We start from the raw sequence: 55,127 nt of genomic DNA on the forward strand, positions 1-55,127 counted from the left end.
GGGGCACCCCCCGGCGGCCGTCGCCGTCCGCGCTCCCCTCAGCCCGCCGCGCGGACCGCCGCCGTCGCCTTGCGGGCCGCGACGAGCACCGGGTCCCACACCGGCGAGAACGGCGGCGCGTACCCCAGGTCCAGGGCCGTCATCGCCTCCACCGTCATCCCCGCCGTGAGCGCCACCGCCGCCACGTCCACCCGCTTCGCCGCGCCCTCCCGGCCCACGATCTGCGTCCCGAGCAGCCGCCCGGTCCGCCGCTCGGCCAGCATCTTCACCGTCATCGGCGCGGCCCCCGGGTAGTAGCCCGCCCGGCTCGTCGACTCGACCGTCACCGTCACGAACCGCAGCCCCGCCTCCAGGGCCTCCTTCTCCCGCAGGCCGGTCCGCGCGATCTCCAGGTCGCACACCTTCGACACCGCCGTGCCCACCACGCCCGGGAAGGTCGCGTAGTCGCCGCCGACGTTCGTCCCGATGACCTGGCCCTGCTTGTTCGCGTGCGTCCCGAGGGCCACGTGCCGCATCCGGCCCGAGACCAGGTCCAGGACCTCCACGCAGTCGCCGCCCGCCCAGACGTTCCCGTGCCCCCGCACCCGCATCGCCAGATCGGTGAGCAGCCCGCCGTACGCCCCGAGCGGCAGCCCCGCCTCCCGCGCGAGCGAGGTCTCCGGCCGCACGCCCGTGCCCAGGACCACCACGTCCGCCGGGTACTCCTCCTCGTCCGTCGCCACCGCCCGGACCCGGCCGTCGGGGCCGGTGAGCACCTTCGTGACCGCCGCCGAGTTGACCGTCCTGATCCCGAGCCCGTCCATCGCCTCGTGCACGAGCCGGCCCATGTCCGGGTCGAGCGTCGCCATCGGCTGCTCGCTGCGGTTGAGGACGGTCACCTCGTAGCCCCGGTTGAGGAGCGCCTCGGCCATCTCCACCCCGATGTACCCGGCGCCGACCACCACCGCCCGCCGCCCCTCCGTACCGGAGCCCTCCGCACGGGACAGCGCGTCGATCAGGGCCTGGCCGTCGTCCAGGTTCTGCACGCCGTGCACCCCGGGCGCGTCGATCCCCGGCACCGGCGGGCGCAGCGGCCGTGCCCCCGTCGCGATCACCAGCTTGTCGAAGCCGGTCCACTCCTCCGTACCGGACTCCAGGTCCCGGGAGCGGACCCGCTGCCGCTCGACGTCGATCTCCGTCACCTCGGTCCGCGTCCGCAGGTCGATGTCACGGGCCCGGTGCTCCTCGGGGGACCGGGCGATCAGCTCGTCGCGCGAGCCGACGTCCCCGCCGACCCAGTACGGGATGCCGCAGGCCGAGTACGAGGAGAAGTGACCGCGCTCGAAGGCGACGATCTCCAGCTCCCCGGGGGACTTGAGCCTGCGCGCCTGTGACGCGGCGGACATGCCCGCCGCGTCGCCACCGATGACCACCAGTCGTTCGCTCATGGGGACGACGCTACTTCTCCGGAGCCTCCGCGGGCCGGGGGGCCGCCTCCTCGGGGCGCGGCCCGGGCACCGGCGCGGGGCGGCGGGCGGCGAGCCGGGGGCGGACCAGCCGGCGCCAGAGGACGAAGGCGACCAGACCGACCGCGAGCCACGGGGCCAGGGCGGCGAGCACGACCAGGACCCAGGCCACCACGGCGACCAGGGCGTTCCAGCCGCCGCCCAGCGCGTCCAGGAGACCGGGACGGCCCTCCTCCTTGGACTCCTCGGCCTTCGGCCCCTCCTTCCGCTTCTCGGTGAGCTGGAGGGTGATCGTCGCCAGCGACGTCCGGTCCTTCAGCGAGGACTGCTGCGCGAGCAGCGCCTCCAGGTCCGCCTGACGCCGGCTCAGCTCGGCCTCCAGGGTCACCACGTCGGACAGCTTGTCCGCCCGGTCCATCAGCTCCCGCACCCGCGCCACGCTCGCCCGCTGGGTGGCGATCCGGCTCTGCACGTCCACCACCTGGTCGGTGACGTCTTGGGCGTCGGCCTTGCGGCCCAGCAGCTTGCCGGTGCCCGCCAGTTCGGCGAGGACCGAGTCGTACTTCTCCTGCGGCACCCGCAGCACGATCCGCGAGGCGAGGTACGCGTCGTCGACCCGCTCCGTCGACTCGTTCTCGACCCGCCCGCCCGCGTCCACCGCCGCCGTACGGGCCGTGGCCAGGGCCTTCGCCGCGTCCGCGACCTCCACGGACAGCGAGGCGGTGCGGATGACGTGCTGCGGGGCCGGCGCCTTCGCCGGGGCCTTGCCGGAACCCGTACCGGAACCGGACGAGGACCCCGAGGCCCCCGAGGACCCGTCCGCCGTGCCCCCGCCCGGCGCCTGCTCGGCGGGCTGCGCCGCCCGCGCGTCCGCCGCCTTGCCGCCCGCGTCCGAACCGCCCGCGCCGCAGCCCGTCAGAACCAGTGACGCCGTCAGCAGGACGGCGGCCGTCGTACTCGCTCCCCGCACGGGAACCCCCCAAGGTGGTGGTGATCGATGCCTTTTGGACGTGCGACCCCGGGGCACGGGTTGCCGTCCGGCGGTAGCGATGCGGTCACGGTCGGGCCTCGGAACGGGAGCGGACGGGCGATTTGAGAGAGTGGTCCCATGAACGCGGACACCACGGCACCCCACGTCGTCGTCGCCGGAGGCGGGATCACCGGCCTCGCGGCCGCCCACCGGCTGGCCCTCGCCGGCCACCGGGTGACCCTCCTCGAAGCGGACGGCCGGCTCGGCGGCAAGCTCCTCGCCGGGGAGGTCGCGGGCGCCCCCGTGGACCTCGGCGCCGAGTCGCTGCTCGCCCGCCGCCCCGAGGCGGTCGCCCTCGCCCGTGCCGTCGGCCTCGGCGACCGGCTCCGGGCCCCCGCCACCACCACCGCGTCCGTCTGGTCCCGGGGCGACCTCGTCCCCATGCCGAAGGGGCACGTCATGGGCGTCCCCGGCGACGCCCGCGCGCTCGGGGGCCTCCTCTCCGAGGAGGGCGTGCGCCGGATCGCCGCCGACCTCGACCTGTCGCCCACCGAGATCGGGGACGACATCGCCATCGGCGCGTACGTCGCCGCCCGCATGGGCCACGAGGTCGTCGACCGCCTCGTCGAACCCCTCCTCGGCGGGGTGTACGCCGGGGACGCCCACCGCATCTCCATGAAGGCCGCCGTCCCCGCCCTCTTCGAGGCCGCCCGCGAGCACCCCACGCTCACCGACGCCGTCCGCGCCGTCCAGCGGGCCGGCGCCGCCGTCCCGGCCGACGCGGCGGGCGCCGCCACCGGCCTCGGCGGCTCCGTCTTCGCCGGCGTCGAGGGCGGCGTCGGCACCCTGCCCGGCGCGGTCGCCGACGCGGTCCGCGCCGCCGGCGGCGAGATCCTCCTGAACGCCCCCGTGACGGCGCTGCGCCGCACCGGGGCCACCGGCTGGCAGGTCGTGAGCGGCGACCGCGTCCTCGCCGCCGACGCCGTCGTCCTCGCCACCCCCGCCGGACCCGCCGCCGCGCTCCTCGCGGAGCACGCCCCCGCCGCCGCCCGCGAACTCGGCGCGATCGAGTACGCCTCCATGGCCCTGGTCACCCTCGCGTTCCGCCGCTCGGACGTCTCCCTCCCGGCCGGCTCGGGCTTCCTCGTGCCCCCCGTCGACGGCCGCACGATCAAGGCCTCCACCTTCTCCTCGCAGAAGTGGGGCTGGGTGGCCGACGCGGCCCCCGACCTGTTCGTGCTCCGCACCTCCGTCGGCCGCCACGGCGAGGAGGAGCAGCTCCACCGCGAGGACGCCGACCTCGTCGACGCCTCCCTCGAGGACCTCGCCGCCGCCACCGGGCTCGGCGCCCGCCCGGTCGCCGCCGCGGTCACCCGCTGGGCCGGCGGCCTGCCCCAGTACCCGATCGGCCACCTCGCCCGCGTCGCCCGCGCCCGCGAGGCCGTCGCCGCCCTGCCCGGACTGCGGATCGCGGGCGCCGCGTACGACGGCGTCGGCATCCCCGCCTGCATCGCCTCGGCACATCGCGCGGCCGACGGGATCACGGACGCGCCCACCGGCGGAGGCTCCGGTTCCGCCGACGAGATCATCGCCACGTCGGAAACGGCGGCCCCCGGTGCGGGGCACTCCTCGTGACGGGCGAGAATAGGCGTATGAGTGCGCCCGAAAAGATCCCGAACGCCGGTAAGAAGGCGAAGGACCTCAACGAGGTCATCCGCTACACCCTGTGGTCCGTCTTCAAGCTGCGCGACGTCCTGCCCGAGGACCGGAGCGGCTACGCCGACGAGGTCCAGGAGCTGTTCGACCAGCTCGCGGCCAAGGACATCACCGTCCGGGGCACGTACGACCTCTCCGGTCTGCGCGCCGACGCCGACGTCATGATCTGGTGGCACGCCGAGACGAGCGACGAGCTCCAGGAGGCGTACAACCTCTTCCGCCGCACCCGCCTGGGCCGCGCCCTGGAGCCGGTCTGGTCGAACATGGCGCTGCACCGCCCGGCCGAGTTCAACAAGTCGCACATCCCGGCCTTCCTGGCCGACGAGAACCCGCGCGACTACGTCTCGGTCTACCCCTTCGTCCGCTCCTACGACTGGTACCTGCTGCCGGACGAGGACCGCCGCCGGATGCTGGCCGACCACGGCAAGATGGCCCGGGGCTACCCCGACGTCCGTGCCAACACGGTCGCCTCCTTCTCGCTCGGCGACTACGAGTGGCTCCTCGCCTTCGAGGCCGACGAGCTGCACCGCATCGTGGACCTCATGCGCCACCTGCGCGCCTCCGAGGCGCGGATGCACGTCCGCGAGGAGGTCCCGTTCTACACCGGCCGGCGCAAGGACGTCGCCGACCTGGTGGCGGGCCTGGCCTGACGGCCGTACGAAAACCCGGTGGCGGCCCGGCTCCCGGCCGGGCGCGCCATCCTCCGACCCGGAAGATCAGACGGCCGGCGGAAACCATCCGCCCGCCGTTCCAGCGACACCGGGTCCGGCTCCTGGTGCGGCGCGCGTCACGCGCGCCGCACCGGCGTCATTTCCGGGGCCTTTTCCGCCCCTTCCCCGCCCCTTCTCCGTGCGGTACGGGCGGTCAGCCGCTGGAGCTGGAACACGAGCTCGAACTGGAGCTTGAGCACGAGCTGGAGCTCGAACTCGAACACGAGCTGGAGCCGGAGCTCCCGCCACAACTGCCGGCGCCCCCTCCCGAGCAGGATCCGGAGGAGCAGGAGCCCGACGAGCAGGAACCCCCGCCGCCCCCGCCCCCTCCACCGCACGATCCCGAGTCCGCGCACCACACGGCGACCACGCCGAGCGCGTCCGCGCCCGAGGAGGACGAGGAGGAGTGGGGGTGCGGGGACGGCCCCGAGCGCCCGCCGCGTCCGGGCCTCCGCGGCCCGTCGACGCGGGCGGCGGCGAGGAGCTGCTCCCGGAGCACCGGGTCCGGCAGCGCCCGCAGCCCGTGGAGGGCCACGAGGCGGCCCGCGTCCGCGAGGTGCCCCCGCTCGCGCCCGTACGCGGCGAGCGCCCGCCGGCCCGCCGGGGTGACCCGCCCGGCGGAGGCCGTTCCGCAGACCACGGCCGTGGCGCCCATGGCGAACAGCGCCGGGACCACCTTGAAGGTGAACGGCACCGAGAACCCGTCGTCCGTGGCGAAGTCGGCGATCGTGAGGAAGAACGAGACCGGGAGCAGGACGAACGCCGCGACGCCGACCACGACGCACCACCGGTTCGTGACGCGCCGCGTCGCCGGGTCCACGAGGAGCCCGCGCTCCGCGAGCCCGTCGCCGATCTCCTGCACCGCCGGGTGCCGCATCACGGCGAGCCGCAGGTGGTGCAGGGCCCCGTGCGGGGCGGCGGCGTGCTCCTGGAACACCGCGCGCTCCACCAGGTCGCGCGCGGTCGGGCGGACGACGGCCACGATGCCGGGCCCGCCGACCGCGATCCGGCCGTCCGCATGGAGGGCGGCGAGGGCGCTGTCGGCGACCCTGGCCGGACCGCCGTCGAGGAAGGCGGCCTCGTACCGGTCGTGCACCGGCCCGCCGGAGCCGCCGCGCGACCGGACGACCCGGGTGACGAGCAGGGCGACGGCGACGGCGGCCACGAGGTAGTACAGGGCGGTCAGGAGGCCCATGGTCATCTCCGTACGAGTGCGTGGCGGGCGGCCCGGACGAGCCGCGCGGCGGGGCCCGGCGGGCGGCTGCCGGAACGGTCCTGCCACCACCGGGTGAGCAGGCGGTGCGCGGCCGGGTCCTCCGGGCGCCCGGCGAGCAGCAGGTGCTCGGCGAAGTCGAGCGCGTCCCGGCGGTAGCCGCCGTTCATGGGACGGGACCGGGCGTACGCGAGGAACGCGGGCCGGAACTCCCGGCCCAGGATCCCGGGCAGCTCCGGCGCGACCTTCGCGACCACCCCGGCCCGCTTGGCCGCGAGCGCCCGGCTCTGCACCCCGATCCGCCGGCTGTCGAACCCCTCGGGCACGGGCGTCCCGGCGACGAGGGCCGAGAGCAGCGAGGCCTGCGCGAGCCCGAGCCGCTGCCGCGCGCCCCCGTCCCGTACGGGCGCGGGCGCGACGGCCTCCGGTGCCGCCGGGGGCGCGTCCGGGACGACCCCGGGCATCGGCCCGCCGGAGACGCGGGCACCGGCGCCGATGAGCAGCGGCCGACCGGCCGGCCTCTCCGCCGCCGCGCCCCGGCGGACGGACGCCCCGGCCGGTGCCCCGGCCACCGTCGCCCCCGCCACCGTCGCCCGGATCACGGTCAGTTCCTCCGCCAGCTCCGCCGCCGCCGGGAAGTCGTCGTCCCGCTCCAGGAGCACCCCGGGCGGGGAGACCCGGGAGGCGAGGTCGGCGAGGACGTCGAGGACCGGGCGGGGCACCGGGTGGGCGTGCGTGTCGTGCCAGACGCCGTCCCGCTCGACGCCGCCCGCCACGTGCACGTACGCGATGGCCTCGACGGGCAATTCGGACAGGGCCCGCGCCGGGTCCTCGCCGCGGTTGACGCGGTTGGTGTGCAGGTTGGCCACGTCGATGAGGAGCCGCACCCCCGTGCGCTCCACCAGCTCCGCGAGGAACCGTCCCTCCGTCATCTCCTCGCCCGGCCAGGAGATCAGGGCGGCGATGTTCTCCAGGGCGAGCGGCACGGGCAGCGCGTCCTGGGCGATGCGCACGTTCTCGCAGAGCACGTCGAGGGCGTCCCGGGTGCGGGGCACGGGCAGCAGGTGGCCCGCTTCGAGCGCCGGGCTCGCCGTGAGCGCCCCTCCGGCCCGTACGAACGCGATGTGCTCCGTGATCAGCGGCGCCCCCAGCGCCACCGCCTTCTCGCCGAGCGCCGCGAGCCGGCCGGGGTCCGGCCGGTCCGCGCCGCCGAGCCCGAGCGAGACGCCGTGCGGCACGACCGTGACGCCGCGCCGCCGCAGCCGGGTCAGGGAGTCGGGCAGATGGTCCGCGCAGATGTTCTCCGCGACGACCTCCACCCAGTCGACCCCGGCCAGTCCCTCCACCGCCTCCGCGATCTCGGGACGCCAGCCGATGCCGATGCCGAGTTCCGTCATGGTCCCCCTCCTTCGGTCCTCAGTTCCCCTGTGATGGCCCACGCGGGAACGTTCGAACCCCGGGAGGGGGACGTTCAGAGCTTCATTTGAGGTTTCGGGGTTCCGGGACGAGGCTTTGGGGGAACGCCGACACCACCGTGGCCGAGCCCGGGGCGATCTCCGTGAAGCCCGCGTCGCGGACGACCGGGAGGCCGCTCGTCGTGAGGGCGGGCCAGTCCGCGGCCGGGGCGGTGCGCACGGCGAGCGGGAAGCCCGCCTCCCGCCAGGCCTTGCGCCCGGCCTCCGGCATCGCCCACCAGAGGAGCTGGGCGCCGTGGCCCGCCTGGGCCATCGACTTGCCGGCCGACATGTCCAGGTCCGGGTTGAACCACAGCACCGCCGCCCCCTCCGGCACGGGGCCGGGGGCGGCCGGGTCGTCGAGGTCGGTGCCGGAGACCTGGAGGCGGGCCAGGTCCTTGGGCCAGCCGTCGAGCGGGACCGGCGGGAAGACCCGCACCTCCGCCTCCGCGCCGGTGACCGTGATCCCGGGGAGCGCGCACGCCCGCCGCCACTCGGCGCCGCGCGCCCGGCGCACCACCTTGCGGATCCGGGCGTCCTGCCAGTCGGCCATGGCCCGCGCCCATTCGCCCTCGCCGGTGGAACGCCCGTCGGTCAGGATCTCCAGGACGGCCCGCGCCGCGGTCTCCAGGGCGTCGGTACGGGCCGGGGGCGCGTCGCGCTCGATCCGTACCACCAGGGGGAGGACGAACTGGGGCTTCTCGTCGCGGAGATCGGTCTCATCGCTGCTCACCGGGCAAGTCTGCCATCGCCGCCACGAGCGCCGTCACCGGTGCCGTGACGGGCCGTTCTTGTGGGAATCGCCGCTTCCGCGCCAGGATGCCGCCCATGACGGGTGATCTCTCCGCCGGTGGGCGGCCGAGGCTGGAGAAGGCCGGGCGCCGGCACGGCCCGCGGGGGCCGTGGGTGCTGCGCGGGGTCGACCTCGGCCTGCCTCCCGCCGCCCTGGTCCGGGTCACCGGCACCAACGGCACCGGCAAGTCCACCCTGCTCCGGCTGCTCGCCGGCATCGACGCGCCCACCGAGGGGCGCGTCACCGGACGGCCCGCCCGCACCGCGTACGTCCCCGAGCGCTTCCCCGTCGCGCTGCCGTTCACGGCCCTCGACTACCTGGTCCGCCTCGGCCGCGTCCAGGGCCTCGGCCGGACGGCCGCCCGAGCCCGGGCGGGGGAGTGGCTGGAGCGCTTCGGGGCCGGCGGGCACGCCCGTACCGGACTCGCGGAGCTCTCCAAGGGCACGAGCCAGAAGGTCGCCGTCGCGCAGGCGTTCCTCGCCGACCCGGCCCTCCTCGTCCTCGACGAGGCCTGGACCGGGCTCGACGCCGGAGCCCGCGCCGCACTCGACGCCGCCGTCCGCGAACGCGTCGCGGCGGGCGCGACGGTCGTCTTCGTCGACCACGACCCGCGCAGGCTGCGGGGCGAGGCGGACGCGGTGTACGAGGTGGGGGCGGGACGGGTGCGGCCGGGCCGGGAGCCCGCGGGAGAGCCGCCCGGCGCCCCCGGCGCCTTCGGGACCTCCGGAACCCCCGGCGCCCTCGTGCGGATCACCGTCTCCGGCGGGCGCGCGCTCCCCGAACGGCCGCCGGGCGGACCGTCCGTCGCGCCCGGCCCCGACGGCACCACCGTCCTCACCGTGGGCGAGGCCCACTCCGACGCCCTGCTCGGAGCGCTCCTCGCGGCCTCCTGGCACGTCCACCGGCTCCACACCGGGAGCACCGAACCCTCCGAAGGGGGCGTACGGGCATGACGGCGCTGCTGCGCTACCAGTCGGGTCTCCTCCTCCGCTCGCAGCGGTGGCTGGCGCCGCTCCTCCTGTACGCGGTCTTCGTCGGCGTCGGCGTGCAGGCGGCCGAACCGGTGCTCGACGCGCTCGGGTTCACCGCCGCCGCCCTGCTGCCGGTGACGGCCTGGACGGTGCGGATCTGCCTCACCCAGGAGCCGCCCGCCGCGCGGAACGTGGTCGCGGCCGCCGCGGGACGGGACCGCGCGCACCTCGCGGCGCTCCTCGCCGGAACCGCCTGGCCGGTCCTGCCCGGCACGGCCGCCGTCCTGTTCGTGACGGCCGTGAGCGACCGGCGCGGAATCGCCGCTCCCGTCGCGGCCGTCACCGGGCTCCTCGCGGCGCTCGCCTGCGTGCTCACGGGCGCCGCCGTGGGCGCGCTGGCCTCCCGCCCCTTCCTCAAGGCCCCCGGCTGGTCCCTCGCGGCCCTCGTCCTCGGCTCCCTCCTCGCCTTCGTGACCACCGGGTCCCCGGCGAAGCACGCCATGACGGTCCTGACCGCCGGCGCCCGCACGGGGACCGCCGTCCCGCCCTGGGCCGCCTTCGCGGGCGCCCTGCTCCTCGCGGCGGGGGCGGCGTTCCTCGCCTGCCGCGCCACGGCACGCCTGGAGTGAGCACGTCCGGAGCGCGTACGGCCGGATCGCGTACGTCCGGGGCGGGCGCGCCGGGAGTACGCTCGGGCACATGACCGAGACCACGCCCGCGTCCGCATCCGTGTCCGCGTCGTACTGCGCCCCCGAGCCCGCCCCGAGGCCCGAACCGGCGGCCGAGGGCCCGTTCGCCGCCTGCGTGCTGTGCCAGGAGCCGACCGAGTACCCGGCGTCGGCCAAGGGCATCACGCTCTGCCCGGTGTGCGAGTGGCAGGAGGCCCAGCGCATGTCCTGCTCCGGCTGAGGCCCCTTCCGGGGCGCCTCAGCCGCGCATGAGGTCGGACACCTTCACGAAGCGGTAGCCGCGGGCCCGCAGCTCCGGGACGATCCGGCGGATCGCCCGCTCGGTGACGGGCGCGGCGCTGCGCGTGCAGTGCATGACCACGAGCGAACCGGGCTTCACCCCGTCGAGCACCTGCTCGGCGACCGCGTCCGCGTCCTTCGCGAAGGCGTCCCCGCTGACCACGTCCCACTGGACCGCCGTCACCCCGGCGGGGCCGAGGGCGCGCAGGGCCGTGTCGTCGTAGCAGCCGCCGGGGAAGCGGAAGTACGGGACGACGTTGACGGCCCCGGCGTCCCGGAAGGCGTCGAAGGCGCGCCGCACGTCCGCCGCCATGTCGGGCCCGGGGACGGTGGGCAGGCCGTAGCAGGGGGACGCGAAGGCGTAGTGGCTGTACGAGTGGTTGGCGATCTCGAAGCGCGGGTCGCCGCCGATGGACCTGGCCTGGTCCGGGTACTCCTCCGCCCAGCGGCCCGTCATGAAGACGGTCGCGTCCACCTCCAGGCGGCGCAGGGTCGCGATGAGCTCCGGGTTGTCGAAGCGCTCGCCGCGCGCGGCCCTGGGTCCCTGGTCGGCCGTCATGTCGGCGTCGAAGGTGAGCGCCACGACCTTCTCGGCGCCCTTCGGGGAGCTCGCGACCCGGCGCGTGTAGACGGGGGTGAGCCCGTTCGGGCCGGGCGCCATGGTGGGCACGGCGGCGGGCTCGGCACCCGGCTGGGGAAGAGCGGCGGTGCCCGTGCCCGTGCTCGCGGAGGGCGAGGGGGTGCCGGCCGACGCCTTCGCGCTCGGGGCCTTCGGGGCGGCGCCCCCGCCGCAGCCGACGAGGGCGGCGCCCAGCAGACCGAGGGCCGCCACTTTTCGTACAGGAATATTCACGATCGGAAGTTATCCGATCAAAGTTATTAATGCTCGCGACCCGGCAGGAGGGGCGCCCGAGTCCACGCGCCGGGCCGACGCGTGGCCCGGCACACGGCCCGGCGGGCGGCCCGCTCAGGAAGCCAGGAGCAGCTTCCGGCTCTCCTCCACGTCGAAGTCCCCCGGCGGGTACTTCGGGTCCAGCGCCTCCAGGTGTTCGAGGAGGAGCTTGCTGATCGCCCAGTTCCGGTACCACTTGCGGTCCGCCGGGACCACGTACCACGGCGCCGAGTCCGTCCCGCAGCGCTCCAGGGCCAGTTCGTAGGCCTTCTGGTAGGCCGGCCACAGGGCCCGTTCCTCGATGTCGCCCGTGGTGAACTTCCAGTGCTTGTCGGGGTCGTCGAGGCGCTGGAGGAGCCGGGTGCGCTGCTCCTCGTACGAGAGGTGGAGGAAGACCTTGACCACCGTCACGCCGTCGTCCGCGAGGGACTTCTCGAAGTGGTTGATCTGACGGTAGCGGCGCTTGATCTCGGAGCGGGAGACCAGCTCGTGGACGCGCGGGACGAGGACGTCCTCGTAGTGCGAGCGGTCGAAGATGCCGATCTCGCCCGGCAGGGGCAGCGCCTTCTCGATCCGCCAGAGGAAGGGGTGCTCCTTCTCCTCGGCCGTCGGGGCCTTGAAGGCGCGCACCCGGCAGCCCGACGGGCTGAGGAAGCCGATCACGTGCTTGACCGTGCCGCCCTTGCCGCTGGTGTCCATGCCCTGGAGGACCAGGAGCAGCCGCCGGCGGTCCCCGGCGGTGCTCGACGCGTACAGGCGCTCCTGGAGCTCGGCGAGGCGCGGCCCGAGGGCGGCGGTGGCGGCCGTGCCGGCCGCCTTGTCGGGGGGACCGGCGGGGATGCCCCGGGCGTCGTACGAGGCGAGGTCGACCGGCTCGCCCCCGGGGACGCGCAGGACGTCCCGCAGGACCGGCTCCCGCTCCTCGCGCCGCTTCTTGCCCTCGTGCTTCTTCGGCATCTCGCGCTCCTTCCGCAGTCCCGCCCTCCTGCCCCCGATCCTCCACCGCAACCGGGCCGCCCGCGACCTCCGGGGACGGGTCAGCGGCGCCAGGGGCCCGTCACCGCGAACGTCGTCCCCGGCGCGTAGCAGTTGACGTACATCGTGCTCCGGTCCGGCGAGAAGGTGACCCCGGCGAACTCGCCCCACTCGGGCTCCTCGGGGGTGCCAATGTTCTGCCGCCCGCGTGCGACCGGGTAGACCTCGCCCCGCTCGCTCACCCCGAAGACGTGCTGCGCGCCCCCGCCGTCCTCGCTGACCATCAGGCCCCCGGTCGGCGCCAGGCAGATGTTGTCCGGCGACTCGCCGGGCAGCCGCACGTCCGTGCTCGGGCCGAAGAGCACGACGAGGGTGAGCCGGCGTCGGTGCGGCTCGTACTTCCACACCTGGCCGAAGTGGGTGGCCGCCGAGCCGTCCCCGGCCCGCGCGAACGACGACACGAAGTAGACGGCCCGCCCGCCCCAGTAACAGCCCTCCAGCTTCTGCGCGTGCGTGATGCCCCTGGGCCCGAAGTCCTGGAACCTGATGGGCGTTCCGGCCGCGAGGGGATCCGGTACGGGGACCCATTCGACGCCCTCGAAGCGGGCGCCGGTCTCCTGGACCGCGGAGAGGTCGGGGACGCCCGGCACCCGCATCGCCTCCAGGGCGCCGCCCGCGCGCAGCGAGCCCGTGCCGCCGAGCGGCTTGCGGGGGAGGAAGCGGTAGAAGAGCCCGAAGGGGCGGTCGAAGGCGTCCTCCGTCTCGTACACGATGCCGCTGTGCGGGTCGACGGCGATCGCCTCGTGCTGGAAGCGGCCCATGGCGGTGAGCGGGACGGCCCCGGTGCGGCGCGGATCGGCGCCGTCGACCTCGAAGATGAAGCCGTGGTCCTTGGCGTAGCCGTTCGTGCCGGCCTTGTCCTCGGTCTCCTCGCAGGTCAGCCAGGTGTTCCAGGGCGTGGGCCCGCCCGCGCAGTTGACGGCCGTGCCCGCGACGGCGACCCGCTCGCCGAGGACATTGTTCCGGCCGTCGAGTTCGAGGACCGTGCAGCCGCCCTTGGCCGCCGGGTCGTACGTGAGGCCGGGGACGGCCGGGACGCCGATCTTCCCGGTGACCTTGTTCTCGTGGTTGCGGACCAGGTGCACCCGGCCCCGGTGGCCGGGGAAGGCGCCCATGCCGTCGTGGTTGCTCGGGACGGGCCCCTCGCCGGAGCGGAGCGGGTCGCCCTGCCGGGAGAGGACCTTGTACCGGAAGCCGGCCGGCAGGTCGAGGAGGCCGTCGGGGTCGGGCACGAGGGGGCCGTAGCCGCCCCGGGGCGGACGGTCGCCGGGCGCGGCCGAGGCGCTTGCGGCGAAGAGTTCGGAGAGGGCGCCGGTGAAGGCGATCCCGGCGACGGACGCGCCGGTGCGGGACAGGATCTGACGTCGTGTTGCGGACATGGGCAACGGGCCTCCCCTGTGGGGGTACCCCCATGCCGAAGGCCATGGGGGAGGACAGGATGTGACGCTCCGTCGTGTCACGTGTTGCCTGTGTGACGTGCGACCCGCACGTGTGTATCACGCACTCCGGTGGCGCGTGAACCATGCGGGCCGCAACTGCCGCGTGTGGCGCGGTTCCTGACCGGAAGTCAGGCGCGAAATCAGCCCAGTTCGGCGGTGAGGGTGATGTTCGTGCCCGACAGCGCCTGGCTGACCGGGCAGTTCTTCTTCGCGTCCTCGGCCGCCGCCCGGAAACTGTCCTCGTCCAGGCCGGGGACGTCACCGCGCACGGTCAGGTGGATGCCGGTGATGCCCTCGCCCGGCTGGAAGGTGACGTCGGCCTTGGTCTCCAGACGGGCGGGCGGGGTGCCCGCGCCGGCCAGTCCGTGGGAGAGGGCCATCGAGAAGCAGGAGGAGTGCGCGGCCGCGATCAGCTCCTCGGGGCTGGTCTTGCCGTTCGGCTGCTCCGACCGGGCGGGCCAGGAGACGTCGAACTGTCCGACGCCGGAGGAGTCGAGGGAGACGACGCCGGAGCCCTGGATGAGGTTGCCCTCCCAGACGGTGTGGGCGTGACGCACGGTGGCCATGGTGGATCCCTTTCGATCGATCGGGTACGGCCCCCAAGCTACTGCGCGACGAGCCCCTTCGCGTCGCGGGCGAGCGCGGTGAGCCGCGAGATCGCCCGGAAGTACTTCTTGCGGTACCCGCCGTTCAGCATCTCCTCGCTGAACAGGCGGTCGAAGGGCAGGCCGGAGGCGAGCACCGGTATCTCGCGGTCGTACAGCCGGTCGGCCAGGACGACGAGCCGCAGCGCGGTCGACTGGTCGGGCACGGGCCGCACGTCGGTGAGGCAGACGGCGGTGAGGTCGTCGGTCAGGGCGCCGTACCGGCTCGGGTGCACCCTGGCCAGGTGTTCGAGCAGGTTCGGGAAGTCGTCCAGGGAGGCGCCCGGCGTGGCGTACGCGGTCTCCGTGACGGTCTGGTCGGAGTGCGGCGCGGGGGCCTCGGGCAGGCCGCGGTGGCGGTAGTCCTCGCCGTCGATCCGCAGCGGCCGGAAGTGGGCGGAGAGGCCCTGGATCTCGCGGAGGAAGTCGGCGGCGGCGAAGCGGCCCTCGCCGAGCTTGCCGGGGAGCGTGTTGGAGGTGGCGGCGAGCGCCACGCCCGCCTCGACCAGCTTGCCGAGGAGGCTGGAGACGAGGACGGTGTCGCCCGGGTCGTCGAGCTCGAACTCGTCGATGCAGAGGAGCCGGTGCCCGCTCAGCGTCTTCACGGTCTGCTGGAAGCCGAGCGCGCCGACCAGGTTGGTCAGCTCCACGAAGGTGCCGAAGGCCTTCAGGGCGGGGTCGGCGGGGGTCGCGTGCCAGAGCGAGGCGAGCAGGTGGGTCTTGCCGACGCCGTACCCGCCGTCCAGGTAGACCCCGCGCGGCCCGGTGGGGGCGGCGGGCTTCTTCGCGAACCAGCGGCGCTTCCCGGCGCCGGAGGCGTGCGCCCCGCCCAGGCCCTCGGCGAAGGCGCTCAGGACCTCGACGGCCTGCGTCTGGCTGGGCTGGTTCGGGTCCGGGATGTACGTGTCGAAGCGCACGGAGTCGAAGCGCGGCGGCGGCACCATCTCCGCCACGAGGCGCTCGGCGGGGACGTGGGGCTCTCGGGAGCAGAGCGAGAGCGGGGCCGCTGCGGAGGAGACGGCTTCGGTGAGGGCACGGGTCGACACAGTTCCCCACTGTAAGCGCCATGTCAGACTGCCTGGATGCGACGCCTGTTTCCTGTGACGGACATGACAGCCGGGCCGGCCGCGCCGACCGCGCCGACCGCACCCGCCGGACCGGCCCACGAGGCCGGGGCGGGGGACGGGGGCTGGTCCCTCGACGCGCTCGCCGACGCCTACGCCTACCCGGAGGGCGACGGCCCCTGGCTGCGGGCCAACATGGTCTCCTCGCTCGACGGCGCCGGCCAGCACGAGGGGCGCTCCCAGCCGCTCTCCTCCGACACCGACATGAGGATCTTCGGGACCCTGCGCGGGCTCGCCGACGTGATCGTGGTGGGCGCGGAGACCGTACGCCTGGAGGGGTACCGCCCCGCCCGGGCGCGGGAGGCCTTCGCGGAGCGCCGGGCCGCCGCCGGGCAGGGCCCGGCCCCCGTGATCGCCGTGGTCACCGGCTCCCTCGACCTGGACTTCTCGCTTCCGCTCTTCACCGCGCCGCTGGTGCCGACCCTGGTCCTGACCGGGAGCGGGGCGCCGGCCGAGCGGGTCAGGGCGGCCCGGGAGGCGGGGGCGGAGGTGCTGTTCGCGGGCGACGGGGCCCGGGTGGACCCCGCCCGCGCCCTGGCGGCGCTGACGGAGCGCGGCCTGCGGCGCCAGCTCACCGAGGGCGGGCCGAGGCTGCTCGGCCAGTTCGTGGCGGCGGGGGTCCTGGACGAGCTGTGCCTGACGATCTCGCCGACCATGACGGCGGGGGACGCCCAGCGGATCGCCGGAGGCCCCCCGGTGGCCGTCCCGACACGCTTCCAGGTGGCTTCCGTCCTGGAGCGGGACGGCTTCCTCTTCACCCGCTACCTTCGGTCCTGAGAAAAGCGGAATTCGCCGTTCCGCTTACCGTCGGCTGGGCACACTTACTGTCGCAGACCCCGTGCGAACACGGGGAAGGATGGTTTCCGCAGAAGGGCTCCCGAGGTGTTCACAAGCGTTCTGATGATCGAGAAGCCGCTGACGTCCGTGGACGTGGAATTCGTCACCACGCTGCACGGCGACGAGGGCGTGTCCTTCATCGTTCTGATGCAGCCGCGCGGTGACCAGGCCGATGTACTGCTGCGTGCCATCGACGACGTCGCCATGGGCGAACTGAAGGAAGCGGCCCGCGAGGGCGAGGAGCCGGAGGGCAGGGAGGCCCGGCCCCCCGCCGAACAGGCCCTGGAGCACTCGCTCCAGGCCCTGAGGGACGCCGGCTGCGAGGCGGTCGGCCAGGTCGTCGAGGACCACCCGCTCGACCGGATGAGGGCGGTCGTCGACGAGGCGGGGGCGGACGAGGTGATCGTCCTCACCGCGCCGCACTACGTGGAGGAGTTCTTCCACCGGGACTGGGCCTCCCGGGCCCGCCACAAGGTGGGCGTCCCGGTGCTCAAGCTCTTCGCGCACAGCGAGTGACCGGGCGGTGACGGCCCGGCCCGCGCTCCGTGCAGGGGGCGCGGGCCCGGCTGTGCCCTGCCGGGCGGGCGGGAGGGAAACCACTAGGCTGGAGCCACCAGCTGCGATCGCAGATGCGATCGCACCGCACACTCACGAGACGTACCCGGGGAGAGATCCACATGGCACCCGCCATTCCCGCCGCCATGGAACGGCCGCACTTCATCGGCATCGGCGGTGCCGGGATGTCGGGCATCGCCAAGATCCTGGCCCAGCGCGGCGCCAAGGTCGCCGGCAGCGACGCCAAGGAGTCCGCGACCGCCGAGGCCCTGCGCGCCCTCGGGGTCACCGTGCACATCGGCCACGCCACCGAGCACCTGGCCGACGACGCCTCCGCCGTCGTCGTCTCCAGCGCCATCCGCGCCGACAACCCCGAGCTGGCCCGCGCCGCCGAGCTCGGCATCCCGGTCGTGCACCGCTCCGACGCGCTCGCCTCCCTCATGGACGGCCTGCGCGCGATCGCGGTCGCCGGTACGCACGGCAAGACGACGACCACCTCCATGCTGGCCGTCGCCCTCACCCACCTCGGCCTCGACCCCTCGTACGCCATCGGCGGCGACCTGGCGGGCCCCGGCACCAACGCGCTGCACGGCGACGGCGAGGTCTTCGTCGCCGAGGCCGACGAGAGCGACCGCAGCTTCCAGAAGTACGACCCCGAGGTCGCGATCGTCCTCAACGTCGAGCTGGACCACCACGCGAACTACGCCTCCCTGGACGAGATCTACGAGTCCTTCGAGGCCTTCACCGCCAAGATCCGCCCCGGCGGCACCCTGGTCGTCGGCGAGCACGCGGGCGCCCGCGAGCTGGCCCGCCGGGTCGCGGACCGCGAGGGCCTGGAGATCGTCACGGTCGGCGAGTCCGAGGACTCCGACGCGCGCATCCTGAAGATCGTCCCGAACGGCATGAAGAGCGAGGTGACCGTCGCTCTCGACGGCGCCGAGCACACCTTCACCGTCTCGGTCCCGGGCCGTCACTACGCCCACAACGCCGCCGCCGCGCTCGCCGCCGGCGCCCGCGTCGGCATCGACCCGGCGGAGCTCGCCCAGGCCCTCACCGCCTACACGGGCGTCGGCCGCCGCCTCCAGCTCAAGGGCGAGGCGAGGGGCGTGCAGGTCATCGACTCGTACGCGCACCACCCCACCGAGATGACCGCCGACCTGGAGGCCATGCGGGGCGCCGCCGGCGACTCCCGGCTCCTCGTGGTCTTCCAGCCGCACCTGTTCTCCCGGACCCAGGAGCTGGGCGAGGAGATGGGCGACGCGCTGGCCCTCGCGGACGCCTCCGTCGTCCTCGACATCTACCCGGCCCGCGAGGACCCGATCCCGGGGGTCACCAGCGAGCTGATCGTCGAGGCCGCGCGGAAGGCCGGCGCCGACGTGACGCCCGTCCACAACAAGGGTGCCGTGCCCGAGATCGTCGAGGGAATGGCCGGACCCGGCGATCTCGTTCTCACCATGGGGGCGGGCGACGTCACGGACCTCGGCCCGCGCATCCTGGACCACCTGTCGAAGTAGTGCGGAGCAGAGGGAGCGAGCCCATGGCGTACGACGTCGAGAAGCCGGACGAGCAGTGGCGTGCGGAGCTGAGCCCGGCGGAGTACCAGGTGCTGCGCCAGGCGGGCACCGAGCCCGCCTTCCGCGGTGAGTACACCGACACCACCACCAAGGGCGTCTACTCCTGCCGGGCGTGCGGCGCGGAGCTGTTCACCTCGAACGAGAAGTTCTCGTCGCACTGCGGCTGGCCGTCCTTCTACGACCCGAAGGACTCCGACGCGGTCGAGCTGATCGAGGACCGCTCCCACGGCATGGTCCGCACCGAGGTCCGCTGCTCCCGCTGCGGCTCCCACCTGGGCCACGTCTTCGAGGGCGAGGGCTACCCGACCCCGACGGACCAGCGGTACTGCATCAACTCGATCTCGCTGCGGCTGGAGCCGGCGGAGGGCTGAGCCCGGCACCGGCGGAGGGGCCCGCCGCGAGGCCGGACAAGAGAAGCGGCGGCAAGGACAGGATTCGAACCTGCGTCCACCCGGAGATCGAGCCGGGCGCTCCTCCACAGAGCTTCCTCGCCGCCGCCCCGATCATCCGTCCGGACGGACGATCGGGGCAAACGATTAACGCCACCGCGACCGGCCCGGCCACCGCTGCCGGTCCGATCGTCGCGACCACCCCCGGTCGGCCCGTCACAGCCATTCGGCCGCCGCGGCCCGCTGGCCCTTGCCCGAGAAGACCCCGGCCGACCGCAGGGCGCTCGCCATCAGCGGGTCGGCGACGGCCACGCCGTGGACGAGTTCCGGTGTACGGCGGAACGGGGCGGGCTCCGCCACCGGCCGGGGCGCCGTCCAGCCGCCCGCCACCGGATCCACGCCGTACCGCGCGCAGACCGTCTCGACCAGCGAGCGCGGGCACTCCTCCTCGCCCCGGAGGACCTGCCAGGGCCGCGGCAGATCCGCCCACACGTACGTGTCGGGGTGCAGGCCCCCGCCGCTCCTGCGGTGCCAGTACGCCACGTCCGCCGCCATCAGCCGCGGCACCTTCCCCGGGCACACCCGCTCCAGGACCTCCTCCTGCCCCAGCTCCGTCATCAGGGCGAACCAGTGGGCCCGCGCGGTGCTCCAGGCCTGGGCCGCCTGGTTCCACGTCGAGGAGTCGTGCCCCGGGCGCACGACCATGCTCGCGGGCTCGATGGAGGACGAGCGGTTCCACGCGTCTTCGAGGAGTTCGGCCACCTCGCGCAGGAAACGGTTCCAGCGGACCAGGAGCCGGACGAGCTCGTCGTCCGACAGGTGCCCGAGGACCTCGGGGACGGGGTGCACGTGCGCCACCGCGTACCAGTTCGTCCGCTCCTCCGCCGCCCGCAGCCGCTGGAACAGCGCGTCCGCCACCTCGTCGTACGGCCTGCGCTGCCGGCCGTTCGTGAAGACGCTGCGCATGTACCCGCGGGCCGTGAGGTAGGCGACGAAGGCGGCCGTGTCCGGATCGCCCGCGAACTCCTCGTACGACAGGGTGTGCGCGAGCGCGCCCTTGCCGGTGACGACGACCTCGCGACGGCGCTGCTCGTGGAGGAGCCGGGCCAGCTTGGCCTCCATCCGCCGCAGCAGCCGGAAGCGCTTGTTGTACTGCCGCTTGGACAGCTCGCCGATTCCGGCCTCGGCGCGCTCCGCCCGGTTCAGCCGGTCCATGCCGAAGTCGTTCTCCCCGTACTCCCGGCATATCTCCTCGCCGGCCCGCCGGATCACGGCCTCGATCCGGGCGGGATCGTCGCCGGCGTCCCCGGGGAGCGGGGGCAGCGAGGGGAAGAGGGCCGCGGCGCGGCCGAGTTGGCGCCGGGCGCCGACGGGACGGGCGAAGTCCTCCAGCATGGAGGTGTATCCGTGCCACACCCTGCTCAGCGCGTGCGCGGCGGCCTTCTCCAGAGCGTCCGCGGTCGCGGGATCGGGCGTGACCCGCCGGGCGGTGAACAGTTCCTGGACCAGATGGGCGATGTCCTCGGGGCGCTTGCGGAGCCGGAGCGAGGCGTGCAGATGACGCAACTGCTCCTCGGCGGGGTGCGACGGCATGCGGCTCACCCTGTCAGCAGCGCCGCGGCGGCTCCACCGAATAAGGGGGACCACGCTTCCGCCGCCGGGGCCTACCCGGCGTCGACGGGGACCTTCTCCGCGCCGATCCGCCGCATCCGCTCGGTGCCCCACCGGCCGAGGGAGGCCAGGGCGGCGTTGAGCGAGACGCCGTGCTCCGTCAGGGAGTACTCCACCTTCGGCGGCACCTCGGGGTACACCTCGCGGTGCACGAGTCCGTCCTCCTCCATCTCCCGCAGGTGCTGGACCAGCATCTTCTCGCTGACGCCCGGCAGGCCGCGCCGGAGCTCGGTGAAGCGGCGGACCCCGTGGTGGTCCAGCTCCCAGAGGATCAGCGACTTCCACTTGCCGGTGACCACGTCCATCGCCGCGTCGATCCCGCAGGAGTAGGGACCGCGCCGTGCCGATGCCGCCATCAGCCCTCCCTCGCGCCGTACTTACCTCGGGGTAAGTACCCCACTAATTAGTCCGTACTGGTCAACCCTACCGGCGGCGCAGAGGATCGAAGGCGAACGAGGAACACGAGAGGGAGCACCGAAGATGACCACCGACGGCAACGGCAACGGCAACGGCAACGGCAATGGCAATGGCAATGGCAGCGGCAGCGTCCGGGTGAGCGTGCTCGGCCTGGGAGCGATGGGCGGTGCGCTCGCGACCGCCCTGGTGAAGGCCGGACACACGACGACGGTCTGGAACCGGTCACCGGGGAAGGCCGACGGCCTCGTCGCCCTCGGCGCGCGGGCCGCCGACACGGCCGGCGACGCGGTCCGGGCCGCAGAGCTGGTGGTCGTCTGCCTCCTCGACCACGCGTCGGTCCACGAGGTGCTCGATCCGCTCTCCGGCGACCTGGCCGGGCGGGCCCTGGTCAACGTGACCACGACGTCCCCCGAGCAGTCGCGCGAGCTGGCCGCCTGGGCCGACCGGGCCGGAATCGCCTACCTGGACGGCGGGATCATGGCCGTGCCGCAGATGATCGGCGGGCCCGGCTCCTCGGTCCTCTACAGCGGATCGGCCGAGGTCTTCCAGCGGTACGAGGCGCTGCTCGACCTGTGGGGGACCGGCGACCACTTCGGTGAGGACGCCGGCCTCGCCTCCCTGTACGACCTCGCCCTGCTCGCGGGCATGTACGTCATGTTCGCCGGGTTCATGCAGGGCGCCGCCATGGTCGCGCCGGCCGGGGTGTCGGCGCGCGAGTTCGCCTCCAGGGCCGCGCCCTGGCTGACCGCGATGACCGGCACCTTCCAGGAGTACGCCGAGGTGATCGACGGCGGGGACTACACCGTGGAGGGACAGCAGAGCCTGGAGTTCTCCGACCTCGGCGACATCCTGGCGGCCGGCTCCGCCCAGGGCGTCGGCACCGATGCGGTCGCCATGGTCCAGGGACTGATCCGGCGTCAGATCGACGCGGGCCACGGGGCGGAGGGTTTCGCCCGCGTCTACGAGAGCCTCAGGCGACCGGACTAAAGCCTCGGGCGACCGGCCTGATCCGTACGCCCCGCGCAGTGCGGGCAGCGCTCGCGGCCGTCCCACGCGGACCAGCCGAAGTCGGCCGGGGCGAGGGCGGGGCCCTCCAGCTCGTCGCGGACGGCCTCGCGGTAGGCCCAGACGGCCTCCAGGTAGGGGTGGTAGACGTCGTGGAAGGCGGGGTCCGAGATCCCGGCGCCCCCGGCGACCGCCCTCCGCAGGGCACGCAGGTGCTCGAACATGGTCTGGCCCGCCCCCGTGACCCCGGCACTGCCGTCGAGGAAGAGGCGTTCGCGCACCTCGTAGACCCGGGCGTCCGTCAGCGCCGACCGGCTCGCCTCCTCCAGGCCGTCCCCTCCGGCGCCGTCCGCCCCGGCACCGAGCTGCGCCAGCCGGCGCAGCTCGGTGTGGGCCGCGCCCGCCGCCGCGATGAACTCCGTGTAGACGTCCCGGCGGCGCTCCTGAAGACCGCGCCGGTGCTCCTGCCCGGTGCGCAGGCGGTCGGCGAGGACCGTGCCCGCCATCGCGATCAGACCACCGCCCAGCGTGGCGACCAGCGTTCCCCACTCCATGCCGTGCCCCCCGTCGGCGTTCCGGAAGGGCGCCCCCGCGCCGCCTCCCTCCTCCAGATCATGCCCGAAGGACGATGCCCGCCGCGCACCTCCTGCGGGCCCGACCGTGCTGCTACCTTGAGCCGCTCGTATTCTCCTGGGGGGCTCGTGCGAACGACATCGACCGTTGTGACGGCCGCGCTGCTGTGCGTGGTGACGGGTGCCGCCCTGGCCGGCTGTTCGGACGACGCGGCCCCGCCGGAGCCCTCCGCCGGGGAGCTGCTCGACCGCGCGAACGACACGATGAACGCGCTCACCTCCGTGACCGTCGACTGGACCCACACCGGGAACGTCACCGGCGCCCGTCAGGACGGCCGCATGACGACCGACCTCAAGGACAGGTGCGCGTCCAGGGTGACCCGGACCAACAGCGGGACCTACGAAGAGATCCGGATCGGCGGCACGCTCTACGCCCGCGTCGACCGCGCCTCCCTCAAGGGTCCCGACAAGGAGGCGTCCGGCCCGAGGACGGTCAGGCCGGGGAAGCCGGATCTCTGGCTCAAGACCCCCGTCGACAACAAGAAGGCCGGGGGCGAATCGACCGCCTGCACCCGCGAGTTCGCCTCCTTCGGCACCGCCGTGAAGGGCGGACGGACCAAGGTCGGCGACACCCCCGCCGTCCCCCTGGTCGTGACCGACAAGGCGGACGAGGGCGGCACCTACACCTTCTACGTCGCCACCGAGGGCGAGCCGTACATCCTCAAGGTCGACTACGAGGGCCCCGTGTACCGGACCACCACCACGTTCAGCGCCTTCGACCGCCCGCTGGACGTGCGGCACCCGGCCGACGCCGACGTGCTGGTCGCGGGCCCGGCCGACGACTGAGGACGGACCCCGCTCAGTGGACGGACAGACCGCCGTCCACGAAGAGGGAGTGCCCCGTGACGTACGCGGAGGCCGCGCTCGCCAGGAAGACGGCCGCGCCCGCGAAGTCCCCCGCGAGCCCGTTGCGGCCGATCATCGTGCGGGCCGCCAGCGCGGCGACCTTCTCGGGGTCGGAGGAGAGCCGCTCGTTCAGCGGGGTCATCACGAAACCGGGCACGAGCGTGTTCGCCGTGACCCCGTACGGGGACCACGCCTCCGCCTGCGAACGGGCCAGCGACTCCAGACCGCCCTTCGACACCCCGTACGCCCCGCTCTGCACGAACGCGCGGTGCGCCTGCTGCGAGGTCACGTGGATGATCCGCCCGAAGCCGCGCTCGGCCATCCCGGGCCCGAACCGCTGACCCAGCAGGAAGGGGGCCTCCAGGTTCACGGTCATCGTCGTGTCCCAGACGTCCTCGCCCAGCTCGCCCAGCGGCGGGCGGAGGTTGACCCCCGCCGAGTTCACCAGGATGTCCGGCTCCCCGAACACGCCCGCCGCCTCCTCGGCCCCGGACCTGATCCCCTCCCGGGTGCTCAGGTCCGCGCTCACCCAGGCGGCCCGGCAGCCGTCGGCCGTCAGCTCGTCCACGGTCGCGACGAGCTCGGCCTCCTTGCGCGCGAGCACCACGACCTTCGCCCCGGCGCGGGCCAGCGCCCCGGCGATGGCCCGGCCGATACCGGAACTGCCTCCCGTGACGAGGGCGGTGCGCCCGTCGAGAGAGAAGAGGCCGGAGAGGTAGTCGGCCGGGTTCGTGCTCATGGTGACGTCCTTCAGCTCAGCCGGGTCAGGAACGCGGTCCAGGCGGCGGGGGAGAGCGCGAGCTGCGGACCGGTGACGTTCTTGGAGTCGCGGACGTGGACGGTGGAGGGGCAGGAGGCGACCTCGACGCAGTCGTCGCCGCTTCCGCTGCTGTAGCTGGACTTGTTCCAGGACAGAGCGACTTCGATGCAGTTGTCGCCGCTGCCGCTGCTGTAGCTGCTCTTGAACCAGGCCAGTTCTGTGGTGCTCATAGTGCTCCTCGGATCTCCCGCAGCAGGCTCACGGAGTCCTCCACGGACAGAGCCTGTGCCCGCATCCTGGCATACCGCTGTTGGAGGATGCTGACCACTTTGGGGTCCGAGATCATGTGGCCGGTCTCCTGGCCTTCGGAGTAGGCGTGCCACGCGTTCTCCGGGGTCTCCAGGAGGCACAAGGGGCCGCCGAGACCTGCGTGGTACCCACGTGACTGCGGCATGACCTGGATGTCGATGTTGCGCCGCTCGCAGAGTTCGAGAATGTGGTCGATCTGCTCGCGCATGGCTTCCGGGGCACACACCTGGCGGCGCAGCGCGTGCTCTTCGATGATGAAGCTGTAGATCGTGTGCGGACGCTCCGTCAGGATCTTCGTCCGTTCCATGCGGGCGACGAGGTGGGTCTCGATCTGGTCGTCACCCATCGCCGGGATCTGCTCCTCGAAGAGCGTCCGGGCGTACGCGGGTGTCTGGAGCAGACCGGGGACGAACCGGCTCTCGAAGGTGTACAGCGTCACCGCCAGGGCCTCCAGCTCCGCCCACTTCTCGAACCACCGCGCCAGTCCCGCCTTGCGCGTCAGGTGCTTGGCCGCCGCCCGGACGACCCCGAACGCGTCCAGCACCTCCTCCGAGCGGTCCACGAACGTCTTCGACGGCAGGCGCCGCCCCTGCTCGATCGAGGCGGCCATCGGCACCGAGTACCCCACCATCGGCGCGAACTGCTCCTGCGTGAGGCCCGCCCGTTTGCGCAGGACCTTGAGAACTTCCCCGAAGGCCTTCAGACTCTCCGACACCTCCGGTTCGCTCCCCTTGGGAGCCCTGATCCCGCCGTCCGTCGCGTCATCCGGAAACCCGCCCGTCACCCGGCCACCTCCCGCACCCGTGCACTCGTACTGAACGCACCCATGCTCACGGCTAGTGACCAATACAGTCCAGAGTGTGAACCCGTACGCTGTCGCAGCGTACGGGTTTCTGAGCTGGCAACCCTCCCCGCGCGACGCCACATTGGCCCCATGACCTCCCCCGTGACCCGCGAAGTGCCCGTCACCGTACGTGTGTTCGCGCAGCGCTTCAGCTCGACGCCGCGCGGCGCCCGGCTCGCCCGCCGGCTCGCCGTGCTCCAGCTCGACCGCTGGGGCGTCCCGTACGGCTCCGAGACCTCCGAGACCGCCGCGCTGCTCGTCGCCGAACTCGCCGCCAACGCCGTCACCCACGGCCGGGTGCCCGGGCGCGACTGCGAGCTGACGCTCTCGTACACGCCCGGGCAACGGCTCCGGGTCGAGGTGTCCGACACCCGGGGCGAGCTGCGGCCCGCCCCCGTCGCGCGGGGATCGCTCGACGAGGGCGGGCGCGGCTTACTGCTGGTCGAGGCGCTGGCCTCGCGGTGGGCCGTGCTCGACCGCGTACCGGTCGGGAAGACCGTACGGGCCGAGCTGGACCTCAGCCCCGGGCCGGCTCGTACCCCGCCGGACGGGTCGTGAAGGTGCCCCGGCCCTGGGTGCGGCCGCGCAGGCGGGACGCGTAGCCGAACAGCTCGGCCAGCGGCACCGTCGCCGCCACCACCGCCGTACCGCCCCGGGTCGTCTGGTCCGTGACCCGGCCCCGGCGGGCCGCGAGGTCGCCGAGGACCGCGCCGACGGACTCCGCCGGGACGGTGACGGTCACCTCGGCCACCGGCTCCAGGAGGGTCATCGTGCTCGCCCGGAGCGCCTCGCGGAGCGCGAAGCGGCCCGCCGTGCGGAACGCCATCTCCGAGGAGTCCTTCGGATGCGTGGCGCCGTCCGCGAGCGTGACCCGGACGCCCGTCACCGGGTGGCCGCCGATCGGGCCCTCCAGGAGGGCGTCCCGGCAGCCGGCCTCGACCGCACGGACGTACTCCTGCGGGACGCGACCGCCCGTGACGGTGGACCGGAACGCGAACTCCTCCTCTCCCTCCAGCGGTTCGACGTCGATGACGACGTGGGCGAACTGGCCCGCGCCGCCGTCCTGTTTGACGTGGCGGTAGAGCAAGCCGGTGACGCCCTTCGCCACCGTCTCGCGGTACGCCACCTGCGGGCGCCCGACCGTCACCTCAAGTCCCCGGTCGCGGCGCAGCTTCTCCACCGCGACCTCCAGGTGCAGTTCGCCCAGGCCGGACAGGACGGTCTGGCCCGTCTCCGGGTCGGACCGGACGACGAGCGACGGGTCCTCCTCCGACAGGCGGGCGAGGGCCGTCGCGAGCCGGCCGGTGTCCGTGGCGCGGCGGGCCTCGACGGCGACCGAGACCACCGGGTCGGCCGTCGTGGGCGGTTCGAGGACGACCGGGGCGGCCGGGTCGCACAGGGTCGACCCGGCGCGGGCGGACTTCGGGCCGACGACGGCGACGATGTCACCGGCGCGCGCCGACCCGACCTCCGTCGCCCGGTCCGCCTGCACGCGCAGGATGCGGGCGATCCGCTCGGTGCGTCCGCCGACGGCGTCCAGCACGGTGTCCCCCTTCCCGATCGTGCCCGCGTAGACGCGGACGTAGGTCAAGCGGCCGGTGGCCGTGGCGTTCACCTTGAAGGCGAGCGCGGTGAACGGCGCCTCCGGGTCCGCCGGGACCTCGCCGCGCACGGGCGGCATGTCCGACGGGGCCGGGAGGTACGCGACGACGGCGTCGAGCAGGGGCTCGATGCCCCGGTTGCGGTAGGCCGAGCCGCACAGCACGACCACGGCCTCCCCGGCGAGGGTGAGGTCGCGGAGCGCGCCCCGCAGGGTCTCCTCGGCCAGCTCCTCGCGGGCGAGGAACTCCTCGAAGGCGCCCGTGTGCAGCTCCGCCACGGCCTCCTCCAGGCGTCGTCTGCGGTGCCGGGCCTCGTCGAGGAGGTCGTCGGGGACGGCCCGCTCGGTGTACGCGTCGGCGCCGTCGGCCCACACGTACGCCCGCATCCGGAGCAGGTCCACGACGCCGGTGAAGCCGTCCTCGCGCCCGATCGGCAGCTGCACGGGGAGCGGTACGGTGCCGAGCCGGTCGCGGAGGGACTCCACGGCGGCGTCGAGGTCCGCGCCCGCCCGGTCCAGCTTGTTGACGAACGCGAGGCGCGGGACGCCGTGCCGGTCGGCCTGCCGCCACACCGTCTCGCTCTGCGGCTCGACGCCCGCGACGGCGTCGAAGACCGCCACCGCGCCGTCGAGGACGCGCAGCGAGCGCTCGACCTCGTCGGAGAAGTCGACGTGGCCGGGCGTGTCGATCAGGTTGATCCGGTGGCCGGCCCAGTCGCAGCTGACGGCCGCCGCGAAGATCGTGATGCCCCGGTCCCGCTCCTGCGGGTCGAAGTCGGTCACGGTGGTGCCGTCGTGGACCTCGCCCCGCTTGTGGACGGCCCCGGTCAGGTACAGGACCCGCTCGGTGACGGTGGTCTTGCCGGCGTCGACGTGGGCCAGGATGCCGAGGTTGCGGACGGCGGTGATCTCAGGGGTGCGCACGGTCTCGTGCCTTTCGCTGCTGCGGTGGTGGAACGGGCAGCGCGATTCCCGGACGACGGGCGCCTACCGGATGCGGAAGGCGTACGGGGTCGTCACGGGCGGCGATGGCGGGCGCGCAGCCGCCACCGCTCGGCCGAGGAGGCGAGGATCACGTCGTACCGGGCACGGGAGGAGGACACGGCGACGGCGGCGTGGCTGCGCACGGTCTTCTCCCCTCGGACGGACGTCTGGCGGCGCCACCGAACGGTGCGCCGGGACGTGAGTGTAGGGAGCAGGGCGTACGGTGCGACAGCGGTTTTCCGCACCGGGGAGCAGACGCGCCGCGAGTGCCGGAAAGGGCAACGGACAAGCCGGTCAAGCGAGTCGGCTGTTTCCTGACCGCCTCGCAGGTTCCCTCCGGCGCTCAACGGTGCTCCCGCGATGCGCGGGTGGGGGCGACGAGACCGCGGGGGAGGAACGGCTTCCACGGGAGTCGCGGCTGAGCCACCGCCCGAACCGAGGAATACTGGCCGCCCATGGATGAGGTCGAAGTCGTCGTCGCCCATTCCGAGCGCGCGACCCTGCGCGTCGGCGACGTGTTCCTGAAGGTGGACGCCGATCAGGCGCGTCTCGACGCCGAGGTCGAGGCGATGTCCCACGCCCCGGTCCCGACCCCGGAGGTCCTGTGGCGCAAGCCGTCCGTGCTCGCGATCGCCGCGCTCCCGGGGGCGACGCTCGGGCGCCTCGGCGGGCCGTCGACCGGGTCGCCGGCGGCGTGGGCCGCGGCGGGCGCCACCATCCGCAGGCTGCACGACGCGCCGCCGCCGCCCCGCTCCGGCCGGGCCGGCCGGAGCAGCGTCGTGCTGGCGGCGGAACTCGACGCCGAGTGCGAGCTGCTCGTGGCGAACGGCCTCCTGCCCGCCGACCTGGTCACCCGCAACCGCCGGGTCGCCGAGGCCGCGCTTCGGCCGTGGACTCCGGCGTTCACGCACGGCGACCTGCAGATCGCGCACGTCTTCGTCGACGGCGACGAGGTGACGGGCATCATCGACTGGTCCGAGGCGGGCCGGGGCGATGCCCTGTACGACCTCGCCACCTTCACGCTCGGACACGAGGAGCACCTCGACGACGTCCTCGCCGGCTACGGCACCGACGTCGACCTCGACGCGATCCGCGCGTGGTGGTCCTTGCGCAGCCTGCTGGCGGTCCGCTGGCTGGTCGAGCACGGCTTCGACCCCTTCGCGCCGGGCTGCGAGGTCGACGTACTGAGGTCCCGGATGTGAGGCCGAACGGGCCTACGCGGCCGCGTCCGCCGGCTGGAGGAGGTCCCAGCGGTTGCCGTACAGGTCCTCGAAGACGGCGACCGAGCCGTACGGCTCGTGGCGCGGCTCCTCCAGGAACTTCACGCCGGCCGCCGTCATGCGGGCGTGGTCGCGGGCGAAGTCCTCGGTGTGCAGGAAGAAGCCGACCCGGCCGCCGGTCTGGTTGCCGACCGAGGCCTCCTCGGCGTCGTTCTTGGCGCGGGCGAGGAGCAGGCCCGCGTTCCCGAGGCCGCCGACCCCGGCCGCGCCGGGCGGACGGACGACGACCCAGCGGGTGCCGCCGCCCCGGTCGGTGTCCTCGACGAGGTCGAACCCGAGGGCGTCGGTGTAGAAGGCGATGGCCTCGTCGTAGTCACGGACGACGAGGGTGACGAGTGCGATGGACGGCATGGGTCCAAAAGTAATACGTGTGGATCTACCCGCGTCAACCGGAGCGGGCGCTGTGAGAATTCTCGACACGGACACGCAACAATCCGCGCGTCCGGCGGGCCGGGCGGCGTCAGCCCGGGCGGCCGTCGGTCTTCGGGTCCGGGTCGACGCCGGTGAACGCGGAGTCGTCCTTCGTACCGCTGGGGCGCCCGGACCGGCCCTTGGCGCCGGTGTCGCGCATGCCCTTCTCCGGCGTGCGGCCCTTCTTCTCGCCGCGCCCGGTGTCGCTGCGGACGGTGTCGCCGGGGACGCCCTTCCGCTCCTCCTCCGACACCTTGCGCCCCCGGCCGCGCGCGGGCGCGTGCTCTTCGGCGTGGAAGGAGCGCTCGGCGCTGGGGTTGTCCTGCTGCCGGGTCTCGTCCACGTCGGGGGACCACCCGTGGTGCCCGGATCCGCCGCGATCGGGGTTCCCGTGCGACGGCTTCCTCGACTTCGGATTCCCGGCCATGGCAGACCTGCCCGTCCGTCGGTCGGGCGCACTTCTGCGCACCCGTCGGTACCTCCCGATTCTCCCACCGGGACCCGGCCGCGTCGCATCGGCGGCGACGGACGGCGGACCCCCGCGCACCGGCCCGTGCGGGCCAAGTGGCCGGAAAGAGGTGCCGAAAGGGTGAGGCGGGAGACGTGGCGCCACCGGCCCCCCTCCGGTGGGCCGGACGATCTGCGTGGCCGCGCGCCGCCCCGCACCCGGGGGCGACGGCTTCCCGCACACCCCGGAAGGGCCGCCATGCGCATCCTGCTCGTCGCCAGCAGCTACAACAGCCTCACCCAGCGGGTCCGGGCCGAGCTGCGGGACCGCGGCCACTCCGTCCCCGTGGAGGTCACGCCCGACGGGGCCGCCGTGCGGGACGCCGTCGGACGGCACGCCCCCGACCTGGTCGTCGCCCCCCTCCTCAGGGCCGTCGTGCCCCGGGACGTGTGGTCGCGCCTGCCCTGCCTGATCGTGCACCCGGGGCCGGTCGGCGACCGCGGCCCGTCCTCCCTGGACTGGGCGATCCACGAGGGCGCGGCCGAGTGGGGCGTCACCGTCCTCCAGGCCGACGAGGAGATGGACGCGGGCGACGTGTGGGCGACCGCCGCCTTCCGCGTCCCGGAGACCGGCAAGAGCGACCTGTACCGCAACGAGCTGTCCGACGCGGCCGCGGCCGCCGTCCACCTCGCGGTCGAGCGGTTCGCCGCCGGGGCCGCGCCGCGCCCGCAGACGGGACCGGCCCGCGCCCGGCCCGCCTTCCGCCAGGAGCGGCGCCGGATCTCGTGGGCCGAGGACGGCACGGAGACGGTCCTGCGCGCCCTGCGGGCCGCCGACTCGCAGCCCGGCGTCCGCGACGAGCTGCTCGGGGCCGAGTGGTTCCTGCACGGCGGCCACGCGGAGGACGGCCTGCGCGGCCGCCCCGGCGACCTCCTCGCCACCCGGAACGGCGCGGTCTGCCGGGCCACGGCGGACGGCGCCGTCTGGATCCCCGAGCTGCGGGCCCGTACCGGCGCGGGCGAGCGGCGCGCCTGCAAGCTGCCCGCCGTCCTCGCCCTGGCCGGCCTGCTGCCGGACCTCCCCGAACTGCCCGCGCCCGTCCACGCGCCCCCGGCGGGCCGCACCTGGTCCGACATCCGCTACCGGGAGCGGGGACCCGTCGGGGTGCTGTCGTTCTCCTTCCCCGGCGGGGCGATGGGCACCGACCACTGCCGCCGGCTGCTCAAGGCGTACGAGACCGCCCTCGGGCGCCCCACCTCCGTCCTGGTGCTCGGCGGGCAGCGCGACTTCTTCTCCAACGGCATCCACCTCCACGTCATCGAGGCCGCGGCCGACCCGGCCGCCGAGTCCTGGGCCAACATCAACGCCATGAACGACCTGGTCGAGGCGGTCCTCACCACGACCGACCGGCTCGTCGTCGCCGCGGTCGGCGGCAACGCCGCCGCCGGCGGGGTGATGCTCGCCCTCGCCGCCGACGAGGTCTGGTGCCGGTCGGGCTCCGTCCTCAACCCCCACTACCGGCGCATGGGCCTGTACGGGTCGGAGTACTGGACCCACACCCTGCCCCGCCGGGTGGGCCCGGACCTGGCCGAGCGCCTCGTCCGGGACGCCCGGCCCGTCTCCGCGACCGCCGCGCACGGCATGGGGCTCGTCGACCGGGTCGTCGCGTGCGGACCGGAGGAGTTCCCCGCCGAGATCACCCGGTTGGCCCTGCGCCGGGCGACCGGTCCCGGACTCGCGTCCCGCGTGGCGGAGAAGAAGGCGGAACACGAGCGCCGGGAGTCCCGGACCCCCCTCGCCGCCCACCGCGAGCAGGAACTCTCCCGCATGCGGGCGATCTTCGACGATCCCGCCGCGCCCTACCACGCCCTGCGCCGGGCGTTCGTCCGCAAGGAGGAGCCGTCCGCGGGATCCCCGGACGGCCCGGGTGCGCGGCGGGCCGCCCGGGCCCACCGTGGACCCGTACACGGGGCCCGAGAGACGGCCTCCGCCGCACCCTCCCCAGGAGGCGACGCATGAACACGAGCACGCAGGCCCCGGCCGAGGGCCAGGACGCCGCTCCCGGCAGCGACGAGAAGCCGATCCACATCCTCTGGATCAACGCGGGCCTGAGCTGCGACGGCGACTCGGTGGCCCTCACCGCCGCCATGCAGCCCAGCATCGAGGAGATCGCCCTGTCGGCGCTGCCCGGACTGCCGAAGATCGCGGTCCACTGGCCCCTGATCGACTTCGAGTGCGGTCCGGTCGGCGGCAGCGACACGTTCATCGAGTGGTTCTTCAAGGGGGAGCGGGGCGAGATCGACCCGTTCGTGCTGGTCGTCGAGGGCTCGATCCCGAACGAGGACATCAAGCAGGAGGGGTACTGGTCCGGGTTCGGCGACAACCCGGAGACCGGCCAGCCCATCACCACCAGCGAGTGGCTCGACCGGCTGGCGCCCAAGGCGCTCGCGGTGGTCGCGATCGGCACCTGCGCCACCTACGGCGGCATCCACGCCATGGCCGGCAACCCGACGGGCGCGATGGGCGTGCCCGACTACCTCGGATGGGACTGGAAGTCCCACGCCGGCATCCCGATCGTCTGCGTGCCCGGCTGCCCCATCCAGCCGGACAACTTCGCGGAGACCCTCACCTACCTGCTCTACCAGGCCGTCGGCTCCGCGCCGATGATCCCGTTGGACGACAAGCTCCGCCCGTCCTGGCTGTTCGGCGCGACGGTGCACGAGGGGTGCGACCGCGGGGGCTACTACGAGCAGGGCCAGTTCGCCACGACGTACGACTCGCCCAAGTGCCTGGTCAAACTGGGCTGCTGGGGGCCGGTCGTCAAGTGCAACGTCCCCAAGCGCGGCTGGATGAACGGCGTCGGCGGCTGCCCCAACGTCGGCGGCATCTGCATCGCCTGCACTATGCCCGGATTCCCGGACAAGTTCATGCCGTTCATGGACGAACCGCCCGGAGGCAAGGTCTCCAGCACCGCCAGCGGCGTGTACGGCTCCGTGATCCGCCGGCTGCGGACGATCACCACCAGGACGGTGGACAAGGAGCCGAAGTGGCGGCACACCGGCGACAGCATCACCACCGGCTACCGCCCGCCGTGGTGACCCGGGGCCCCGTTCACCGGGGCCCCTTCCCCACCCACCGCTCGTGAAGACGAAGCACCCCCGACAGGCAACCGACGAAGGGCACCGTACCGACCATGGCATCTCCGGCGAAGACGACGGGTGACGGCAGCGGTCTCGTGGAGATGGCCTGGGACCCCATCACCCGGATCGTGGGCAGTCTCGGCATCCACACCAAGATCGATTTCAAGCAGAAGCGCGTCGCCGAGTGCTACAGCACGTCCTCGGTCTTCCGCGGCTACAGCGTCTTCATGCGCGGCAAGGACCCGCGCGACGCGCACTTCATCACCAGCCGCATCTGCGGCATCTGCGGCGACAACCACGCCACCTGTTCCGTGTACGCGCAGAACATGGCGTACGGCGTGAAGCCCCCGCACCTGGGCGAGTGGATCATCAACCTCGGCGAGTCCGCCGAGTACATGTTCGACCACAACATCTTCCAGGAGAACCTGGTCGGCGTCGACTACTGCGAGAAGATGGTCCGCGAGACCAACCCCGGCGTCCTCGAACTCGCCGAGCGCACCGAGGCCCCGCACGCCGCCGAGCACGGCTACCGCACGATCGCCGACATCATGCGGTCCCTCAACCCCCTCGAAGGCGATTTCTACCGCGAGGCGCTGCAGGTCAGCCGCTACACCCGGGAGATGTTCTGCCTGATGGAGGGGCGCCACGTCCACCCCTCCACGCTCTACCCCGGCGGCGTCGGCACGATCGCGTCCGTGCAGCTCTTCACCGACTACATGAGCCGCCTCATGCGCTACGTGGAGTTCATGAAGCGCGTCGTCCCGCTCCACGACGACCTCTTCGACTTCTTCTACGAGGCGCTGCCGGGCTACGAGGAGGTCGGCCGCCGCCGCGTCCTGCTCGGCTGCTGGGGCGCCCTCAACGACCCCGAGCACTGCGACTTCACCTACGCCAACATGTCCGACTGGGGCCGGCGGATGTTCGTCACCCCCGGCGTCGTCGTCGACGGCAAGCTCGTCACCAACGACCTCACCGAGATCAACCTCGGCATCCGCATCCTGCTCGGCAGCTCGTACTACGAGGACTGGCAGGGACAGGAGCAGTTCGTCACCCACGACCCGCTCGGCAACCCGGTCGACCCGCGCCACCCGTGGAACCAGCACACCATCCCCGCCCCGCAGAAGCGGAACTTCGACGACAAGTACAGCTGGGTGATGTCCCCCCGGTGGTTCGACGGCACGGACCACCTCGCCCTCGACACCGGCGGCGGCCCCCTCGCCCGCCTGTGGTCCACCGCCCTCTCCGGCCTCGTCGACATCGGCTACGTCAAGGCCACGGGACACAGCGTCGTCATCAACCTGCCCCGCACCCTGACCAAGCCGGAGACCACCTTCGAGTGGAAGATCCCGCAGTGGAGCAACGCCCTGGAGCGCAACCGCGCCCGCACCTACTTCCAGGCGTACGCGGCGGCCGTCGCCCTGCACTGCGCCGAGAAGGGCCTGGAGGAGGTCCGCGCCGGACGCACCCAGACCTGGGAGAAGTTCGAGGTGCCGGACGAGTCCATCGGCGTCGGTTTCACCGAGGCCGTCCGGGGCGTCCTCTCGCACCACATGGTCATCCGGGACGGCAAGATCGCCAACTACCACCCGTACCCGCCCACGCCGTGGAACGCCTCCACCCGGGACACGTTCGGCACCCCCGGCCCCTACGAGGACGCCGTGCAGAACACCCCGATCTTCGAGGAGAACACGCCCGAGAACTTCAAGGGCATCGACATCATGCGCGCCGTGCGCAGCTTCGACCCCTGCCTGCCGTGCGGCGTCCACATGTACACGGGCAACGGGCGGACCGTGAAGTCGATGCACGTGCCCACCGGCCTGAGCGGCCTGGGCGGATGAGCGCCGCCGACACCGAGCGGGCCGCCCGGACGAGCGCCGTCGGCGCCGAGCGGGCCGCCCGGACGAGCGCCGTCAGCGCCGAGCAGGCCGGCCGGCGGGTCGAGGAGGTGCTCGACCGGCTCGCGGAGAAGGGCGACGCCGACGCCCGCGATGCGGCCGAGGACGTCGTACGCGTCCTCATGGAGTTCTACGGCAGCGGCCTCGCCCGCCTCGTCGACCTCCTCGGGCGCCCCGGCGCCCGGCCGCCCGCCGACCCGTGGGGCGCGCTGCTCGCGGACGACCTCGTCGCGAGCCTGCTCAACCTGCACGGACTCCACCCGGAAGACCTGCCCACCCGGATCGAACGCGCCCTGGCCGGTCTGCCGCAGCCCGTCGAGCAGGCCGGCTTCGACCCGGACGGCGGGGTGCTGCGGCTGCGGACCACCGGCTCGTCCGGCTGCGGCTGCGGCGGTACGCGCGAGTCCGTCCGGCAGGCGGCGGCCGACGCCCTCGCGTGCTTCGCCCCCGAGGTGACGCACGTCGAGGTGGAACCTGCCGGGGCGCGCGAGCCCGCGCTGCTCCAGATCGGCTCCGGCCCGCCGCACACCGGCGCGGGCCGCCCCAGCCCCGCCGATGCCCGGTGACCGGGCTCCCGGCCCGCGCGGCGGGCGCCGCCCCGCGGGCCACCGGCCTCCCGGGAAGCGCCCCGCCGCCCACCGCCCTCCCGGGGAGCGCCCCGCGGCCCACCGCCCTCCCGGGGAGCGCCCCGCGGCCCACCGGGCTGCGCCGGTTCACCACCCCGAGGCCGCCCCGGGAGGAGCGGTGCGAACTGTGCGGGGCACGGCTCACCGGAGAGCGCCACCGGCACCTGGCCGACACCGACCGGCGGGCCCTGGCCTGCGCCTGCGACCCGTGCGCCCAGCTCATGGACCACGGCGGCGGCACGCGCGGCCGCTTCCGGACGGTGCCCGGCCGCTTCCTGAGCGACCCGGACCACCGCGTCGACGACCGGACGTGGGAGTCGCTGCGGATCCCCGTCTCGGTCGCGTACCTCTTCCACAACTCCGCCCTCGACCGGGCCGTCGCGTTCTACCCGAGCCCCGCCGGCGCCACCGAGAGCGAACTGGAGGAGCCCGCCTGGCGGACCGTGCTCGACGCCACGCGGCTCGCGCCCCTGCTCGAACCCGACGTGGAGGCCCTGCTGCTGCGCCGCCACGAGGGCCGCACCGAGTGCTTCCTCGTACCGGTCGACCTCTGTTACGAACTGGTGGGCCGCATGCGGCTGCACTGGCAGGGCTTCGACGGGGGCGCCGAGGCGCGCGCCGACCTCGACGCCCTCTTCGCCCACGTACGGGAGCGGGCGCGCGAGGTTCCGGAAGCCCACGCGGGCGAGGCCCCGGGAGGCCGGTCGTGACGGAGTTCTCCTTCGCCTGCACCGACGTCCGCGCCGACGCCTACGCGGCGGGGCCGACGCTCGTCTTCCGGCTGCGGATCACCGCGACCCCGGGCACCCGGGTGCACGCCCTGGCGCTGCGCTGCCAGATGCGGATCGAACCCGCCCGGCGCGGCTACGACGACGCCGAGGCCGAGGCCCTGGGCGACCTGTTCGGGGAACGCTCCCGGTGGGGCACCACCCTCAACCCGGTGCAGTTCGCCCAGGTCTCCACCATGGTCCCCGGCTTCACCGACGCGATCGAGACCGACCTCGTCGTGCCCTGCACCTACGACACCGACATCGCCGCGTCCCGCTACCTCCGGTCGCTGGCCGGCGGCGAGGTGCCGCTCCTCCTGCTGTTCTCCGGCACCGCCTTCACGGGGGCCGGCGGCTTCCACGTCGAGCCCGTGCCCTGGGACAAGGAGGTCGTCCACCGGATGCCCGTCAAGGTCTGGCACGAGATGATCGACCAGCACTTCCCGGGCTGCGGCTGGATCCGGCTCCCCTCCGACGCCATGGACGCCCTGCTCGCCTACCGCTCGCGCCGGGCCCTCCCGTCCTGGCAGGCCACCGTCGAGACCCTGCTCGCGGAGGCGGGGGAGAGGACACGATGACCACCGCAGTCTTCACGCCCGGCACCGAGGCCAGGCTCGCCGTCGCCCGGGAGGTCGCCGACACCGTCCTCTTCGAGGGGTACGTGCTCTACCCGTACCGGGCGTCGGCCGCCAAGAACCGGTTCCGCTGGCAGTTCGGGGTCCTCGTGCCGCCGTCCTGGGGCGACGCCTCCGGGGAACACCGCCTCCAGCGCACCGAATGCCTGATGGAGCCCAGGCCCGGCGCCGAACTCGCCCTGGAACTGCGCTTCCTGCACGTCCAGCGGCGGACCGTCGAGGAGCGCGCACCGGACGGCACCTTCGCACCGGTCGGTGAACTGCGCCTGGCGGACAAGGTCCTGGCGACGTGGGACGAGGGCGTCGAGGAGACCGTCACCCTCGTCCTGCCCGTCACGGACCTCGACGGGGACGGAGCCGTCCTGCCCTTCACCCGGCCCGCCGCCGAGGAGACCGAACCGGTCACGGGGGCCGACGGGCGGGTCGTCGGACGCCTCGTGCGGCGCCGGGAGGAGCTGAGCGGCACCCTCCGGGTCTCGACGACCCCGCTCGACGGCCCGTACCGGGTCGAACGCCTGACCGTCACGGTGGAGAACACCGGCGACTGGCAGGCCCCTCCGGGAGCCGACCGGCACGCCGCGCTGCCGTACTCCCTGGTCGCGGCCCACACCCTGCTCCGCCTCGACACCGGGTCGTTCCTGTCGATGACCGACCCGCCGGAGTGGGCCCGGGGCGCCGTCGCCGCCTGCGAGAACCTGCGCACCTGGCCCGTCCTGGCCGGCGAACCCGGCAGCGCCGACCTGGTGCTCTCCTCGCCGATCATCCTCGACGACCACCCCGCCATCGCCCCCGAGAGCCCGGGGGCCCTCTACGACGCCACCGAGATCGACGAGATCCTCACCCTGCGCACCCTGGCCCTCACCGACGAGGAGAAGCGCGAGGCCAGGGGGACCGACGCACGCGCCGCCGCCGTGATCGAGCTGGCCGACACCATGCCGCCGGAGGTCCTGGAGCGCCTGCACGGGGCGGTCCGGGGCCTGCGGGAGGTCACCGGGGAGGGGAGGTCCCCGACCGCCGACCTCCTCTCGCCGGACACCCCGTGGTGGGACCCGGCCGGCGACCCGACCGTCGACCCGGCCCGGGACCACGTCCTCGTCGACGGGCGGCCGGTGCGCGCCGGAGGCAGGGTGCTCCTGCGCCCGCGGCTGCGCCGCACCGACGCCCAGGACCTGTTCCTCGACGGCCGCAGCGCGCTGGTCGAAGCGGTGCTGCACGACGTCGACGGCGGCGTGCACATCGCCGTCACCGTCGAGGACGACCCGGGCGCCGACATCCGCCGCGAACAGGGCCGGTTCCTCTACTTCCAGCCCGACGAGGTCGACGTCCTGGAGGAAGGGTGATCCCCCTCGTACCCGGCGCCCCCCGGACCCTCGTGGCCGGGGTCGGCAACATCTTCCTCGGGGACGACGGCTTCGGCGTCGAGACCGTGCGCGCGCTCCCCCGGGAGGACCTGCCCCCCTCCGTCGAGGTCGCCGACGTCGGGATCCGCGGGGTCCACCTCGCCTACCAGCTCCTCGACGGCTGGGACACCCTCGTCCTCGTCGACGTCACCGCGCGCGGCGGCGAACCGGGGACGCTGTACCTGATCGACGCCTCGGAGCCCGCCGGACGCGACACCGCCCCGCAGGCCCCGCCGCTCGACGGCCACCGGATGACGCCCGACGCCGTCCTCGCCCTGCTCGACACCCTGTGCGCGGGCACGGGCGCCGCGCCGCCGCGCCGGATCCTGCTCGTCGGCTGCGAACCGGACTGTCTGGACGAGGGCATCGGACTCAGTCCACGGGTCGCCGCCGCGGTCCCCGGGGCCGTCCGCATGGTGACCGACCTGGTCCGCGAAGAAGCCGCCACGGAAGAAGCAGCGGTCGAAGAAGCCGCCGCGCGGGAGACCGTCGCGCGAGAAGCCGTCGCGCGGGAGACCGTCGCGGAAGAAGCCACCGTACGAAGCACCACACGGAGAGCACCATGAAGAAGAACGCCCTCGGCGTCGTCGCCGCCGTCACCGCCGCCCTGACCGTCGTGGCCGTCCTCAGGGGCGTCCTCCCCGACGTCCGGCGCTACCTCCGCATCAGCCGGATGTGACCACCGGCCGGACGCGACCCCGCGCCGCCCGGCTGCACCGAACGGACGACACCGCCGCCCGGTCACGGCGCGCCGGGCGGCGGCCCACCGCCCGCCCGTCCTGTAATGACGGCCGGAACACACCCCGGCCCAGGACGGAGAGCCGTGCACGAGATGTCCGTCGCCATGGCCGTCGTCGACCAGGTCGAGACGGCCGCGCGGTCCCGGGGGGCCACCGGCGTCACCAGCGTCCGCCTCGACGTGGGCGAGCTGGCGGGCGTCGTCGCCGACTCCCTCGCCTTCTGCTTCGAGCTCGTCTGCGCCGGAACCGTCGTCGAGGGCGCCGAACTGATCACCCGCACCGTCCCGGGCACGGCCCGCTGCGAGTCCTGCGCCGAGGTCTGGGACGTCGGCATGCCGCCCCGGCTGCTCTGCCCCGGCTGCGGCGGGGCCGCCGTCGAACTCGTCTCCGGACGCGAGCTGCGGATCCGGGAGGTCCGCTGGGCCGAAGGACCGGACCCCGTCCCCCTCACCGAGGAGAACCGAACATGTGCCGAGTAGTCGACCTCCAGCGGGCGGTCCTGGCCAGGAACGACGCCGCGGCGGAGATCCTGCGCGCCGAACTGACCGCCCGCGGCACCACGGTCGTCAACCTGCTCTCCAGCCCCGGCAGCGGCAAGACCGCCCTCCTGGAGCACGAGCTGCGGCTGGCCGTCGAGCGGGGCGTCAGCGCCGCCGCGCTCACCGCCGACCTCGCCACCGAGAACGACGCCGAACGCCTGGCCCGGGCGGGCGTCCCCGTCAAGCAGGTGCACACCGACGGCCTGTGCCACCTGGAGGCCGACATGGTCGCCCGGCACCTGCACGACTGGCTGTCCGAGCACACCCGGCTGCTGTTCGTGGAGAACGTCGGCAACCTCGTCTGCCCCGCCGGCTACGACCTCGGCGAAACCCTCCGGGTCGTCCTCGCCTCGGTCACCGAGGGCGAGGACAAGCCCCTGAAGTACCCCACCGCCTTCGGCCTCGCCCAGCTGGTGATCGTCACCAAGACCGACATGGCCGAGGCGGCGCGGTTCGACGAGGCGGCCTTCCGCCGGAACGTGCAGCAGGTCAACCCCGGCGTCGAGGTCGTCCTCACGTCGGTGCGCGACGGCCGGGGAGCCGGTGTGCTCCTCGACCGCGCCCTGGCCGCGACCGGGGGCGACCCGGTCCACACCCCGGTGATGGCCCGGGCCGGCGCGTGACCGCGGAGCCACCCGGTCACGCCCCCGCCACCGCGACGGCCACCGCCCCCGCCCCCGCCCCCGCGCGCAGCCGCGTGCTCGTCAGGGGCGTGGTGCAGGGCGTGGGCTTCCGGCCCCACGTCCACGCCCTCGCCACCGCGCTGCGGCTCTCCGGCCACGTCACCAACACGGCGGACGGCGTCGTGGCCGAGGTCGAGGGCGCCCCCGCCGACGTGGCGGCCTTCTGCGTCCGGGTCGCCTCCGAGGCGCCGCCCCTGGCCCGGGTGGAGTCCGTCGAGGCGGCCGAGGTGGCCGCGAGCGGCGGCAGCGGCTTCGCCATCGTGCCCTCCCGCCGGGGCGGCGGCGCCCGCACCCTCGTCCCGCCCGACACGGCGACCTGCGACGACTGCCTCGCGGAACTCGCCGACCCCGCCGACCGGCGGCACCTGCACCCCTTCGTCACCTGCACCCACTGCGGCCCCCGCTTCACCATCGTCACCGGCCTGCCCTACGACCGCGACCACACCACCATGGCCGGCTTCCCGATGTGCCCGGACTGCGCCCGGGAGTACGAGGACCCCACCGACCGGCGGTTCCACGCCCAGCCCGTCGCCTGCCCGGCGTGCGGCCCCCGGCTGCGCCTGGTCACCGCACCGGGCGGACCGCACCTGCCCGGCGCGGACGCGGACGCGGGCGCGGGTACGGACGCGGGCGCGGCTACGGGGGTCACGGGCACCGACCCCGTGGCCGCCGCCCGCCGGCTCCTCGCCGCCGGCGCGATCCTCGCGGTCAAGGGCCTCGGCGGGTACCACCTGGCCTGCGACGCCACGAACCCCGCGGCGGTCGCCGAACTGCGCCGCCGCAAGGCGCGCGGCGACAAGCCGTTCGCGCTGATGGCGGCGGACCCCGCCGACGTCGAACCCCTGGTCCGCCTCGGCCCCGAGGAGCGCGCGCTCCTCACCGGCCGCGTCCGGCCGGTCGTCCTCCTGCGGCGCCGCGAGGACGCCAGGCCGCGCCCCGGGGCCGCCCCGGCACCGGAGGTGGCCCCCGGCAGCCCGGACCTCGGCGTCATGCTCCCGTACACCCCGGTGCACCACCTGCTGCTCGGGCTCGGCGCCGCCGACCCGCACGCGCTCCGGCTCCTGGTCATGACCAGCGGCAACCTCTCGGGCGAGCCCATCGTCACCGACGACGCGGACGCCCTGACCCGGCTCGCGGGCCTGGCGGACGCCTGGCTGCTGCACGACCGCCCGATCCACGTGCCCTGCGACGACTCCGTCGTCCGGATCTGCGACGGCGAACCGCTCGTGCTGCGCCGCTCCCGGGGCCACGCCCCCCTGCCCCTCACCCTGCCCGTCGAGGTCGCCCCCGCCCTCGCGGTCGGCGGGGACCTGAAGAACGCCTTCTGTCTCGGCGAGGGCCGCAAGGCCTGGCTGTCCGCCCACATCGGCGACATGGACGACCTCGCGACGCAACTGGCCCTCACCTCCGCCGAGCGGCAGCTGGAGTCCGTCACGGGCGTACGGCCCGGCCTGCTCGCGGCGGACCGTCACCCCGGCTACCGGTCCACGGCCTGGGCCGTCCGGCACGCGGCGGGGCGCCCGGTCGTCCCCGTGCAGCACCACCACGCGCACATCGCCGCCGCCATGGCCGAGAACGGTCTCGACGGGAGCAGTCCCGTCCTCGGGGTCGCCTTCGACGGCACGGGCCACGGCTCGGACGGCGCCGTGTGGGGCGGCGAGTTCCTCCTCGCGGACTACGCCGGGTTCTCACGGTTCGCGCACCTGGCCTACGTACCCCTGCCCGGTGGCGACGCGGCCGTACGGCGGCCGTACCGCATGGCCCTGGCCCACCTGCACGCCGCCGGCCTTCCGGCGGACCCGGACCTTCCGTGCGTGCGCGCCTGCCCGCCCGGCGAACTGCGCGTGCTGCGCAAGCAGTTGGCGAGCGGACTGAACTGCGTTCCCACGTCCAGCATGGGCCGTCTCTTCGACGCCGTCGCCTCCCTCGCGGGGGTCCGTCACCACGCCGGGTACGAGGCGCAGGCCGCGATCGAGCTGGAGGCCGCGGCGCTCCGCGCCCCGGAGGCGCCGGACGACGGGCGCTACGCCTTCCCGCTGCGCGCGCCGCGCACCGGTGGCCCGCGCACCGCCGACCCCGCGCCGCTGCTCGCCGCGGTCGCCGACGACGTACGGAACGGCGTTCCCGCGGCCGTCGTCGCGGCCCGGTTCCACCGTGCCGCGGCGCACCTGGTGCACGCGGTCTGCGCCGCCGCGCGCGACGAACTCGGCGTGGAGACGGTCGCGCTGACCGGGGGAGTGTTCGCCAACACCCTGCTCTCCTCGGCCTGCGCCCGCGTGCTGACGGGGGACGGCTTCACCGTCCTGCGCCACCGGCTGGTCCCGCCGAACGACGGAGGGCTGGCCCTCGGCCAGCTCGTCGTGGCCGCCCGCGTCACCTCGGGGGCGGTCCCCGGCGCGGGACCACGACAGCGACAGTGAGGAGAGGCACATGTGTCTGGCGGTACCCGGGAGGGTGCTCGACGTGGAGGACCGGGACGGCACCCGGATGGCCACCGTCGACTTCGGCGGCGTGGTCAAGGAGGTCTGCCTGGAGTACCTGCCGGACCTGAAGGTCGGCGAGTACGCCATCGTCCACGTCGGGTTCGCCCTGCAGCGCCTGGACGAGGAGTCGGCCAGGCGGACCCTCGAACTGTTCGAGACGCTCGGCATGCTCCAGGAGGAGTTCGGCGACCCGTGGGAGTCGGGGCCCGAACCGATGTGGGACGAGACGGCGGCGGACGGCGCGGCGGAGAACGAGGGGTCGGCGCACGACGGCGTCGCCGGAGAGGCGCACCGGTGAAGTACATCGACGAGTTCCAGGACCCCGAGCTGGCCCGGCGGCTGCTCGACGAGATCCGTGCGACGGTCACCCGGCCCTGGGCGCTGATGGAGGTCTGCGGCGGGCAGACGCACAGCATCATCCGGCACGGACTCGACCAACTCCTCCCGGAGGAGATCGAGTTGATCCACGGTCCCGGCTGTCCGGTGTGCGTGACGCCGTTGGAGGTGATCGACAAGGCCCTGGAGATCGCCTCCCGCCCCGGAGTGATCTTCTGTTCCTTCGGGGACATGCTGAGGGTCCCCGGCACCGGCCGTGACCTCTTCCAGGTGCGCGGGCGGGGCGGCGACGTCCGGGTGGTCTACTCGCCGCTCGACGCCCTGCGGATCGCCCGGCAGAACCCGGACCGCGAAGTGGTGTTCTTCGGCATCGGCTTCGAGACCACCGCCCCGCCCAACGCCATGACGGTCCACCAGGCGCGCAGACTGGGCGTCCGCAACTTCAGCCTGCTGGTCTCCCACGTGCGGGTGCCCCCGGCGATCGAGGCGATCATGCGGTCGCCGGACTGCCGCGTCCAGGGCTTCCTCGCCGCGGGTCACGTGTGCAGCGTGATGGGCACCGGGGAGTACCCCGAACTCGCGGCGCGCCACCGGGTGCCGATCGTGGTCACCGGGTTCGAGCCCCTGGACATCCTCGAAGGGGTACGGCGGGCCGTGCTCCAGCTCGAACGCGGTGAGCACACCGTCGAGAACGCCTACCGGCGTGCCGTGGCGGACGAGGGGAACCCGGCGGCCCGGGCGATGCTGGACGACGTCTTCGAGGTCACCGACCGGGCGTGGCGCGGCATCGGCGTCATCCCGGACAGCGGCTGGCGGCTCTCGGAGCGGTACCGCGACCACGACGCCGAGGTCCGGTTCTCCGTCGAGGGGATCGACACGCGCGAACCGGCAGAATGCCGCAGCGGCGAGGTCCTGCAGGGCCTGCTCAAGCCGCACGAGTGCGAGGCCTTCGGCACCCTCTGCACCCCCCGCTCCCCGTTGGGCGCCACGATGGTCTCCAGCGAGGGGGCCTGCGCCGCCTACTACCTCTACCGCCGGCTCGACCTCGGCACCCCGGGACGCCGTACGCCGGACTCCCCGGCTCCGATGCCCCCGGCTCCGGCGTCCCCGGCCTCCCCGGCTCCGGCCTCCCCGGCTCCGGCCTCCCCGGTCCCGGCCTCCCCGGTCCCGGCCTCCCCGGTCCCGGCCTCCCCGAACACCCCGTCCCTGGAGGGAAGTCCCGTTGCCTGACACCACCGGTACCGTCGGTACCACCACTCCGGAACGGGCCCCGGACATGCTCGCCTGGACCTGCCCGGCGCCGCTGCGGGACCAGCCCCGGATCGTGATGGGTCACGGCGGGGGCGGCGCGCTCTCCGCCGAACTGGTCGAGCAGGTCTTCGCCCCCGCCTTCGGCGGACCGGCGCTCTCGGACACGACGGACGCGGCGGCGCTCGAACTCGGCGGCGCCCGACTGGCCTTCTCCACCGACTCCTTCGTGGTGCGCCCGCTGTTCTTCCCCGGCGGCAGCATCGGCGACCTCGCCGTCAACGGAACGGTCAACGACCTCGCCATGAGCGGGGCCAGGGCGGCCTACCTCTCCTGCGGCTTCATCCTGGAGGAGGGCGTGGAGACCGCCGTCGTCGCCCGGGTGGCGGACGCCCTCGGCGCGGCGGCCCGGACGGCGGGCGTCCAGGTGGTCACCGGCGACACCAAGGTCGTGGAGGCCGGCCACGGGGACGGCGTCTACGTCAACACCTCCGGGATCGGCCTGATCCCGGACGGCGTCGACCTGCGCCCGCAGCGGGTCGTCCCCGGTGACGTCGTGATCGTCAGCGGGCCCGTCGGACTCCACGGCGTCGCGATCATGAGCGTGCGCGAGGGCCTCGAGTTCGGCGTCGAGATCGAGAGCGACTGCGCGCCGCTCGGCGGTCTCGTCGAGGCGATGCTCGCGGTGACCCCGGATCTGCACGTGCTGCGCGATCCCACGCGCGGGGGCCTGGCCACCTCCCTCAACGAGATCGCGGCCGCCTCCGGCACCGGTGTCGTCCTCCAGGAACGGGCGGTCCCGGTCCCCGAGGCGGTGGCCAACGCCTGTGCGGTGCTCGGCCTCGACCCGATGTACGTGGCGAACGAGGGCAAGCTGGTCGCCTTCGTCCCCCGCGAGCGGGCCGACGCCGTCCTGGCCGCCATGCGCGCGCACCCGCTCGGCGCCGGCGCGGCCGTGATCGGGGAGACCGTCGAGGCGCACCCGGGCATGGTCGTGGCCCGTACCGGCCTCGGCGGCACGCGGGTGGTGGACATGCCGCTCGGTGAGCAGCTGCCGCGGATCTGCTGAGCGTCAGCCTCGGGCGCGGCGACCGCGGGAGGTGTCGAGGGTCCAGGTGTGGGTGCAGCTCGGGCACTGCAGGTGCACCCGGGGGCCCTTGTTGGCGATCAGGTAGCGCCAGTGCTCCGGACAGTTGCGGCGCTGCTCGCAGACCGTGCAGCCGCGCGCGTCGTCGCACCCGGGGCAGGCGACCCAGGCCCGGCGGGACCGGTCGGCGTGGGGGTCAAGGGGAAGTCGCACGGCCCGGCTCCTGACCGGGCAGCACGCCCGCCTCCACCAGCATCGTGTGGATCCGCCGCTGCTCGGCGTCCAGGCCCGAGTAGAGCAGCGCGTGCGCTGCCTCCTCCTCGCGCAGGACCGCGACCGGGTCCCACGCGGGCCCGAGCGCCGCCACGACCTCGGCCCGCCGCCTGACCTCCTCGGCGGTGAGGTCGATCGTGAAGACGAGGTGGTCGGGATCGGAGCCGTGGTTCATGGGGGTGCTTTCAGCCAAAACGAACGGTTTCCGCCACGTCTATCAGAGCGGCCACCCGGCGCGGAAGGGGCGGTGCATCCGGGGCGCTCCGGCCGGAAAGGCCCGCCATGATCAGGCAAAAGGTGCATTCGGGCCAGGAATATCGCCCGCCATGGGACATATGGCCCGTCTGGAACCTCCAGGGGTGCCAGGAGTGGATCACCGTCGGGCCGGCGCCTGTGACCGACCTCATGAGGTGGAGGCGGAGCCCTCCCGGCCGCCGGGCCCGTTCCGCGAGCGTCTTCCCCGCCGGGACCGCCCCGCGAGCGCCTCCCCGCCGAGGATCCCCGGGCCGGCCGCCGGAAACACCCACGGGCGGACGGGCGCCGGTGGATAGGGTGACCGCATGACAGCCCTCCATGACCAGGACCACGACTGGGAGCGCCGGATCGCCGCGCTCTGGGAGCGCGTCGACGAGCACGAGCCCGCCGACTTCCGTGCCCGCGTTGCCGGGCTCGCCGCCGAGCGGCCGGACGGGGACGCCGCCGCCCTCTTCGAGCAGGGCGCCGCACACGACTCCACCGGCCTGCCCGAGGAGGCCGTCGCGTACTACCGGCGCGCCCTCGACCTCGGACTCACCGGGCTGCGCCGCCGCCGCGCCGTGATCCAGCTCGCCAGCAGCCTGCGCAACCTCGGCCGGCCCGACCGAGCCGTCGAACTCCTCACCGCCGAGCAGGCCCTCCCCGCCGAGCGGCTCGACGCCGACGAGCGGGCCCTCGCCGGAGCCGTCGACGCCTTCCTCGCCCTCGCCCTGGCCGACACCGGCCGCGACCGCGAGGCCGCCTCCCTCGCCCTGGGCGCCCTCGCGCCCCTGCTGCCCCGCTACAACCGTTCGCTCGCCCACTACGCCCGCGCGCTCCTCACCGCCCCCGACGGCTCCTGAGCGACGGTGCGGCGAACCGGCCCGGGTGGAGGCCGAGTTGACCCGTCCGTAAGAGGGCCGACACCCGCACTCGCTACCCTGGGCCCAACGGCGACGGAAGGCGGGCGGGCGTGGGCTGGCTTCGGCGGGGACCCAGGCGGGACGGCGACGACGCGCCGAGGGATCCCGAGTTCGCGTACTTCTCCCGGAACGAGGCCGCGCTCTTCCGCGGCCGGGTCCGGGAGACCTTCGCCGAACTCGGCCTGGAGGTGACCGTCTACGCGGACCACGTCATCGACGACCGGAGACGCCGCTTCGGGCTCACCAACCTCGCCGCCGTCTGCCACCAGGACCGGCGCGGCCCCCGCGTCTGGCCCGGACTGATCCGCCGCCACGTCGAGCTGGTCGTCCGTGCCATGGACGGCCCCTCCGCGCTCGACACCCTGCCGCCCGAGCAGATCCGCTCCCAGCTCTACCCCCGGGTCGTCAGCGGCGACGGCATCGACGCCGGCTCCTTCGGCTACGCCAGGACCGTCGCCCCCGGCCTGTACGAGATCCTCGCGCTCGACCTGCCCGAGAGCGTCATGATGCTCACCGACGACGCCCTCGCCCGGCTCGGGAACCACGCGCAGCTCCGCGACCGGGCCCTGCGCAACCTGCGCGGCCTCCCCGTCGAGGGCCACGAGACCGTCCGCGACGCAGACGGCATGTCCTTCGAGGTCGTCCTCGGGGACTCCTTCTACACCGCGAGCCGCGTCCTCGACCTCGACGGGGTCGTCCGGCGCGTCACCGGCCTCCCGCTCGGCGAGCACGGCGCCCTGGTCGCCCTGCCCTTCCGGCACCAGCTCGCCTTCCACCCCATCCGGGACACCTCCATCATCCCGGCCCTCGGCGCGATGGCCTCCTTCGCCGCCACTGGCTACGAGGACACCCCGGGCGCCATCAGCCCGTACGTCTTCTGGTGGCGCGACGGCACCCTCACCCAGCTCAGCGAGCACGACGAGGAGCGCGGCGACCTGCGGATCGTCGTCGGCGACGACTTCCAGGAGCTCCTGGAACGGCTCATCGCCCAGGGTCCCGACCGCCGCTGACCGGTCGCGGCGCGGCCCCCCGCCGGGCAGGATGCTGTACGTCCGGGACGCAGCGGTCCGAGAAGGAGCCCCCTCATGTCGAGCACCCCCGACGGCGCCCCCGCCTCCTCCGAGGAGCCCGTGCCCTTCACCGCCGACGACTACCGGGCCCGGATGGCCCGCGCCGCCGAGTCCGCCGCCGACGCCGGGCTCGCGGGCCTGCTCGTCGCCCCCGGACCCGACCTGGTCCACCTCACCGGCTACCGGCCCACCGCGATCACCGAGCGCCTCACCGTCCTCGTCCTGGCGGCCGGACGGGAGCCGGTCCTCGTCGTCCCCGCCCTGGAGGCCCCCGACGCCGAGCGGTCCGCCGGGGCCGCCGCGCTCACCCTGCGCGACTGGACCGACGGCAAGGACCCGTACGCCGTCACCGCGCCCCTCCTCGACGGCGGCGGACGCTTCGGCATCAGCGACAACGCCTGGGCCATGCACCTCCTCGGCCTCCAGCAGGCCCTGCCCGGCACCTCGTACGTCTCCCTCACCGAGGCCCTGCCGATGCTCCGGGGCGTCAAGGACGCCCACGAACTGGCCCGGATCGCGGCCGCCGGGGCCGCCGCCGACCGGGCGTACGGTGAGATCCTCGGAGTCCGCTTCGAGGGCCGCAAGGAGACCGACGTCGCCGCCGACCTCGCCGCGCTGCTGCTGCGCTTCGGGCACTCCCAGGTCGACTTCACCGTCGTCGGCTCCGGGCCCAACGGCGCCGACCCGCACCACGAGGCCGGTGACCGGACCATCGAGCGCGGCGACATGGTCGTCCTCGACTTCGGCGGCCTCAAGGACGGCTACGGCTCCGACACCACCCGCACCGTCCACGTCGGCGCGCCCACCGACGAGGAGCGGCGCGTCCACGACCTCGTGCGGGAGGCCCAGCAGGCCGGTTTCGAGGCCGTGCGGCCCGGGGTGGCCTGCCAGGACGTCGACCGGGCGGCCCGCAAGGTCATCACGGACGCCGGCTACGGCGAGTACTTCATCCACCGCACCGGCCACGGCATCGGCGTCACCACCCACGAGCCCCCGTACATGATCGAGGGCGAGGAGCTGCCGGTCGTGCCCGGCATGTGCTTCTCCATCGAGCCCGGGGTCTACCTGCCGGGCCGCTTCGGCGTCCGCATCGAGGACATCGTCACGGCCACGGAGGACGGCGGGGCGCGCCGCTTCAACAACACCCCGCACGAGATGGCGATCGTGGAGTGACCGGGGCGGCGTGGGGTCAGCCGTCCGCCAGGACCACCGCCGACTCCGCCGGCACCCGCAGGACCCCGTCCTCCGCCGGCGGGTCGACCGGCTCCCAGGACGCCAGGACCCGGTCCCGGCCGTTGGAGCCGAGTGGGATCACCGCCGGCTCCTTGCCCAGGTTCACCGCCACCCGCAGGTCCCCGCGCCGGAAGACCAGCCAGCGGTCCTCCTCGTCATAGGCGACCTTCACGCCCCCCAGGTCCGGGTCCGTCAGGTCCGGCAGGGTGCGGCGCAGCGCGATCAGCTCCCGGTGCCAGGCGAGCAGCCGCTTGTGCGGGTCCTCCTCGCGCTCGGTCCGGTCCAGGACCGAGCGGTCCCGGGTGGCCCGGTCCTGCGGGTCGGGCACCTCGTCCTCGTCCCAGCCGTGCTCCGCGAACTCCCGCCGCCTGCCCCGCCGCACGGCCTCCGCGAGCTCCGGATCGGTGTGGTCGGTGAAGTACTGCCAGGGCGTCGTCGCCCCCCACTCCTCGCCCATGAACAGCATCGGCACCGACGGCCCGGTCAGGACCAGGGCCGCCGCGCAGGCGAGCAGACCGGGGGAGACCGAGGCCGACAGGCGGTCCCCGAGGGCCCGGTTGCCGATCTGGTCGTGGGTCTGCGCGTACCCGAGGAAGCGGTGGGCGGGGGTCCGCTCCCGGTCCACCGGCCGCCCGTGGTGACGGCCCCGGAAGCTGGAGTACGTGCCGTCGTGGAAGAAGACGTGCGTGAGCGTCTTGGCCAGCGCCGCCATCGGGGCCCGCGCGAAGTCGGCGTAGTAGCCCTGGGACTCGCCGGTCAGGGCGGTGTGCAGGGCGTGGTGGAAGTCGTCGTTCCACTGGGCGTGGAGCCCGACCCCGCCCAGCGCGCGCGGGGTCGTCGTGCGCGGGTCGCCCATGTCGGACTCCGCGATCAGGAAGTGCTGGCGGCCCTGCTCCCGCGCCAGCTCGTCCACGGCCGCCGACAGCTCCTCCAGGAACGTCAGCGCCCGGGTGTCCGCGAGCGCGTGCACCGCGTCGAGCCGCAGCCCGTCGATCCGGTAGTCCCGCAGCCAGGCGAGCGCGCTCCCCAGGAAGTACGCCCGCACCTCGTCCGAACCGGCCGCGTCCAGGTTCACCGCCGAGCCCCACGGGGTGTGGTGGGCGTCCGTGAAGTACGGTCCGAAGGCGGGCAGGTAGTTGCCGGAGGGGCCCAGGTGGTTGTGGACCACGTCGAGGACCACGCCCATGCCGAGCCCGTGGGCCGTGTCCACGAACCGCTTCAGCGCCTCGGGACCGCCGTACGGCTCGTGCACCGCCCACGGCGCCACCCCGTCGTACCCCCAGCCCCACGTCCCGGGGAACGGGCACAGCGGCATCAGCTCCACATGGGTGATGCCGAGGCCCGCCAGCTCCCCGAGGCGCCCGGCCGCCGCGTCGAGCGTGCCCTCGGGCGTGAAGGTGCCGACGTGCAGCTCGTACAGGACGGCGCCGCGCAGCCGCAGCTTCGGGGACTCGTTGCGCCAGGCGTGGGCGGAGTGGTCGACGACCGCGCTCCGGCCGTCGGGACCGTCGGGCAGCCGGCGGGAGCGCGGGTCGGGCAGCACGGGGCCGTCGTCCACGGCGAAGCCGTACCGGTCGCCGTCCCCGGCGGGCGCCACGCCCGTCCACCAGCCGTCCCGCTCGGCGTCCCTCTCCAAAGGATGGCCGCTGCCGTTCAGCTCCAGCGTCACCCGGTCACGGGCGTTCGGCGCCCACACCTCGAAGAGCACGGGAATCCCCTCGTCGTCGGAACCGGCCGGCCGTGCGGTGGGCACGGCCGGCCACCGCGACCATCCTGGCAGTCGGGACCCCTACGTGCCCGGCGCGTCCCACACGTGGTTGATCGCGCGCTCGAACGTGTCGTAGCCCGTACGGGCGAACGCGGCCGCCATCGGCGCGTTCCCCAGGTCCGTGGCCGCCCGGATCCGGGGCACGCCGACACCGGCCAGGATCCGGGTCCCCTCCGCAAGGACGTCGTCGATGTATCCGTGCCCCCGGTGGGCGGGCAGCACACCGATGTACGCGATCGTGTGGTGGTAGTTGTTCCGGGCTGGGACGACGAAGCCGACCGGCTCGCCGGTCCCCGGCAGCACCGCCACCCGCCACCACTCCCGGGGCGAGGAGTAGTGCGCGAACTCCTCGTCGTAGTGCCGCTCCGCCGCCTCCCGCGCCGAGAGCCCGGACGCCAGGTCGGCCCGCCCGTGCGCGTCGAGGGTGCCGTCGAGCACCGGGGCCATCAGGGAGACCAGGTCCTCGCGGTCCCGCACCGGACGGAACTCCAGACGCCCCGTCGGCTCCGGCACGGGGGTGCCGGGCCGCCACTCCAGGCGCAGCCGCTCCACGAGGGGGCGGGCGCCCGAGCGCTCCAGGACGGCGAGGACCGACTCCAGGTGCGACCGGACCTCCGGGTCCTCGCGCCAGTCGGCGGGGAGGAACCGTCCGTACTCGGGGCGCCGCGCGCCCGCCGGGACGACCGCCGCCGTCGCCGTCTCCAGGAGCCGCAGACCGACGTCGGCGCGCTCCTCCTCGGACAGCTCCGGGGCCAGGTCGAAGAAGTCGAGCGCCTGCGGTCCGGCGCCCGCCACGTGCGTCCACCAGGCGATCCGGCCGAGGAGCCGGTCGCCGTCCAGGGCCACCCACATCCACTCCGGGAGGCGGCGGCCGGTGGCGAGGTCGTCGGCGAGCTCGTGGTCGAGCGAGTAGGTGAGACGGAGGAAGAGGTCCAGCTCCTGCGGTCCTGCGAGCGGGCGTATCACGATCACGTGTGGTGTTCCCCTGGGGAGTTCGGTGACGAGGCCGGGCGACCGTAGCAGTGATCTTGGAGAAGGGGGTACGGAGTTTTCCGCGGGTCGGCGGGGGCGCCGGGGGCGGCGGGGTCGACGGGGCCCCGGGGTAAGCGGGGTCAGCGGGGGCAGCGGGGTCAGCGGGGTCGGCGGGGTCGGCCGCGCTGCGGGTCACCGGGGTCGGCCGTGGTCCCGGTGCGGCCCCGGCGGGGGCCTTCCCGGGGCCCTTCTGGACACTTCGGGCCCGTCGGGCCGACAATCTCGGGTGTGACGACCCCTTTCGAGCTTCCGGCGAACTCCCCTCGGCTGACCGACGCCGAGCGGGACCGCGCGCTGGTGCTGCTCCGTGAGGGCGCCGCCCAGGGCCGCCTCTCGCACGACACCTTCGTCTTCCGGATGGAGCGCGCGCTCCAGGCCCGCCGGCCGGACGAACTCGACCTGCTCGTCGCCGACCTGAGGACCGAGGGGACCTGGACCCGGCGCGCGGTGGGCGTGGTGGAGCGGATGTCCGCGTTCACGGCGAAGCTCGGGCGCGCCTGGCACGCGGAGCGGCTGCCGAAGCTGCTCCTTCCGCACCCCGGCCCGTATCCGCTGCGGATAGGCCGCGACCCGGTCAACGGACTGCGGCTCAGCCACGAGACCGCCTCCCGCCTGCACGCCGAGCTCTCGCTCCAGGGCGGGTTGTGGGTGCTGCGCGACCTCGGCTCGACGAACGGCACCACCGTCAACGGGCGCCGGGTGACCGGCGCGGTGGTGGTGCGGCCCGGGGACGTGGTCGGCTTCGGCCAGATGTCGTTCCGCCTCTCCCACGGCTGAGCGCCCCGCGACCCTACGGCCGAGGGCCCCGCGCCCCCCGACCGAGCACCCTCCCCGGCGCTCCCACGGCCGAGCCCGCCCGTGCTCCCACGGCCGGGCGCCCCTCTTCCGTCCCCGGCCGGGCGGCCCTGGAAGGTTCACCCGTTCGGCGGTACATGGTGGGCGGTGCGGAGCCCCGGATGGTGGGCTGGAGCGGACGCGGGCCACGTTCTCCGGCCGCGGCACCCACCGCCGACCGCAGGGGGCGTGATGACCGCCGAACCGACCCGAGGCATAGGCGACGACCGGCCGGAAGACCGGGGCGTCCGCGACGACCGGCCGGAGGAGTCCGGCGGGGCCTGGACCCGACTGCCGCTCATGCACCCCGCCACTCCCTCGGCCGCCACCCCCGTGGAGCCGGGCCCGCACCGCACCCCGTCCGTACGGAACGGCCGGAGCGCCGCGCCCCTCCCCGGCCGCGTGCGCACCGCGCCCGCCCCGGCCGCCGGCACCGGCCGCACCGGCGGGCGGACCGTGGCGCCGAGCCCCCTCGACCCGGGCGCCTCGCAGGACCCGCACGGCATCCACCGCAGGCTCCGCGAGGAGTTCCCGCTGACCTACGACCCGCTGCTGCGCGCCTGGGTCCTCAGCCGGTACGCGGACGTGGCCACGGCCCTCACCGACGGCCGCTTCACCCACGGGCACCGGCCCGGCGACCCGCCGTGCGTCCGCGCCCACGTCGACGTCGACACGGCCGCGCTGCGGGCCGTCACCGAACGCACCGCGTACGTCCTGGCCCGCCGGATCGCGGAGCGCCCGCAGGCCGACCTGGTCGCCGACTTCTGCCACTGGCTGCCCGCCGGAATCGTCGCCGCCGCCGTCGGCGTCCCCTACCGGGACATGATGCGACTCGTACGGGGCCGGGCGGCCGGAGCCCTCGCGGGGGAGTGCGGCACCCAGATCGCCGTACGGGAGAAGGCGCTCGCCTCCTTCCTCGGCAACGTCCTCTCCGACCCCGACCAGGTCGCCGCCCTCCGCGACGCGCCCGCCGCGCTCGTGGCCCGCGCCTGGACCGAGTCGCTGCGCCGCGACCCGCCCGTGCAGATCGCGGTGCGCCGCACCGCCGCCGAGGTCCCGGTGAGCGGCGGCACCGTTCCGGCGGGCGCGTCCGTCGCCCTGCTCGTCGGCTCGGCCGGCCGGGACCCGGAGCGCTTCCGGGAGCCCGACCGCTTCGACCCGCTCCGCGACGACCCGGGCCAGCTCACCTACGGCCCCGGCTTCTGCCCGGCCGTCCTCCTGGCCGGCATCGAGGCCGAGTACGCCCTGCGGGCCCTCTTCGCGGAGATGCCCCGGCTGCGCCTCGCCGACGGCTTCCGGCCCACCCCCGCGGGGCTCATCACCCGCGCCCCGCGCACCCTGATCGTCCGTCCGGGAGGCTGAGGCGTGACCCCACCGCCGCTGCTAGGGTGACGTGCGCTCGTCAACCGAGCCGTATTCATTACCACTTTCAACGGGGTTCGAAACATGAAGATGCGTCATGTCCGCGCACTCGCCGTCTTCGGTGTCGCGCTCGTCGCGCTGACCGGTGCCCGCGGTTCGGGCGGTGGCGGCTGCGACAACCACAGCAGCTCCGGCTCCAGCTCCAGCAGCTCCAGCAGCTCCAGCGGCGGCAGCGGCTCCCACCACGACAACGACGACAACAACGGCACCTCCGGCGGTTCCGTGTCCGGCGGTTCCAGCAGCGCGAACAAGGTCCTGCGCGACATCACCATCGACAAGTGCGCCTACGACGCGGCGACCAAGAACCTTACCGCGCGCATCACCATCAAGAACGACGGCGTGCTCGACTACGACTACGACGTCACGCTGCAGTTCAAGGGCACTTCCGCGGTCTCGGCGACCGCGACCACGACCGACATCGCGGTCACGGCGGGCGCCTCCGAGAGCGTCGACATGACCACCGAGTACCCCGGCACCGGCGACGGCTCCGAGTACACCAAGTGCGAGGTCACGCGGGCCAACCGCTCCTGACCCGCGCAGGAGGACGGGGGAGGGACGCGGACCGCGTCCCTCCCCCGTCCGTCATCCGGCCCCGTCCGTCATCCCGCCTCGTCCGGGATCCGGGCGAGCAGCGCCACCGGCCGCTCCTCGAAGAGCTCCGCCAGCTTCAGCTCCGTCGCCGGGCCGCCGGTGAACTCCCGCACCCCGCCCAGGGCGTCGGCCCAGCGGCCCTCCGGCAGCACCAGCTCCGTGTCCTGCCAGCCGCCCGCCTCCGCGAGCCGCAGCGGGAGCCGGGTCACCGCGGTCACCACCTCGCCCGCGC

58 protein-coding genes and 1 tRNA gene (1 of these 59 running past the window's edge) are annotated in these 55,127 nt (G+C 74.3%); 34 read left to right on the top strand and 25 right to left on the bottom strand.

Annotation, left to right across the window (positions count from 1 at the left end):
- Positions 1-38 precede the first annotated feature (38 nt).
- Both ACWGSR_RS24450 and ACWGSR_RS24455 read right to left on the bottom strand, forming a co-directional pair.
- Complete coding sequence (locus ACWGSR_RS24450; protein WP_453568981.1) at positions 39-1,427, bottom strand: FAD-dependent oxidoreductase; 1,389 nt, start codon at positions 1,425-1,427, stop codon at positions 39-41.
- Positions 1,428-1,437: 10 nt separating this feature from the next.
- A complete protein-coding gene (locus ACWGSR_RS24455; protein ID WP_453568983.1) occupies positions 1,438-2,415 on the bottom strand; it encodes a DUF4349 domain-containing protein in 978 nt (325 codons plus the stop codon).
- Positions 2,416-2,553: 138 nt separating this feature from the next.
- On the opposite strand from ACWGSR_RS24455, the gene hemG reads away from it, so the two are divergent.
- Together hemG and hemQ are read left to right on the top strand one after the other, a co-directional pair.
- A complete protein-coding gene (gene hemG, locus ACWGSR_RS24460; protein WP_453568985.1) occupies positions 2,554-4,050 on the top strand; it encodes a protoporphyrinogen oxidase in 1,497 nt (498 codons plus the stop codon).
- A 17-nt stretch (positions 4,051-4,067) separates the two neighbouring features.
- Positions 4,068-4,781: a hydrogen peroxide-dependent heme synthase gene (gene hemQ, locus ACWGSR_RS24465; RefSeq protein WP_366378383.1), complete on the top strand. Its 714-nt coding sequence runs from the start codon at positions 4,068-4,070 to the stop codon at positions 4,779-4,781.
- A 214-nt stretch (positions 4,782-4,995) separates the two neighbouring features.
- On the opposite strand, the gene ACWGSR_RS24470 is transcribed toward hemQ, so the two are convergent.
- The 3 genes from ACWGSR_RS24470 to ACWGSR_RS24480 form a co-directional block, all read right to left on the bottom strand.
- Positions 4,996-6,036 (bottom strand): TIGR04222 domain-containing membrane protein, encoded by a 1,041-nt coding sequence (locus tag ACWGSR_RS24470; RefSeq protein WP_453568987.1) that lies wholly within the window; start codon positions 6,034-6,036, stop codon positions 4,996-4,998.
- 2 nt (positions 6,037-6,038) lie between these two features.
- Positions 6,039-7,451: a DUF692 domain-containing protein gene (locus tag ACWGSR_RS24475; RefSeq protein ID WP_453568989.1), complete on the bottom strand. Its 1,413-nt coding sequence runs from the start codon at positions 7,449-7,451 to the stop codon at positions 6,039-6,041.
- An 82-nt stretch (positions 7,452-7,533) separates the two neighbouring features.
- Positions 7,534-8,241: a peptidyl-tRNA hydrolase gene (locus ACWGSR_RS24480; protein WP_376232012.1), complete on the bottom strand. Its 708-nt coding sequence runs from the start codon at positions 8,239-8,241 to the stop codon at positions 7,534-7,536.
- A 95-nt stretch (positions 8,242-8,336) separates the two neighbouring features.
- Between ACWGSR_RS24480 and ACWGSR_RS24485 the strand changes: the two genes are divergently transcribed.
- The 3 genes from ACWGSR_RS24485 to ACWGSR_RS24495 all read left to right on the top strand — a co-directional run bounded on the left by ACWGSR_RS24485 (position 8,337) and on the right by ACWGSR_RS24495 (position 10,181).
- Complete coding sequence (locus ACWGSR_RS24485; protein ID WP_453568991.1) at positions 8,337-9,254, top strand: ATP-binding cassette domain-containing protein; 918 nt, start codon at positions 8,337-8,339, stop codon at positions 9,252-9,254.
- On the top strand, positions 9,251-9,901 hold the full coding sequence (locus ACWGSR_RS24490) for an ABC transporter (protein WP_453568993.1): 651 nt from the start codon (positions 9,251-9,253) through the stop codon (positions 9,899-9,901). Before ACWGSR_RS24485 ends, ACWGSR_RS24490 begins: the two co-directional genes overlap by 4 nt.
- 70 nt (positions 9,902-9,971) lie before the next feature.
- Positions 9,972-10,181, top strand: coding sequence for a hypothetical protein (locus tag ACWGSR_RS24495; protein ID WP_453568995.1), 210 nt, complete (start codon positions 9,972-9,974; stop codon positions 10,179-10,181).
- An 18-nt stretch (positions 10,182-10,199) separates the two neighbouring features.
- Here the strand turns inward: ACWGSR_RS24495 and ACWGSR_RS24500 are convergent, their stop codons facing one another.
- From ACWGSR_RS24500 to zapE, 5 genes are all read right to left on the bottom strand, one after another.
- Entirely contained in the window at positions 10,200-11,093 is an 894-nt protein-coding gene (locus ACWGSR_RS24500) for a polysaccharide deacetylase family protein (RefSeq protein WP_453568997.1), read from the bottom strand.
- A gap of 114 nt (positions 11,094-11,207) precedes the next feature.
- The gene (locus tag ACWGSR_RS24505) at positions 11,208-12,089 is read right to left on the bottom strand and encodes a PPK2 family polyphosphate kinase (protein ID WP_453568999.1); all 882 of its coding nucleotides are present in this window, start codon (positions 12,087-12,089) and stop codon (positions 11,208-11,210) included.
- An 80-nt stretch (positions 12,090-12,169) separates the two neighbouring features.
- Entirely contained in the window at positions 12,170-13,546 is a 1,377-nt protein-coding gene (locus ACWGSR_RS24510; RefSeq protein WP_453569001.1) for an alkaline phosphatase PhoX, read from the bottom strand.
- A 200-nt stretch (positions 13,547-13,746) separates the two neighbouring features.
- Entirely contained in the window at positions 13,747-14,172 is a 426-nt protein-coding gene (locus ACWGSR_RS24515; RefSeq protein WP_453569003.1) for an OsmC family protein, read from the bottom strand.
- Between the two features lie 38 nt (positions 14,173-14,210).
- A complete protein-coding gene (zapE, locus tag ACWGSR_RS24520; RefSeq protein ID WP_376232001.1) occupies positions 14,211-15,296 on the bottom strand; it encodes a cell division protein ZapE in 1,086 nt (361 codons plus the stop codon).
- Positions 15,297-15,332: 36 nt separating this feature from the next.
- Here zapE and ACWGSR_RS24525 point away from each other — a divergent pair, with 36 nt between their 5' ends.
- The 4 genes from ACWGSR_RS24525 (at position 15,333) to msrB (ending at position 18,711) form a co-directional block, all read left to right on the top strand.
- Positions 15,333-16,151, top strand: coding sequence for a pyrimidine reductase family protein (locus ACWGSR_RS24525; protein ID WP_376231999.1), 819 nt, complete (start codon positions 15,333-15,335; stop codon positions 16,149-16,151).
- Positions 16,152-16,256: 105 nt separating this feature from the next.
- Positions 16,257-16,727, top strand: a complete 471-nt coding sequence (locus tag ACWGSR_RS24530) for an indole-3-glycerol phosphate synthase (protein ID WP_366378395.1) — start codon at positions 16,257-16,259, stop codon at positions 16,725-16,727.
- A gap of 161 nt (positions 16,728-16,888) precedes the next feature.
- Complete coding sequence (murC, locus tag ACWGSR_RS24535; protein ID WP_453569006.1) at positions 16,889-18,280, top strand: UDP-N-acetylmuramate--L-alanine ligase; 1,392 nt, start codon at positions 16,889-16,891, stop codon at positions 18,278-18,280.
- Positions 18,281-18,303: 23 nt separating this feature from the next.
- Entirely contained in the window at positions 18,304-18,711 is a 408-nt protein-coding gene (gene msrB, locus ACWGSR_RS24540) for a peptide-methionine (R)-S-oxide reductase MsrB (RefSeq protein ID WP_453569008.1), read from the top strand.
- A gap of 49 nt (positions 18,712-18,760) precedes the next feature.
- Here msrB and ACWGSR_RS24545 read toward each other — a convergent pair.
- The 3 genes from ACWGSR_RS24545 to ACWGSR_RS24555 form a co-directional block, all read right to left on the bottom strand.
- A tRNA-Ser gene (locus tag ACWGSR_RS24545) sits at positions 18,761-18,833 on the bottom strand.
- A gap of 112 nt (positions 18,834-18,945) precedes the next feature.
- Positions 18,946-20,322: a hypothetical protein gene (locus tag ACWGSR_RS24550; RefSeq protein ID WP_376231995.1), complete on the bottom strand. Its 1,377-nt coding sequence runs from the start codon at positions 20,320-20,322 to the stop codon at positions 18,946-18,948.
- Positions 20,323-20,393: 71 nt separating this feature from the next.
- Entirely contained in the window at positions 20,394-20,756 is a 363-nt protein-coding gene (locus ACWGSR_RS24555; RefSeq protein ID WP_376231993.1) for a winged helix-turn-helix transcriptional regulator, read from the bottom strand.
- 124 nt (positions 20,757-20,880) lie between these two features.
- Between ACWGSR_RS24555 and ACWGSR_RS24560 the strand changes: the two genes are divergently transcribed.
- Entirely contained in the window at positions 20,881-21,804 is a 924-nt protein-coding gene (locus tag ACWGSR_RS24560; protein WP_453569011.1) for an NAD(P)-dependent oxidoreductase, read from the top strand.
- On the opposite strand, the gene ACWGSR_RS24565 is transcribed toward ACWGSR_RS24560, so the two are convergent.
- Positions 21,801-22,376, bottom strand: coding sequence for a CchlQ (locus ACWGSR_RS24565; protein WP_453569013.1), 576 nt, complete (start codon positions 22,374-22,376; stop codon positions 21,801-21,803). The two genes, ACWGSR_RS24560 and ACWGSR_RS24565, sit on opposite strands and share 4 nt — an antisense overlap.
- 147 nt (positions 22,377-22,523) lie before the next feature.
- On the opposite strand from ACWGSR_RS24565, the gene ACWGSR_RS24570 reads away from it, so the two are divergent.
- Positions 22,524-23,240 carry a hypothetical protein gene (locus ACWGSR_RS24570; protein WP_453569015.1) on the top strand — a complete coding sequence of 239 codons (717 nt, stop codon included), beginning with the start codon at positions 22,524-22,526 and terminating at the stop codon, positions 23,238-23,240.
- 13 nt (positions 23,241-23,253) lie between these two features.
- On the opposite strand, the gene ACWGSR_RS24575 is transcribed toward ACWGSR_RS24570, so the two are convergent.
- The 3 genes from ACWGSR_RS24575 to ACWGSR_RS24585 are packed head-to-tail and all read right to left on the bottom strand — an operon-like array spanning position 23,254 to position 25,084.
- Positions 23,254-24,039, bottom strand: coding sequence for an SDR family NAD(P)-dependent oxidoreductase (locus tag ACWGSR_RS24575; RefSeq protein WP_376231989.1), 786 nt, complete (start codon positions 24,037-24,039; stop codon positions 23,254-23,256).
- Between the two features lie 11 nt (positions 24,040-24,050).
- Positions 24,051-24,290: a DUF397 domain-containing protein gene (locus ACWGSR_RS24580; RefSeq protein ID WP_453569017.1), complete on the bottom strand. Its 240-nt coding sequence runs from the start codon at positions 24,288-24,290 to the stop codon at positions 24,051-24,053.
- Positions 24,287-25,084, bottom strand: a complete 798-nt coding sequence (locus ACWGSR_RS24585; protein WP_453569019.1) for a helix-turn-helix domain-containing protein — start codon at positions 25,082-25,084, stop codon at positions 24,287-24,289. Before ACWGSR_RS24585 ends, ACWGSR_RS24580 begins: the two co-directional genes overlap by 4 nt.
- Before the next feature lie 219 nt (positions 25,085-25,303).
- Between ACWGSR_RS24585 and ACWGSR_RS24590 the strand changes: the two genes are divergently transcribed.
- Positions 25,304-25,771, top strand: a complete 468-nt coding sequence (locus tag ACWGSR_RS24590; protein WP_453569021.1) for an ATP-binding protein — start codon at positions 25,304-25,306, stop codon at positions 25,769-25,771.
- Here the strand turns inward: ACWGSR_RS24590 and fusA are convergent.
- The gene (fusA, locus tag ACWGSR_RS24595; protein ID WP_453569023.1) at positions 25,731-27,737 is read right to left on the bottom strand and encodes an elongation factor G; all 2,007 of its coding nucleotides are present in this window, start codon (positions 27,735-27,737) and stop codon (positions 25,731-25,733) included. The genes ACWGSR_RS24590 and fusA overlap by 41 nt on opposite strands.
- A gap of 515 nt (positions 27,738-28,252) precedes the next feature.
- Here fusA and ACWGSR_RS24600 point away from each other — a divergent pair.
- Positions 28,253-28,999 (top strand): phosphotransferase family protein, encoded by a 747-nt coding sequence (locus ACWGSR_RS24600; RefSeq protein WP_453569025.1) that lies wholly within the window; start codon positions 28,253-28,255, stop codon positions 28,997-28,999.
- Between the two features lie 12 nt (positions 29,000-29,011).
- On the opposite strand, the gene ACWGSR_RS24605 is transcribed toward ACWGSR_RS24600, so the two are convergent.
- Together ACWGSR_RS24605 and ACWGSR_RS24610 are read right to left on the bottom strand one after the other, a co-directional pair.
- Positions 29,012-29,428: a VOC family protein gene (locus ACWGSR_RS24605; RefSeq protein ID WP_376231982.1), complete on the bottom strand. Its 417-nt coding sequence runs from the start codon at positions 29,426-29,428 to the stop codon at positions 29,012-29,014.
- A 109-nt stretch (positions 29,429-29,537) separates the two neighbouring features.
- On the bottom strand, positions 29,538-29,831 hold the full coding sequence (locus tag ACWGSR_RS24610; protein WP_376231981.1) for a hypothetical protein: 294 nt from the start codon (positions 29,829-29,831) through the stop codon (positions 29,538-29,540).
- Positions 29,832-30,194: 363 nt separating this feature from the next.
- Here ACWGSR_RS24610 and ACWGSR_RS24615 point away from each other — a divergent pair, with 363 nt between their 5' ends.
- From ACWGSR_RS24615 to hypE, 15 genes are all read left to right on the top strand, one after another.
- Positions 30,195-31,955, top strand: coding sequence for an enoyl-CoA hydratase-related protein (locus ACWGSR_RS24615; RefSeq protein ID WP_453569028.1), 1,761 nt, complete (start codon positions 30,195-30,197; stop codon positions 31,953-31,955).
- A complete protein-coding gene (locus tag ACWGSR_RS24620) occupies positions 31,952-33,034 on the top strand; it encodes an NADH-quinone oxidoreductase subunit B family protein (RefSeq protein WP_376231978.1) in 1,083 nt (360 codons plus the stop codon). The genes ACWGSR_RS24615 and ACWGSR_RS24620 overlap by 4 nt, the downstream gene beginning before the upstream one ends.
- A 95-nt stretch (positions 33,035-33,129) precedes the next feature.
- The gene (locus tag ACWGSR_RS24625) at positions 33,130-34,914 is read left to right on the top strand and encodes a nickel-dependent hydrogenase large subunit (RefSeq protein WP_376231977.1); all 1,785 of its coding nucleotides are present in this window, start codon (positions 33,130-33,132) and stop codon (positions 34,912-34,914) included.
- On the top strand, positions 34,911-35,537 hold the full coding sequence (locus ACWGSR_RS24630; protein WP_453569031.1) for a hypothetical protein: 627 nt from the start codon (positions 34,911-34,913) through the stop codon (positions 35,535-35,537). The genes ACWGSR_RS24625 and ACWGSR_RS24630 overlap by 4 nt, the downstream gene beginning before the upstream one ends.
- A 137-nt stretch (positions 35,538-35,674) precedes the next feature.
- On the top strand, positions 35,675-36,307 hold the full coding sequence (locus tag ACWGSR_RS24635) for a DUF5947 family protein (RefSeq protein WP_453569141.1): 633 nt from the start codon (positions 35,675-35,677) through the stop codon (positions 36,305-36,307).
- Positions 36,304-36,942: a DUF6084 family protein gene (locus ACWGSR_RS24640; RefSeq protein ID WP_376231974.1), complete on the top strand. Its 639-nt coding sequence runs from the start codon at positions 36,304-36,306 to the stop codon at positions 36,940-36,942. Before ACWGSR_RS24635 ends, ACWGSR_RS24640 begins: the two co-directional genes overlap by 4 nt.
- Entirely contained in the window at positions 36,939-38,339 is a 1,401-nt protein-coding gene (locus tag ACWGSR_RS24645) for a hypothetical protein (protein WP_453569033.1), read from the top strand. The genes ACWGSR_RS24640 and ACWGSR_RS24645 overlap by 4 nt, the downstream gene beginning before the upstream one ends.
- Positions 38,336-38,965, top strand: a complete 630-nt coding sequence (locus tag ACWGSR_RS24650; protein ID WP_453569035.1) for a hydrogenase maturation protease — start codon at positions 38,336-38,338, stop codon at positions 38,963-38,965. Before ACWGSR_RS24645 ends, ACWGSR_RS24650 begins: the two co-directional genes overlap by 4 nt.
- Entirely contained in the window at positions 38,962-39,078 is a 117-nt protein-coding gene (locus ACWGSR_RS24655) for a DUF6893 family small protein (RefSeq protein ID WP_376231969.1), read from the top strand. Before ACWGSR_RS24650 ends, ACWGSR_RS24655 begins: the two co-directional genes overlap by 4 nt.
- Positions 39,079-39,222: 144 nt before the next feature.
- Complete coding sequence (hypA, locus tag ACWGSR_RS24660; protein WP_453569037.1) at positions 39,223-39,618, top strand: hydrogenase maturation nickel metallochaperone HypA; 396 nt, start codon at positions 39,223-39,225, stop codon at positions 39,616-39,618.
- Positions 39,606-40,301, top strand: coding sequence for a hydrogenase nickel incorporation protein HypB (hypB, locus tag ACWGSR_RS24665; protein WP_376231966.1), 696 nt, complete (start codon positions 39,606-39,608; stop codon positions 40,299-40,301). The genes hypA and hypB overlap by 13 nt, the downstream gene beginning before the upstream one ends.
- A complete protein-coding gene (gene hypF / locus ACWGSR_RS24670) occupies positions 40,298-42,781 on the top strand; it encodes a carbamoyltransferase HypF (protein ID WP_453569039.1) in 2,484 nt (827 codons plus the stop codon). Before hypB ends, hypF begins: the two co-directional genes overlap by 4 nt.
- A 10-nt stretch (positions 42,782-42,791) precedes the next feature.
- The gene (locus tag ACWGSR_RS24675; protein ID WP_453569041.1) at positions 42,792-43,142 is read left to right on the top strand and encodes a HypC/HybG/HupF family hydrogenase formation chaperone; all 351 of its coding nucleotides are present in this window, start codon (positions 42,792-42,794) and stop codon (positions 43,140-43,142) included.
- Positions 43,139-44,410, top strand: a complete 1,272-nt coding sequence (hypD, locus tag ACWGSR_RS24680; RefSeq protein WP_453569043.1) for a hydrogenase formation protein HypD — start codon at positions 43,139-43,141, stop codon at positions 44,408-44,410. Before ACWGSR_RS24675 ends, hypD begins: the two co-directional genes overlap by 4 nt.
- Entirely contained in the window at positions 44,403-45,497 is a 1,095-nt protein-coding gene (gene hypE / locus ACWGSR_RS24685; protein WP_376231961.1) for a hydrogenase expression/formation protein HypE, read from the top strand. The genes hypD and hypE overlap by 8 nt, the downstream gene beginning before the upstream one ends.
- 3 nt (positions 45,498-45,500) lie before the next feature.
- On the opposite strand, the gene ACWGSR_RS24690 is transcribed toward hypE, so the two are convergent.
- Positions 45,501-45,728 carry a hypothetical protein gene (locus tag ACWGSR_RS24690; protein ID WP_453569046.1) on the bottom strand — a complete coding sequence of 76 codons (228 nt, stop codon included), beginning with the start codon at positions 45,726-45,728 and terminating at the stop codon, positions 45,501-45,503.
- Entirely contained in the window at positions 45,712-45,963 is a 252-nt protein-coding gene (locus ACWGSR_RS24695; RefSeq protein ID WP_376231958.1) for a DUF6400 family protein, read from the bottom strand. The genes ACWGSR_RS24690 and ACWGSR_RS24695 overlap by 17 nt, the downstream gene beginning before the upstream one ends.
- Before the next feature lie 385 nt (positions 45,964-46,348).
- Between ACWGSR_RS24695 and ACWGSR_RS24700 the strand changes: the two genes are divergently transcribed.
- The 3 genes from ACWGSR_RS24700 (at position 46,349) to ACWGSR_RS24710 (ending at position 49,188) form a co-directional block, all read left to right on the top strand.
- Positions 46,349-46,885 (top strand): tetratricopeptide repeat protein, encoded by a 537-nt coding sequence (locus ACWGSR_RS24700; protein ID WP_376231957.1) that lies wholly within the window; start codon positions 46,349-46,351, stop codon positions 46,883-46,885.
- A 110-nt stretch (positions 46,886-46,995) separates the two neighbouring features.
- The gene (locus tag ACWGSR_RS24705; protein ID WP_376231956.1) at positions 46,996-47,955 is read left to right on the top strand and encodes a hypothetical protein; all 960 of its coding nucleotides are present in this window, start codon (positions 46,996-46,998) and stop codon (positions 47,953-47,955) included.
- 75 nt (positions 47,956-48,030) lie between these two features.
- Positions 48,031-49,188, top strand: a complete 1,158-nt coding sequence (locus tag ACWGSR_RS24710) for an aminopeptidase P family protein (protein ID WP_453569048.1) — start codon at positions 48,031-48,033, stop codon at positions 49,186-49,188.
- Positions 49,189-49,204: 16 nt separating this feature from the next.
- Here the strand turns inward: ACWGSR_RS24710 and treZ are convergent, their stop codons facing one another.
- Positions 49,205-50,956: a malto-oligosyltrehalose trehalohydrolase gene (treZ, locus tag ACWGSR_RS24715; protein WP_453569143.1), complete on the bottom strand. Its 1,752-nt coding sequence runs from the start codon at positions 50,954-50,956 to the stop codon at positions 49,205-49,207.
- An 81-nt stretch (positions 50,957-51,037) separates the two neighbouring features.
- Positions 51,038-51,985 carry a GNAT family N-acetyltransferase gene (locus ACWGSR_RS24720; RefSeq protein WP_453569145.1) on the bottom strand — a complete coding sequence of 316 codons (948 nt, stop codon included), beginning with the start codon at positions 51,983-51,985 and terminating at the stop codon, positions 51,038-51,040.
- A 291-nt stretch (positions 51,986-52,276) separates the two neighbouring features.
- Between ACWGSR_RS24720 and ACWGSR_RS24725 the strand changes: the two genes are divergently transcribed.
- The 3 genes from ACWGSR_RS24725 to ACWGSR_RS24735 all read left to right on the top strand — a co-directional run bounded on the left by ACWGSR_RS24725 (position 52,277) and on the right by ACWGSR_RS24735 (position 54,835).
- Complete coding sequence (locus ACWGSR_RS24725) at positions 52,277-52,825, top strand: FHA domain-containing protein (protein WP_453569050.1); 549 nt, start codon at positions 52,277-52,279, stop codon at positions 52,823-52,825.
- Between the two features lie 249 nt (positions 52,826-53,074).
- The gene (locus ACWGSR_RS24730; RefSeq protein WP_453569052.1) at positions 53,075-54,244 is read left to right on the top strand and encodes a cytochrome P450; all 1,170 of its coding nucleotides are present in this window, start codon (positions 53,075-53,077) and stop codon (positions 54,242-54,244) included.
- A gap of 84 nt (positions 54,245-54,328) precedes the next feature.
- Positions 54,329-54,835, top strand: a complete 507-nt coding sequence (locus ACWGSR_RS24735; RefSeq protein ID WP_453569054.1) for a hypothetical protein — start codon at positions 54,329-54,331, stop codon at positions 54,833-54,835.
- A 68-nt stretch (positions 54,836-54,903) separates the two neighbouring features.
- Here the strand turns inward: ACWGSR_RS24735 and treY are convergent, their stop codons facing one another.
- Positions 54,904-55,127, bottom strand: the 3' end of a protein-coding gene (gene treY / locus ACWGSR_RS24740; RefSeq protein ID WP_453569056.1) for a malto-oligosyltrehalose synthase. 2,149 nt of this gene lie beyond the right edge of the window; 224 of the gene's 2,373 nt are visible here — the last part of the coding sequence; its start codon lies off the right edge, out of view; the stop codon is at positions 54,904-54,906.

It is taken from the genome of Streptomyces sp. NPDC055632 (genome assembly GCF_053618675.1).

Excerpts from the sequence above, each read along its gene's own strand:
- hemQ (WP_366378383.1), top strand. The coding sequence starts at position 4,068 with ATGAGTGCGCCCGAAAAGATCCCGAACGCCGGTAAGAAGGCGAAGGAC.
- ACWGSR_RS24710 (WP_453569048.1), top strand. The coding sequence starts at position 48,031 with ATGTCGAGCACCCCCGACGGCGCCCCCGCCTCCTCCGAGGAGCCCGTG.
- ACWGSR_RS24575 (WP_376231989.1), bottom strand. The coding sequence starts at position 24,039 with ATGAGCACGAACCCGGCCGACTACCTCTCCGGCCTCTTCTCTCTCGAC.
- ACWGSR_RS24625 (WP_376231977.1), top strand. The coding sequence starts at position 33,130 with ATGGCATCTCCGGCGAAGACGACGGGTGACGGCAGCGGTCTCGTGGAG.
- ACWGSR_RS24470 (WP_453568987.1), bottom strand. The coding sequence starts at position 6,036 with ATGGGCCTCCTGACCGCCCTGTACTACCTCGTGGCCGCCGTCGCCGTC.
- ACWGSR_RS24475 (WP_453568989.1), bottom strand. The coding sequence starts at position 7,451 with ATGACGGAACTCGGCATCGGCATCGGCTGGCGTCCCGAGATCGCGGAG.
- ACWGSR_RS24510 (WP_453569001.1), bottom strand. The coding sequence starts at position 13,546 with ATGTCCGCAACACGACGTCAGATCCTGTCCCGCACCGGCGCGTCCGTC.
- ACWGSR_RS24600 (WP_453569025.1), top strand. The coding sequence starts at position 28,253 with ATGGATGAGGTCGAAGTCGTCGTCGCCCATTCCGAGCGCGCGACCCTG.
- ACWGSR_RS24515 (WP_453569003.1), bottom strand. The coding sequence starts at position 14,172 with ATGGCCACCGTGCGTCACGCCCACACCGTCTGGGAGGGCAACCTCATC.
- ACWGSR_RS24450 (WP_453568981.1), bottom strand. The coding sequence starts at position 1,427 with ATGAGCGAACGACTGGTGGTCATCGGTGGCGACGCGGCGGGCATGTCC.
- ACWGSR_RS24655 (WP_376231969.1), top strand. The coding sequence starts at position 38,962 with ATGAAGAAGAACGCCCTCGGCGTCGTCGCCGCCGTCACCGCCGCCCTG.
- ACWGSR_RS24525 (WP_376231999.1), top strand. The coding sequence starts at position 15,333 with ATGCGACGCCTGTTTCCTGTGACGGACATGACAGCCGGGCCGGCCGCG.
- ACWGSR_RS24620 (WP_376231978.1), top strand. The coding sequence starts at position 31,952 with ATGAACACGAGCACGCAGGCCCCGGCCGAGGGCCAGGACGCCGCTCCC.
- ACWGSR_RS24555 (WP_376231993.1), bottom strand. The coding sequence starts at position 20,756 with ATGGCGGCATCGGCACGGCGCGGTCCCTACTCCTGCGGGATCGACGCG.
- ACWGSR_RS24485 (WP_453568991.1), top strand. The coding sequence starts at position 8,337 with ATGACGGGTGATCTCTCCGCCGGTGGGCGGCCGAGGCTGGAGAAGGCC.
- murC (WP_453569006.1), top strand. The coding sequence starts at position 16,889 with ATGGCACCCGCCATTCCCGCCGCCATGGAACGGCCGCACTTCATCGGC.
- ACWGSR_RS24735 (WP_453569054.1), top strand. The coding sequence starts at position 54,329 with ATGAAGATGCGTCATGTCCGCGCACTCGCCGTCTTCGGTGTCGCGCTC.
- ACWGSR_RS24645 (WP_453569033.1), top strand. The coding sequence starts at position 36,939 with ATGACCACCGCAGTCTTCACGCCCGGCACCGAGGCCAGGCTCGCCGTC.
- ACWGSR_RS24580 (WP_453569017.1), bottom strand. The coding sequence starts at position 24,290 with ATGAGCACCACAGAACTGGCCTGGTTCAAGAGCAGCTACAGCAGCGGC.
- hypB (WP_376231966.1), top strand. The coding sequence starts at position 39,606 with ATGTGCCGAGTAGTCGACCTCCAGCGGGCGGTCCTGGCCAGGAACGAC.
- hemG (WP_453568985.1), top strand. The coding sequence starts at position 2,554 with ATGAACGCGGACACCACGGCACCCCACGTCGTCGTCGCCGGAGGCGGG.
- ACWGSR_RS24490 (WP_453568993.1), top strand. The coding sequence starts at position 9,251 with ATGACGGCGCTGCTGCGCTACCAGTCGGGTCTCCTCCTCCGCTCGCAG.
- ACWGSR_RS24700 (WP_376231957.1), top strand. The coding sequence starts at position 46,349 with ATGACAGCCCTCCATGACCAGGACCACGACTGGGAGCGCCGGATCGCC.
- ACWGSR_RS24630 (WP_453569031.1), top strand. The coding sequence starts at position 34,911 with ATGAGCGCCGCCGACACCGAGCGGGCCGCCCGGACGAGCGCCGTCGGC.
- ACWGSR_RS24565 (WP_453569013.1), bottom strand. The coding sequence starts at position 22,376 with ATGGAGTGGGGAACGCTGGTCGCCACGCTGGGCGGTGGTCTGATCGCG.
- ACWGSR_RS24550 (WP_376231995.1), bottom strand. The coding sequence starts at position 20,322 with ATGCCGTCGCACCCCGCCGAGGAGCAGTTGCGTCATCTGCACGCCTCG.
- ACWGSR_RS24560 (WP_453569011.1), top strand. The coding sequence starts at position 20,881 with ATGACCACCGACGGCAACGGCAACGGCAACGGCAACGGCAATGGCAAT.
- ACWGSR_RS24590 (WP_453569021.1), top strand. The coding sequence starts at position 25,304 with ATGACCTCCCCCGTGACCCGCGAAGTGCCCGTCACCGTACGTGTGTTC.
- ACWGSR_RS24505 (WP_453568999.1), bottom strand. The coding sequence starts at position 12,089 with ATGCCGAAGAAGCACGAGGGCAAGAAGCGGCGCGAGGAGCGGGAGCCG.
- ACWGSR_RS24605 (WP_376231982.1), bottom strand. The coding sequence starts at position 29,428 with ATGCCGTCCATCGCACTCGTCACCCTCGTCGTCCGTGACTACGACGAG.
- msrB (WP_453569008.1), top strand. The coding sequence starts at position 18,304 with ATGGCGTACGACGTCGAGAAGCCGGACGAGCAGTGGCGTGCGGAGCTG.
- ACWGSR_RS24495 (WP_453568995.1), top strand. The coding sequence starts at position 9,972 with ATGACCGAGACCACGCCCGCGTCCGCATCCGTGTCCGCGTCGTACTGC.
- ACWGSR_RS24695 (WP_376231958.1), bottom strand. The coding sequence starts at position 45,963 with ATGAACCACGGCTCCGATCCCGACCACCTCGTCTTCACGATCGACCTC.
- ACWGSR_RS24730 (WP_453569052.1), top strand. The coding sequence starts at position 53,075 with ATGACCGCCGAACCGACCCGAGGCATAGGCGACGACCGGCCGGAAGAC.
- ACWGSR_RS24675 (WP_453569041.1), top strand. The coding sequence starts at position 42,792 with ATGTGTCTGGCGGTACCCGGGAGGGTGCTCGACGTGGAGGACCGGGAC.
- ACWGSR_RS24615 (WP_453569028.1), top strand. The coding sequence starts at position 30,195 with ATGCGCATCCTGCTCGTCGCCAGCAGCTACAACAGCCTCACCCAGCGG.